50 protein-coding genes and 1 pseudogene (2 of these 51 only partly in view) are annotated in these 57,671 nt (G+C 70.8%); 26 read left to right on the forward strand and 25 right to left on the reverse strand.

Features of this window, described 5'->3' with window-relative positions; genetic code table 11:
• The 4 genes in view from OG927_RS00905 to OG927_RS00920 are tightly spaced (at most 60 nt apart) and all read left to right on the forward strand, a layout consistent with a single transcriptional unit that may run on beyond the window.
• On the forward strand, positions 1-189 hold the final stretch of the coding sequence (locus OG927_RS00905; RefSeq protein WP_209471217.1) for an ABC transporter substrate-binding protein. 1,194 nt of this gene lie to the left of the window's left edge; 189 of the gene's 1,383 nt are visible here — the last part of the coding sequence; the start codon falls outside the window, past its left edge; it ends in the stop codon at positions 187-189.
• 60 nt (positions 190-249) lie between these two features.
• Positions 250-1,161, forward strand: coding sequence for a carbohydrate ABC transporter permease (locus tag OG927_RS00910; protein ID WP_330319510.1), 912 nt, complete (start codon positions 250-252; stop codon positions 1,159-1,161).
• Positions 1,158-2,054, forward strand: coding sequence for a carbohydrate ABC transporter permease (locus OG927_RS00915; RefSeq protein WP_056789945.1), 897 nt, complete (start codon positions 1,158-1,160; stop codon positions 2,052-2,054). Before OG927_RS00910 ends, OG927_RS00915 begins: the two co-directional genes overlap by 4 nt.
• Positions 2,051-4,108: a beta-galactosidase gene (locus tag OG927_RS00920; RefSeq protein WP_330319511.1), complete on the forward strand. Its 2,058-nt coding sequence runs from the start codon at positions 2,051-2,053 to the stop codon at positions 4,106-4,108. Before OG927_RS00915 ends, OG927_RS00920 begins: the two co-directional genes overlap by 4 nt.
• 314 nt (positions 4,109-4,422) lie before the next feature.
• Here OG927_RS00920 and OG927_RS00925 read toward each other — a convergent pair whose 3' ends face one another.
• The 3 genes from OG927_RS00925 to OG927_RS00935 form a co-directional block, all read right to left on the reverse strand.
• A complete protein-coding gene (locus tag OG927_RS00925) occupies positions 4,423-5,676 on the reverse strand; it encodes an ArsB/NhaD family transporter (protein ID WP_330319512.1) in 1,254 nt (417 codons plus the stop codon).
• A gap of 384 nt (positions 5,677-6,060) precedes the next feature.
• Entirely contained in the window at positions 6,061-6,672 is a 612-nt protein-coding gene (locus OG927_RS00930; RefSeq protein WP_056789940.1) for an alpha/beta hydrolase, read from the reverse strand.
• Between the two features lie 66 nt (positions 6,673-6,738).
• Positions 6,739-7,368 carry an NADPH-dependent F420 reductase gene (locus OG927_RS00935; RefSeq protein WP_056789937.1) on the reverse strand — a complete coding sequence of 210 codons (630 nt, stop codon included), beginning with the start codon at positions 7,366-7,368 and terminating at the stop codon, positions 6,739-6,741.
• 88 nt (positions 7,369-7,456) lie between these two features.
• Here OG927_RS00935 and OG927_RS00940 point away from each other — a divergent pair, with 88 nt between their 5' ends.
• A complete protein-coding gene (locus OG927_RS00940; protein WP_056789936.1) occupies positions 7,457-7,915 on the forward strand; it encodes a MarR family winged helix-turn-helix transcriptional regulator in 459 nt (152 codons plus the stop codon).
• Positions 7,916-8,088: 173 nt separating this feature from the next.
• Here the strand turns inward: OG927_RS00940 and OG927_RS00945 are convergent, their stop codons facing one another.
• On the reverse strand, positions 8,089-9,609 hold the full coding sequence (locus tag OG927_RS00945; protein WP_330319513.1) for an alpha/beta hydrolase: 1,521 nt from the start codon (positions 9,607-9,609) through the stop codon (positions 8,089-8,091).
• Positions 9,610-9,703: 94 nt separating this feature from the next.
• On the opposite strand from OG927_RS00945, the gene OG927_RS00950 reads away from it, so the two are divergent.
• A complete protein-coding gene (locus tag OG927_RS00950; RefSeq protein WP_330319514.1) occupies positions 9,704-10,651 on the forward strand; it encodes a helix-turn-helix domain-containing protein in 948 nt (315 codons plus the stop codon).
• 225 nt (positions 10,652-10,876) lie between these two features.
• Here OG927_RS00950 and OG927_RS00955 read toward each other — a convergent pair whose 3' ends face one another.
• From OG927_RS00955 to OG927_RS00990, 8 genes are all read right to left on the reverse strand, one after another.
• The gene (locus tag OG927_RS00955) at positions 10,877-11,599 is read right to left on the reverse strand and encodes an ABC transporter ATP-binding protein (protein WP_330319515.1); all 723 of its coding nucleotides are present in this window, start codon (positions 11,597-11,599) and stop codon (positions 10,877-10,879) included.
• Positions 11,592-12,524, reverse strand: coding sequence for an ABC transporter ATP-binding protein (locus OG927_RS00960; RefSeq protein ID WP_056790274.1), 933 nt, complete (start codon positions 12,522-12,524; stop codon positions 11,592-11,594). The genes OG927_RS00955 and OG927_RS00960 overlap by 8 nt, the downstream gene beginning before the upstream one ends.
• Before the next feature lie 56 nt (positions 12,525-12,580).
• Positions 12,581-13,483, reverse strand: a complete 903-nt coding sequence (locus OG927_RS00965; protein ID WP_056790271.1) for an ABC transporter permease — start codon at positions 13,481-13,483, stop codon at positions 12,581-12,583.
• Between the two features lie 5 nt (positions 13,484-13,488).
• Complete coding sequence (locus OG927_RS00970; protein ID WP_330319516.1) at positions 13,489-14,457, reverse strand: ABC transporter permease; 969 nt, start codon at positions 14,455-14,457, stop codon at positions 13,489-13,491.
• Positions 14,458-14,477: 20 nt separating this feature from the next.
• Positions 14,478-16,067, reverse strand: a complete 1,590-nt coding sequence (locus tag OG927_RS00975; protein ID WP_330319517.1) for an ABC transporter substrate-binding protein — start codon at positions 16,065-16,067, stop codon at positions 14,478-14,480.
• Between the two features lie 191 nt (positions 16,068-16,258).
• On the reverse strand, positions 16,259-18,325 hold the full coding sequence (locus OG927_RS00980; protein ID WP_330319518.1) for an iron ABC transporter permease: 2,067 nt from the start codon (positions 18,323-18,325) through the stop codon (positions 16,259-16,261).
• Positions 18,326-18,331: 6 nt separating this feature from the next.
• Positions 18,332-19,315: an ABC transporter substrate-binding protein gene (locus OG927_RS00985; protein ID WP_056789914.1), complete on the reverse strand. Its 984-nt coding sequence runs from the start codon at positions 19,313-19,315 to the stop codon at positions 18,332-18,334.
• Positions 19,312-20,211, reverse strand: a complete 900-nt coding sequence (locus OG927_RS00990) for an ABC transporter ATP-binding protein (RefSeq protein ID WP_063887891.1) — start codon at positions 20,209-20,211, stop codon at positions 19,312-19,314. The genes OG927_RS00985 and OG927_RS00990 overlap by 4 nt, the downstream gene beginning before the upstream one ends.
• A gap of 587 nt (positions 20,212-20,798) precedes the next feature.
• Here OG927_RS00990 and OG927_RS00995 point away from each other — a divergent pair.
• From OG927_RS00995 to OG927_RS01025, 7 genes are all read left to right on the forward strand, one after another.
• Positions 20,799-22,091 carry an ABC transporter substrate-binding protein gene (locus OG927_RS00995; RefSeq protein ID WP_330319519.1) on the forward strand — a complete coding sequence of 431 codons (1,293 nt, stop codon included), beginning with the start codon at positions 20,799-20,801 and terminating at the stop codon, positions 22,089-22,091.
• A gap of 31 nt (positions 22,092-22,122) precedes the next feature.
• Positions 22,123-23,064 (forward strand): carbohydrate ABC transporter permease, encoded by a 942-nt coding sequence (locus tag OG927_RS01000; RefSeq protein WP_124283320.1) that lies wholly within the window; start codon positions 22,123-22,125, stop codon positions 23,062-23,064.
• A 13-nt stretch (positions 23,065-23,077) separates the two neighbouring features.
• Positions 23,078-23,905, forward strand: a complete 828-nt coding sequence (locus OG927_RS01005; protein ID WP_056789902.1) for a carbohydrate ABC transporter permease — start codon at positions 23,078-23,080, stop codon at positions 23,903-23,905.
• 146 nt (positions 23,906-24,051) lie between these two features.
• Positions 24,052-25,053, forward strand: coding sequence for a LacI family DNA-binding transcriptional regulator (locus OG927_RS01010; protein ID WP_056790267.1), 1,002 nt, complete (start codon positions 24,052-24,054; stop codon positions 25,051-25,053).
• Between the two features lie 130 nt (positions 25,054-25,183).
• Positions 25,184-27,118 (forward strand): glycoside hydrolase 5 family protein, encoded by a 1,935-nt coding sequence (locus tag OG927_RS01015; protein WP_124283318.1) that lies wholly within the window; start codon positions 25,184-25,186, stop codon positions 27,116-27,118.
• 112 nt (positions 27,119-27,230) lie between these two features.
• Positions 27,231-29,567: a glycoside hydrolase family 3 N-terminal domain-containing protein gene (locus OG927_RS01020; protein WP_330319520.1), complete on the forward strand. Its 2,337-nt coding sequence runs from the start codon at positions 27,231-27,233 to the stop codon at positions 29,565-29,567.
• Between the two features lie 316 nt (positions 29,568-29,883).
• A complete protein-coding gene (locus tag OG927_RS01025; RefSeq protein ID WP_056790264.1) occupies positions 29,884-31,083 on the forward strand; it encodes a cytochrome P450 family protein in 1,200 nt (399 codons plus the stop codon).
• A 60-nt stretch (positions 31,084-31,143) separates the two neighbouring features.
• On the opposite strand, the gene OG927_RS01030 is transcribed toward OG927_RS01025, so the two are convergent.
• The 3 genes from OG927_RS01030 to OG927_RS01040 all read right to left on the reverse strand — a co-directional run bounded on the left by OG927_RS01030 (position 31,144) and on the right by OG927_RS01040 (position 34,875).
• Positions 31,144-31,935 carry a DeoR/GlpR family DNA-binding transcription regulator gene (locus tag OG927_RS01030; protein WP_056789893.1) on the reverse strand — a complete coding sequence of 264 codons (792 nt, stop codon included), beginning with the start codon at positions 31,933-31,935 and terminating at the stop codon, positions 31,144-31,146.
• Between the two features lie 181 nt (positions 31,936-32,116).
• Positions 32,117-33,475, reverse strand: a complete 1,359-nt coding sequence (locus tag OG927_RS01035) for a GntT/GntP/DsdX family permease (protein ID WP_330319521.1) — start codon at positions 33,473-33,475, stop codon at positions 32,117-32,119.
• On the reverse strand, positions 33,475-34,875 hold the full coding sequence (locus OG927_RS01040) for a homoserine dehydrogenase (RefSeq protein WP_330319522.1): 1,401 nt from the start codon (positions 34,873-34,875) through the stop codon (positions 33,475-33,477). The genes OG927_RS01035 and OG927_RS01040 overlap by 1 nt, the downstream gene beginning before the upstream one ends.
• A gap of 226 nt (positions 34,876-35,101) precedes the next feature.
• Here OG927_RS01040 and otnK point away from each other — a divergent pair, with 226 nt between their 5' ends.
• Positions 35,102-36,385, forward strand: a complete 1,284-nt coding sequence (gene otnK / locus OG927_RS01045; protein ID WP_330319523.1) for a 3-oxo-tetronate kinase — start codon at positions 35,102-35,104, stop codon at positions 36,383-36,385.
• On the forward strand, positions 36,382-37,026 hold the full coding sequence (locus OG927_RS01050) for a class II aldolase/adducin family protein (protein WP_056789882.1): 645 nt from the start codon (positions 36,382-36,384) through the stop codon (positions 37,024-37,026). Before otnK ends, OG927_RS01050 begins: the two co-directional genes overlap by 4 nt.
• Positions 37,027-37,195: 169 nt before the next feature.
• Here the strand turns inward: OG927_RS01050 and OG927_RS01055 are convergent.
• Positions 37,196-38,200 (reverse strand): annotated as a pseudogene (locus tag OG927_RS01055) (epoxide hydrolase); the annotation flags it as partial.
• Positions 38,201-38,359: 159 nt separating this feature from the next.
• On the opposite strand from OG927_RS01055, the gene OG927_RS01060 reads away from it, so the two are divergent.
• Entirely contained in the window at positions 38,360-38,896 is a 537-nt protein-coding gene (locus OG927_RS01060; protein ID WP_056789879.1) for a DoxX family protein, read from the forward strand.
• A 394-nt stretch (positions 38,897-39,290) separates the two neighbouring features.
• On the opposite strand, the gene OG927_RS01065 is transcribed toward OG927_RS01060, so the two are convergent.
• Positions 39,291-40,568 carry an MFS transporter gene (locus tag OG927_RS01065; protein ID WP_274922973.1) on the reverse strand — a complete coding sequence of 426 codons (1,278 nt, stop codon included), beginning with the start codon at positions 40,566-40,568 and terminating at the stop codon, positions 39,291-39,293.
• 283 nt (positions 40,569-40,851) lie between these two features.
• Here OG927_RS01065 and OG927_RS01070 point away from each other — a divergent pair, with 283 nt between their 5' ends.
• Positions 40,852-41,058: a DUF2637 domain-containing protein gene (locus OG927_RS01070; RefSeq protein ID WP_124283310.1), complete on the forward strand. Its 207-nt coding sequence runs from the start codon at positions 40,852-40,854 to the stop codon at positions 41,056-41,058.
• A gap of 312 nt (positions 41,059-41,370) precedes the next feature.
• A complete protein-coding gene (locus OG927_RS01075) occupies positions 41,371-42,381 on the forward strand; it encodes an SDR family oxidoreductase (RefSeq protein ID WP_330319524.1) in 1,011 nt (336 codons plus the stop codon).
• A gap of 123 nt (positions 42,382-42,504) precedes the next feature.
• On the opposite strand, the gene OG927_RS01080 is transcribed toward OG927_RS01075, so the two are convergent.
• A complete protein-coding gene (locus tag OG927_RS01080) occupies positions 42,505-42,855 on the reverse strand; it encodes an ArsR/SmtB family transcription factor (protein WP_124283308.1) in 351 nt (116 codons plus the stop codon).
• A gap of 183 nt (positions 42,856-43,038) precedes the next feature.
• Here OG927_RS01080 and OG927_RS01085 point away from each other — a divergent pair, with 183 nt between their 5' ends.
• From OG927_RS01085 to OG927_RS01095, 3 genes are all read left to right on the forward strand, one after another.
• Entirely contained in the window at positions 43,039-43,512 is a 474-nt protein-coding gene (locus OG927_RS01085; protein WP_056789863.1) for a carboxymuconolactone decarboxylase family protein, read from the forward strand.
• 412 nt (positions 43,513-43,924) lie between these two features.
• A complete protein-coding gene (locus OG927_RS01090; protein ID WP_330319525.1) occupies positions 43,925-44,689 on the forward strand; it encodes an SDR family NAD(P)-dependent oxidoreductase in 765 nt (254 codons plus the stop codon).
• 262 nt (positions 44,690-44,951) lie between these two features.
• Positions 44,952-45,848, forward strand: coding sequence for an RNA polymerase sigma-70 factor (locus tag OG927_RS01095; protein WP_056789857.1), 897 nt, complete (start codon positions 44,952-44,954; stop codon positions 45,846-45,848).
• Positions 45,849-46,079: 231 nt separating this feature from the next.
• On the opposite strand, the gene OG927_RS01100 is transcribed toward OG927_RS01095, so the two are convergent.
• The 3 genes from OG927_RS01100 to OG927_RS01110 all read right to left on the reverse strand — a co-directional run bounded on the left by OG927_RS01100 (position 46,080) and on the right by OG927_RS01110 (position 49,057).
• Positions 46,080-46,520 (reverse strand): DUF6083 domain-containing protein, encoded by a 441-nt coding sequence (locus OG927_RS01100; protein ID WP_124283307.1) that lies wholly within the window; start codon positions 46,518-46,520, stop codon positions 46,080-46,082.
• A 718-nt stretch (positions 46,521-47,238) separates the two neighbouring features.
• A complete protein-coding gene (locus OG927_RS01105) occupies positions 47,239-48,348 on the reverse strand; it encodes a hypothetical protein (protein WP_330319526.1) in 1,110 nt (369 codons plus the stop codon).
• 283 nt (positions 48,349-48,631) lie between these two features.
• Positions 48,632-49,057 (reverse strand): peptidase inhibitor family I36 protein, encoded by a 426-nt coding sequence (locus tag OG927_RS01110; protein ID WP_124283305.1) that lies wholly within the window; start codon positions 49,055-49,057, stop codon positions 48,632-48,634.
• A 1,220-nt stretch (positions 49,058-50,277) separates the two neighbouring features.
• Between OG927_RS01110 and ectA the strand changes: the two genes are divergently transcribed.
• The 5 genes from ectA to OG927_RS01135 all read left to right on the forward strand — a co-directional run bounded on the left by ectA (position 50,278) and on the right by OG927_RS01135 (position 54,137).
• Positions 50,278-50,835, forward strand: a complete 558-nt coding sequence (ectA, locus tag OG927_RS01115; RefSeq protein ID WP_330319527.1) for a diaminobutyrate acetyltransferase — start codon at positions 50,278-50,280, stop codon at positions 50,833-50,835.
• Entirely contained in the window at positions 50,832-52,097 is a 1,266-nt protein-coding gene (ectB, locus tag OG927_RS01120) for a diaminobutyrate--2-oxoglutarate transaminase (protein ID WP_330319528.1), read from the forward strand. The genes ectA and ectB overlap by 4 nt, the downstream gene beginning before the upstream one ends.
• A gap of 106 nt (positions 52,098-52,203) precedes the next feature.
• Positions 52,204-52,602, forward strand: coding sequence for an ectoine synthase (locus OG927_RS01125; protein WP_056785815.1), 399 nt, complete (start codon positions 52,204-52,206; stop codon positions 52,600-52,602).
• A 3-nt stretch (positions 52,603-52,605) separates the two neighbouring features.
• Complete coding sequence (gene thpD, locus OG927_RS01130) at positions 52,606-53,499, forward strand: ectoine hydroxylase (protein ID WP_209470759.1); 894 nt, start codon at positions 52,606-52,608, stop codon at positions 53,497-53,499.
• 131 nt (positions 53,500-53,630) lie between these two features.
• Positions 53,631-54,137, forward strand: a complete 507-nt coding sequence (locus OG927_RS01135) for an ATP-binding protein (RefSeq protein ID WP_056788217.1) — start codon at positions 53,631-53,633, stop codon at positions 54,135-54,137.
• Between the two features lie 321 nt (positions 54,138-54,458).
• Here the strand turns inward: OG927_RS01135 and OG927_RS01140 are convergent, their stop codons facing one another.
• The 4 genes from OG927_RS01140 to OG927_RS01155 form a co-directional block, all read right to left on the reverse strand.
• On the reverse strand, positions 54,459-55,361 hold the full coding sequence (locus OG927_RS01140; protein WP_330319529.1) for a hypothetical protein: 903 nt from the start codon (positions 55,359-55,361) through the stop codon (positions 54,459-54,461).
• A 457-nt stretch (positions 55,362-55,818) separates the two neighbouring features.
• The gene (locus OG927_RS01145) at positions 55,819-56,343 is read right to left on the reverse strand and encodes an O-acetyl-ADP-ribose deacetylase (RefSeq protein WP_056787567.1); all 525 of its coding nucleotides are present in this window, start codon (positions 56,341-56,343) and stop codon (positions 55,819-55,821) included.
• 217 nt (positions 56,344-56,560) lie between these two features.
• Positions 56,561-56,887, reverse strand: coding sequence for a hypothetical protein (locus OG927_RS01150; RefSeq protein ID WP_209471192.1), 327 nt, complete (start codon positions 56,885-56,887; stop codon positions 56,561-56,563).
• A gap of 445 nt (positions 56,888-57,332) precedes the next feature.
• Positions 57,333-57,671 carry the 3' portion of a hypothetical protein gene (locus OG927_RS01155; RefSeq protein ID WP_124283302.1) on the reverse strand. It continues 255 nt past the right edge of the window, so 339 of the gene's 594 nt are visible here — the last part of the coding sequence; the start codon falls outside the window, past its right edge; the stop codon is at positions 57,333-57,335.

Genomic DNA, 57,671 nt, shown 5'->3' on the forward strand with positions numbered 1-57,671 from the left:
GCACAGGCGTCGGGGAACGTGGACACCGACTTCACCTGGGGCCCGACCATGACCGACACCTACCGCTTCCTGAGTGACGGCACCGCCAAGGCCACCGGCGGCGGCAGCACGCTGGGCGACGTGCTGAAGGACACCGACTCGCAGAGCACCGAGTCACTGCGCAAGCAGTCGCTGGACGTGACGGACTGACTCTCCGGCCGGTCTTCTCCCGCTCCGCCCCGCTGGTAGGACCCAACCCGAAAGTCACCTGTGAAGACCACCCGAACCCCGGTGGCGGCGGCTCCCCGCCGCCACCGCACCCTCGCACCGTTCGCGTTCCTCGCCCCGTTCCTGATCCCGTTCGTGCTGTTCACGCTGGTGCCGGTCGGCTACGCGTTCTGGCAGAGCCTGCACAAAACCGAGCGCCGTGGCGGCACCTTCGGCCGCGCCGAGACGGTCTTCGCGGGGTTCCAGCAGTACGCCGACGTCATGGCCGAGCCGTTCTTCGTCGACAGCCTGATACGCGTGGCGCTCTTCGGCCTGGTGCAGATACCGGTGATGCTCGCCCTCGCGCTGACCCTCGCACTGCTGCTCGACTCCGCCGTGGCGCGCCTCAAGCGGTTCTTCCGCCTGGTCTACTTCGTCCCGTACGGCATCCCGGGCGTCGTGGCCGCCCTGATGTGGGCCGTCCTGTACGACCCGCAGCTGTCCCCCGTCGTCGACCTGCTCCGCTCGGCGCAGGTCGACGTCGACCTGCTCGGCCCCGACGCCATCCTGTGGTCGATCGGTAACGTCGTCACCTGGACGTACACCGGCTACAACATGCTGATCATGTACGCGGCACTGCAGGCCGTGCCCGCGGACCTCGGTGAGGCCGCCCGGGTCGACGGGGCGGGAGCGTGGACGATCGCTCTGCGCATCAAGGTGCCCGTCATCAGGCCGGCCCTCGTGCTGACCGGCGTCTTCTCCCTCATCGGCACCTTCCAGCTGTTCACCGAGCCGCAGGTGTTCCGTGCCATCTCCACCAGTGTGACCAGCACGTACACACCGAACCTCGCCGCGTACTCGCTCGCGGCGGGTGACCACTACAGCGAAGCCGCGGCCCTGTCGGTGCTCCTCGCCGTGGCCACCTTCGCGCTGTCCTTCCTGTTCCTCCGCTTCACTGCCAGGAGGCAGGGATGACCCTCCTCACCCGTACCGAGGGCGCACACGCTCCCGCGACCACCCGTCCGCGTCGCGGACCCGCGCTGTCGAGCGTGCCCGTGCTCGTGTTCATGGCGCTGGTCGCCGGCTACATGCTGCTGCCCGTCTACTGGCTGCTGATCGCCGCGACCAAGAGCCAGAGCGACCTGGTCACCACAGCCGGCCTGCTCCCCGCCGACTGGCACCTGGGCGAGAACCTCACCGCTCTCTTCAGCCAGCAGGACGGCATCTACCTCCGCTGGCTCGGCAACAGCCTGGCGTACGCAGGGGCCGGCGCGGCGGTCGGCACGCTGCTCGCCGCGATGGCCGGATACGCCCTGGCCGTATACCAGTTCAAGGGCCGGGAGGCGATCTTCTCGGTGATCCTGGGAGGCGTCCTGGTGCCCGCCACCGCCTTGGCGCTCCCTCTCTTCCTGCTGTTCGCCGAGGTGGACGCCACCAACACCTTCTGGTCGGTGTTCCTGCCCAGTGTGGTCAGCCCGTTCGGTGTCTACCTGTCCCGCATCTTCGCCGCCGCGTCGATCCCCGACGAGGTCATCGAGGCGGCCCGGATCGACGGCGCCGGCGAGTGGACCATCTTCCGCACCATCGCTCTGCGCCTGATGTCCCCGGCCCTGGTGACCGTCTTCCTCTTCCAGTTCGTCGTCATCTGGAACAACTTCCTGCTTCCTCTGATCATGCTTCAGGACGATCGGCTCTACCCGGTCACCCTGGGCCTGTTCACCTGGCAGTCCCAGACCAGCAGGGCCCCGGAGCTCCAGACCCTGACCCTGGTCGGCGCGCTCGTCTCGGTCGTCCCGATCGTGATCACCTTCCTGCTGCTCCAGCGCTACTGGCGCGCGGGCCTGGCCGCCGGGGCGGTGAAGTCATGACGGATCCGATGAGCACGCTCGCGGACCGGCTCGGCGGGATCGCCTACGGTGGCGACTACAACCCGGAGCAGTGGCCCGAGGACGTCTGGCACGAGGACGTACGCCTCATGCGCGAGGCGGGAGTCAACCTCGTCACCGTCGGGGTGTTCTCCTGGTCCCGCATCGAACCCCGCCCGGGAGCGTACGACTGGGCGTTGCTCGACACGGTCATCGACCTGCTGCACACCGCCGGCGTCGCCGTCGACCTCGCCACCCCCACCGCCGCCCCGCCACCCTGGTTCAGCAAGGCCTACCCCCGCTCACTGCCGCTGACCGCGTCGGGTACCCGGCTGAGCCACGGCAGCAGGCAGGCGTTCTGCCCCAGCAGTCCCGATTACGCCCGGGCCGCCGACGCCGTCGTGGGCAAGCTGGCGAGACGCTACGCGGACCATCCGGCCGTCGTCATGTGGCACGTGCACAACGAGTGGGGCAACCACAACGCCCTCTGCTACTGCGACACCAGCGCTGCGGCATTCCGTACCTGGCTGCGCGACCGTTACACGACGCCGGCCCGGGTCAACGACGTCTGGGGCACCGACTTCTGGGGACAGCGCTACGGCGACTGGGAGGAGATCGACCCGCCCCGCGACACCACCGCCTTCCGCAACCCCGGCCAGGAACTCGACTACCGGCGCTTCTCCTCCGACGCCCTGCTCGCCCGGCACCGTGCGGAGAGCGCGCTGCTGCGGGAGGCCTCCCCCGGCATCCCGATCACGACCAACCTGCTCGGCACCCTGGAGAAGAAGGTCGACGGGCACGCCTTCGCCCGGCAGTCGGACATCGTCTCCGTGGACCATTACCTGGTGGCGGCGGACCCCGGCAACCACATCGACCTCGCACTCAACGCCGACCTCGCCCGCGGCATGGCCGACGGCCGCCCCTGGCTGCTCATGGAGCACTCCACCTCCGCGGTCAACTGGCAGCCCGTCAACGTGCCGAAAGAGCCCGGCGAGATGCGCCGCAACAGCCTGACCCACCTGGCCCGCGGCGCCGACGGCATCCTCTTCTTCCAGTGGCGGCAGTCCCGGGCGGGCGCGGAGAAGTGGCACTCCGCGATGCTGCCGCACGGCGGCACCGGTACCCGCACCTGGGGCGAGGTCAGCTCCCTCGGCGCCGAGCTCGGCGCCATGTCCGAGGTGCGCGGCACCCGTGTGCAGGCGGACGTGGCACTGCTCTTCGACTGGCACGCCTGGTGGGCACTGGAGCTGGAGGCCCGGCCCTCGCAGCACCTGCGCTACCTGGACACGGTCAGGGACTGGTACGGGGCGCTGTGGGACCTCGGCGTCACCTGCGACCTGGTCGCACCGGACACCGACCTGAGCCGGTACCGGGCCGTCCTCGCGCCGAGCCTGTATCTGGTGTCCGACGCGGACGCCGACGCCCTCCACTCCTATGTGCGGGGAGGCGGCCACGCCGTCCTCGGCCCTTTCAGCGGGGCCGTCGACACCCATGACCGGGTGCGCACCGGCGGGTACCCCGGTGCGTTCCGCGACCTGCTGGGCCTCGTCGTCGACGAGTACCTCCCGCTGCGGCAGGGCGAATCGGCCCTGCTGTCCGACGGCTCCCGCGCGCTGCTGTGGTCCGAGCGGGTCGCGTCGCGCGGCTGCACCGCCCGGCTGCGGTTCGCCGACGGCCCCGACGGGGGCCCCGCCCGCGGCGGCCCCGCCGTGACCCGGCACTCCTACGGCAGCGGCGTCGGCTGGTACGCCGCGGCGGCGCTGCCCGCGCAATCCCTGCGCGATCTGCTCGACGCTGTGTGCCGGGAGGCCGGAGCCGAGCCCGCGGCGGCCGTACCACCCGGCATCGAGGCCGTACGCCGCCGCGCCGGCGATCGCTCCTACCTCTTCCTCGTCAACCACACGGACCGCGAGGTGCGCATCCCCGTCGCAGGCCACACACCGCTCGACGGTTCGGCACTGCCGGAGTACGTGAGCCTCCCGGCGGGGGACGTCGTGGTCCTCAGGGAGCGGGCAGTACCCCAACAGGCTTCACTACACCGGGAAGGGGCCCGCTGACGTCCGTTGTCGAGAGCATCCGCTTCCCCGGGAACGGGGAAGCGGATGAGCGGCGTACGACCGCGTGCCCGTACAGCATCAGAGCGTGCCGGGCACGCGGTCCCGCGCGGCACGCCCGCCCGTGTTCCTCCGAAGTCCTCCACCGGGACCGTAGGAGCAAAAAAGGGGCGGGCCTCCAGGGCTCGCCCGGCCGACCGGTCCCTCCTCGCGGCCACCGATGCGGTCGGCGGCGGATGGGCACGGGCTTCGGGGCCCGGTTCAGCAGCTCAGGGCTGAGCGACCCGGGCCCGGATGCCGATGCGTCCGGGCCCGGGTCAGCTGACCAGCCACAGCGCGCAGACCGCGGCCAGTGTCGCCGTCGCGGACAGCACCAGCCCCGTCCACAGGAAGCGGCCCATGTCGATCCGCGTCCCGTGCAGCCGGCACCGCTCGAACCACAGCAGCGTCGCCAGGGAGGCCCACGGAGTGACGAGCGGACCCACGTTGACACCGATGAGCAGCGCCAACAGCTGCTCACGGTTCCCTGCCGGGACGACTGCCTCGCCCGCCACGTAGGCCGGCAGGTTGTTCAGGACGTTCGACATCCCCGCACCCACCGCGGCCGACCGCACCATTCCCGCGAACCCGTTGTCGGAGCCGAGAGCCCACTCCAGCATTTCGTGCAGACCATGCGCGTTGACCGTCTCCACCACCAGGAACATGCCCGGCACGAGAACCAGCAGCCGCCACGGCACCAATGACAGCCGCAGTTCCCGCCCGCGCCCCCGTACGGCGAAGGCCGCGACCACGACCACCATCGCGGTCAGCGACGCAGCCCAGAGCGGAACGTCCGCGAGCAGGATCGCCAGCAGGAACCCCGCACATGCCACCGCGCAGATCCGCAGCAGGACGGGATCCTCGGCCACCGGGGCCGCCGGCGGGGTGTACCGGTCCTGGCCGCGCCGCCCACGCCTCCAGTAGAAGGCCCACAGACACGCCGCCGTCACGCCGATCGCAGCGAGCTGGGGCAGCCACATCACCGCGGCCAGGCCGGACGGGGAGAGCGCCACCCGGTCGGCCGCCAGCAGGTTCGTCAGATTCGACACCGGCAGCAGCAGACTCGCGGTGTTCGCGAGCCACACCGTCGTCATCGCCAGCGGGACCGCCGCGATACCCACCCGGGCGGCCAGCGCCAGCACGACCGGGGTGAGCAGGACCGCCGTCGTGTCCAGATTCAGCGTGATCGTGGTGAGCGAGGCGAACAGCACGCACAGCACGAAGAGGAGCACGTACCGTCCGCGACCCGCTCGGGCCACCCAGGCAGCCACCACGTCGAAGACCTGTGCCCGGCTCGTCAGCTCAGCCATCACGATCACGGTGCCGAGGAACACCACGAGCGGACCGATACGCCGCATCTGCTCCGCGGCCGGCTGAGTGGGCAGCAGACCGGTGACTACAGCGATCAGCCCGAGGGCCAGCAGTCCGCCCGCGACCCAGTCGAGCGGATGCAGCCTCCGCGCGTTGCCTTTCGGCCCGTCACCCCCGGGCCCGACGGACCACAGTTGCCGCCAAGCAGAGTCTCTCGCCATGGGGTGATGCTGTCAGGCATCGGACTCGATCGAGGCGCAGCAGAGATCGATCCGCTCATCAGCTGTCCGACCGCGGGCGGGCCGCGGGCCTCCTGGACGGCACGGACGCACTCGGCAGCCGGTTGCCGCTTGCCGCGCGGTCGTCCCGGCCTGGGACGTGAGCCGGGGTCTGATCAGCAGGACCGGCGGAGGGGGCCGGGGATGGCGGTCATCACGTCGGCTGTCGCCCCCGGTCGGGCGACAGGTACCGGCCGCCCCGTCGACGGCCGCGTGTGACGCCTCTGTTGTCGTGCTGCGACAGAGCGAGCAGGCTCCGCGGCGAGAAGAGCGTCAACGTGGAAGGGCCGCCCCGCACACGGCTGATTCGGGCAGGCCGCCCTTGTCTCATGCGTTGAGCCAGGCGGCGAGGGCGGTCAGTGCGCCGGGGGCGATGCCGTGGCCGACCGGGTCGCTCCGCGTGCTGGCGGAAGCACCGGACCCGGTCGTCAGGTAGTCCCAGGTCCTGTCGAGCAGTTCACGGGGGATGACGCGGTCGTGCTCGCCGTGGGCGACGAATACCGGGACCCCCGCCAGCCGTCCGGCGTCGGTCGGCACCCCCGCCTCGAACGGCAGCGTGCCGTAGAGGATGGCCCCGCCCGCGTACCGAGCGGGATCGTCCAGCAGCAGGCCGCCGGCGAAGGCGGCTCCGCCGCTGAAGCCGACGAGGAACACCGGGCGGCCGGGCGGAGCCACCTCGTCGAGCCACTGTGTGAACCAGTCCATGGTTGCGCGGAGCGACTGCGGAACCGGACGCCCGATCCCCCGGTTGGCGAACCAGGCGAACCCGCCGTTCTCCGCGATCGGCGCCCGCACCGCGGCGTACGAGAGCGAGTCCGGCAGGGCGTCCGCCAGCCCGATGATCTCGCCCTCGTGCGAACCACGGCCGTGCAGCAGCACGACCAGCGGTCCTTCCGCGTCCCCTCGGGTCGCGACGACAGGCGCTCCGAAGGCGCTCATGAGGTCCCTCCCGCGGTGAGGTCGGGGGCGGATATCAGGGTGATGTCGGTCATGGTTCCGATTCCTTCAGGAGGTCGGGCCGAGCAGCGCCCAGCCCGTCTGCCAGGCCCAGCCGTTGCCGGCGTTGAGCGAGATGTTGAGGAAGGCCATCTCCTCCAGCGCTCTGGCCATGCGCAGTCCACCGGCGTCCACCGGGCTGAAGCCGAGGGAGGCGAGGAGCTCGGCGACGGTCCTCTTGGCCTCGGCATCGTCACCGGCGTAGAAGCCGGTGAGCCGCAGATCCCCTTCGACGGGAGTGCCCAGCCGGCCGGCGAAGACCGTGTTGAACGCCTTGACCACCGGTACGCCGGGGAGACTGCGCTGCAGGCTCTGCGCCGCGGCCGTTTCCGCGATGTCGAGGTCGGTGTAGGTGGCGTTCAGCGGGTTGGTGGCGTCGATGACGATCTTGCCGGGCAGTGCGGGAGCGAGCTCTCGGGCGACGGCCTCCACGGCGTTGCCCGGCACCGCCAGGACCACGACCTCCGCGTCGGCGACGGCGGCGGCGTTGTCCCGCGCCGCGTGCGCGCCCGTGGCGGCGGCGACTGCCGACGCCTTGTCGGGGCTGGTCGCGCTGATCGACACAGCATGTCCCGCCCGGACGGTGGCCGCACTCAGGGCGGAGCCGACGTTTCCGGCTCCGATGATCGCGATGCGCATGACTCCCACCTCGTTAGTTGACGTGTCAGATATTTCAACCGTATCAAATTTATCTGACGTGTCAGCTATTCAGCCGTATCATGGAGCCATGCCCTCCCCTTCTCCGATCGACGACCCGCTGATCACGACGTTCGGCCGCCTGCTGGAGGCGTCCGCGAAGCTGGAGCGGCGGCTCGGCGCGTCCCTGCACGAGGAGACCGGACTGCCGCATGTCTGGTTCGAGGTGCTGGTCCGCCTCGCGCGCTCCGAAGAGGGACGACTGACCATGGGCGCCCTGGCCGACGACATCGCACTCACCACCGGCGGCATCACCCGGCTGATCGACCGGATACGGGAAGCGGGCTACGTCGAGCGCCACCCGTGCCCCACCGACCGGCGGGTGACCCACGCGGTCATCACCGACACGGGCCGGGGCATCCTGGACCGTGCCGCGGTCGTCCACGCGCGCAACCTGCGCGAGGCGTTCTCCGGCTTCGACGACGCCACGCTGTCAACCTTGGACACTCTCCTGGACCGGCTGCGCGACGCCGCCGCACCGCCTGACTGAACCGGACGCCCTGACCGGATCCGCACGCTCCGCCCCCGGCATCGTCGTCGCGCACCAGGCCGCGGGCCGCTCACCGGTCGTACGGTCTTCGCCGCACCCACCAGACCGCTCCGGTACCTCCACAAGTTCGGCCACCCCGGGGGCGCGGCGCCCTGCGTCTCACCAGGACCGGTTCAGACCTCCAAGTGGGCCAGCACCGAACGCATCGCATGGTGTACGGCATCGCGTGACTCCTCCGTGGGGTCGAGGGTCTCGAAGCTGTGGCGGCCATGGGGCACGTCGACGACCTCGACGGCCGCCCCGCAGGCGCGGGACGCGTCCAGGAACTCCTCGACCGTGGCCGCGATCCCCGACATCTCGCGCCCCACCCTCGTGATCACGACGGGCAGCGTCCCCGCTTCCGCCACTGCCTCCACCGGGCGGAAACGCCTGTCGACCGGCCCCCAGCCCGGGAGCGGTACCAGGACCGGATAGCTGGCCGCGAGGCAGCGCAGCCACTCCGGCGGCAGCCTCAGCCAGTCCGCCGCCAGCAACCCGCCGCCAGAGAAGAACCACAGGGCGACGCGGTCCCCGTCCACCCGGGGATCGGCCCTGATCAGGTCCAGCGCGGCGGCCACGTCCGCCGCCGCTCGTGCGTAGTCGGCCATGTCGTGCAGGCGGTGATCGAGGATCGCGCCCACCAGGCCCTGCCCTGCCGCGTACCGGGCGTACCCCACCAGGCCCGGCCAGTCCCGGGGGGTCGGCAGTGCCTCGGCGGGCACCGGTCCGCCGTGCACGAACAGCACAGCCGGCCGCGGTCCGCCGGCGCCGGGCAGGTACAGGTCGAGGTTCCCGGTCCGCTCACGGGGGATCTCCGGCACGTCCAGCACGAACGGCCTCAGGTGTGCGGGCGGCTCCGCGGATCCTGCCGCCACCAGCCGGTGCCCCTCGCCTGCGGCAGCCCGCAGCAGGATCTCCGCCAGCTCGGCGGGGAGGGACAGCATGGGCCAGTGTCCGGTGGGGAGTTCGAAGAACGTCACCCCGGGTGCGGTCAGCGCCTGGAGCGCGGGGTCCCCGAAGCCCACCAGCATCTGAACCATCTCGATGCTCGCGCCGTTCCCGTTGCACAGCACACCGGTGACGGCTGTCGAGGCCGCCGCGCCGGTCAGGCGCAGGGGCTGGAACAGGGTCCCCAGCGGCTGCGGTTCCGCCAGGGCCGTGAGCCGGTCCAGCGCAGGGTCGGGGATACCCGCGGTACTCCCCCAGCGCTGCCACTCGTGGCGGTCCGGGGAGGGCAGCACTTCGCCGTCTCCGACCAGCACGGCGCGCTCCGCCAGTTCCTCGCGCAGCGACTGGTCGGCTACCGCGGCCAGGGCGGGAATTCCGTCCTGCGGCATCCCCGAGTCCAGGTAGACGATCCGTTCGACGCGCCCCGCCCGCCGGTCGGCGGCGCCCAGCGCCGGGTGGATGCCGTAGTCATGACCGACCAGGACGATCTCCCCGCCGCCAGCGGCTCCGACCGAGTCGATCACGGCGAGCACGTCCGCGATGTGGGTCTCCAGGTCGATGTCCGCCGGCGCCGTCCCGGTGGTCCCGCCGAGTCCGCCGAGGGCCACCGCACGTACCTCGGCACCCGCCGACGCCAGGTGCGCGGCGGTCTCCTCCCATACGTGTGGACCGGTGAACATGCCGGACACCAGAATGAATACGGTCATGGGCTTCTCCTCCGTGCGCCGTCGGCGGCGGGCCGTCCACGATCGTCCGCCGCGCTCGCCGGTACGGTAGAAGCTCCCCCTGAGGGAGGTTCAAGTGTTCACGTCGCACGACGGCCTGTGCAGCATCGGCGAACTCGCCGAGCGTGCGGGCGTCACCGTCAAGGCCGTCCGCTTCTACTCCGACCGGGGCTTGCTGCCGGAGGCCTCCCGCAGCGCCGGCGGGCACCGCAGGTACGGCCCCGAGGCGCTCGGCCGGCTGCGTCTGGTCCGTTCCCTGCGCGCCCTCGGCCTGCCGGTGCGCGAGGTGCACCGCATCGTCGACGAGGAGGAGGACGGGGCGGACAGTGTGCTGGAGGACGCCGTCGCGGGCCAGCTGCGCGAACTCGGCTCCCAGCTCCAGGCGTTGCGCTGGCGGGAGGCGGCGCTGCGGCTGGTGCAGGAGTGCCCGCCCGAGGACCGGGCGGACCGGTTGCGTCTGATCGGTGCGGTGACCGCGCCGCCGAGCACGGCGCCGCTGGCCCGGTTCTGGCGGGCGTGGCTGCCGCCGCGGATGCCCACCCGGGCGACGGCAGCGTTCCTGGAGGCCGCGGTCCCGGAGCCGCCCGCCGACCCGAGGCCGGCCCAGGTCCTCGCCTTCGCCCGGCTCAACGCCCTCGTGACCCGTCCGTGCACCGGCGCCGAGCGGCCTCAGCCTGCGGCACACAGGGGTGCGGGGGCACGCGAATCGGCCGTGCTGTACGCCGGACTTGCTCAGGCGTACGAGCTGGCGGGCACCCAGCTGCGCCGGGGCCGGGCACCCCGTGCGGGCGAGGAGCTGGACAGTTTCGTGGACGCGTACGCGCGAACGAACGGCAGCCGGGACACTGCTGACTTCCGCAGAGTCCTGGTCGGACAGCTGTCGGTCGACCCGCGGATAGACACCTACTGGGAGCTTGTCGCCGAGGTGATCACCCCGTCGGGCGGCCCCCCGGAGCCCACTCCCGGTGCCGCGCACGACTGGCTGTTCGCGGCACTGGAAGCCCAGACGACAGGGGCGGCCTGACCGACGGCTCGTCAACGGAGGTGACCGCGGTGATCTGCGGGGAGCGTCCCGGGACGTGGACCTCGACTGTCCGCTCGCGACGCTCCGCTGGTTCCCGTGCCGCCGATGACATGACCGGGTGCCGGCGTCGGCCGCTGAGCCGATCGGCCCGGGCACGCCCCAGGGGACGGCACGCCCCCGTTCTCGTACGGCGGTGTGCCTGTCACGCACCAGTACGACGCCGGTTCAGGGCGCACCGGCCGGTCGCCGCGCCGCGAGCGGGGAGCCGGGGCGGTCGCCGGGCGGCACGGACGAGGCTGTCAGGTCGTCCCAGTGCACGGTGCGGTCGCACCAGCGGCGCAGAAGCGTGCGGTCGTGTCCCACGGCGAGCAGTCCCGCTCCTGTTGCCGCGCGGTAGTCCTCGATGGCCTCGACGAGCGCCGCGGTGGTGGACGCGTCCAGCATGGCGGTCGGCTCGTCGCAGATGAGCCATCGGGGGCGCAGGACGAGAGCGCGGGCGAGGCAGGCACGTTGCAACTGGCCGTCGCTCACCTCGTGGGGCCGACGGCGCAACAGGTCCGGGGTGAGGCCGAGGGGCTCGGCCAGTTCGGCGACCCGGTCGGCGGCCTCCTCACCCCGGCCGGTGGCCCGGAGCGGTTCGGCGATCAGATCGGCGAGCCGGAGTCGGGGGTCGGAGGAGAGCCTTGGCTGCTGGAAGACGACGCCGATGGCGGTGCGCCGGGCGGGCGGGGCGTGGTGGCGCCAGCCCCGGACAGGTTCGCCGTCCAGCACGAGTGTGCCGGAGTCGGGGCGGTGCAGCAGGGCCGCGACGCGTGCCAGGGTGGACTTGCCGCATCCGCTGGGGCCGAGCAGGCCGACGGCCTCGCCCGGCTCGATGGTCAGGGAGATCCCGCGTACGACAGGGGCCCGGCGGTCGTATCCGGCGGTGATGGAACGCAGTTCAAGCACGGATCTCCTCCGGTCGGTGAGGGTGGTGGCAGGCCACGGAGCCCGTCGTCGGCGGGCGGTGCGCGCAGGCGTCGGTGACCCGTGCGCAGCGAGTGGCGAAGGCGCAGCCCGCGGGCAGGTCGCCGAGTTCGGGTGGCATACCGGGGATGGGGGTGAAGTCCCGTTCGGGCAGAGCGCCGAGCAGGCCCCGGCTGTAGGGGTGGCGGGGACCCGGCAGGCCGAAGAAGGAGTCGGCCTCGGCCACTTCGACGAGCCGTCCGGCGTACATGACGGCCACCTTGTCGGCTATGCGCTCGGCAGCCGTCAGGTCGTGGGTGATCATCAGCAGAGCGCGTCCGGTGTCGCCCTTCGTGCGAGTCGGGGTGTCGACGTGACGGCGCAGTTCGTCGACCGTGTGCTCGACCAGGTCGCGGTCGAGCCCGCTCGTGGGTTCGTCGGCCAGCAGCAGAGGGGCACCGCCGACGAGCGCCAGGGCGGTGGCGGCACGCTGGGCGAGACCGCCCGACAGCTCGTGCGGGTAGCGGTCCAGGTGCCCGGCGGGGAATGCCGCCCGTGCTGCGGCGTCCTCTCCCGCGGTCCGTACGGAGGCGCGCCCCCGCACCCCCGTCAGCTGACCGACCGTCTCCTCCAGTTGCGAGCGGATGGTGCGTACGGGCGTGAGGTGCGCGGCGGGGCTCTGCGGGATCAGCCCGATCATCCGGCCCCGTACCTGCCGGGCCAGCGTGCGCTCGTCGGCCGCGAGGAGGTCGAGGCCACCGAGGTGGGCCCGCCCCGCGGTCTGGGCGTTGGCCGGAAGCAGGCCGAGGAGGGCGGAGGCGAGGACGGACTTGCCGCATCCGCTCTCACCGATGAGGGCGAGGCACTCTCCCGCCGCTACGTCGAAGTGCGCGTCGGTGACGGCGGCGACGTGGTGTCCGCCCGGCATGAGGAACCGTACGGACAGCCCGTGCACCGACAGGACGGGGGGCTCGGGTCGCTGGGTCACAGCATCAGTTCCGATCGGCGGCGGGGATTGAGGCGTTCCCGCCAGGCCCCGGCAAGTCCGGCGATGGCGAGAGTGGGAACGATGATGAACAGGCCGGGGAAGAGCGTCGGCCACCACTGTCCGGCAAGCAGGGAACCGCGTGCGCTCTGGACGAGGGTGCCCAGGCTCGCCGTGTGGGTGGGCAGCCCGAGCCCGAGGAAGGAGAGGGCGGACTCGTGCCACATCGCGTGCGGGATCATCAGTACGGCGGCCAGGGCTGCGTGCGGCAGCACCCCGGGCAGCAGGTGCCGCACCGTCACCCGCCACCGTGACGCGCCGCCGGACACGGCCGCGTCGATGTAGGGGCGGGACCGCAGGGAGAGGACCTCGGCACGGACGATGCGCGCGGTGGAGAGCCAGTGGGTGAGCGCGACCGAGATGACCACGGGCCAGACGCCCGGCCGGAACAGGGCGATGATGAAGATGCCCAGCAGCAGATGCGGTACGGACGAGAAGGTGTCGACGAGGCGCATGACGACCCGGTCGACCCAGCCACCCAGCGCTCCGGCGCACGCGCCGACCGCGGTGCCGATGACGGTCGCCGTGAGAGCGGCCGCCACTCCGACGAGCAGGGACACCCGCAGCCCGTACACACAGCGCAGCAGCAGATCGCGGCCCACGTCGTCCGTGCCGAACGGGTGCTCCCAGGAGGGGGGAAGGAGCTTGGCGGACAGATCGACGGCCTGCTGGTCGAGCTGGACGACCGGGGGGACGAGGAGGACGGCGAGGGCCGTGGCGGCGATCAGCACGGCGGAGGTGCGGACGCGGACGGTACGGGTGGACCGGCGGTCGGTGCGGCGCGACCGCCAGACCGGTCCGTCCTGCGTGCCGGCCGTCGGGCCTGCTCCGGCGTCAGTCATGGCGGTCACAGTTCACTCAGCTTCACTCTCGGATCGGTCAGGCCGTACAGCAGGTCCGCCAGGAGGTTCCCGACGAGCACCGCGACGGTGGCGAGGGTGGTCAGGGCGGCGAGTAGCGGGAAGTCCACGGAGGTGGCCGCTTCGACGGTGGCCGCCGCGATGCCCGGCCAGCTGAAGACGCTCTCGACCAGCAGTGCTCCGGTGATGAGTTCGGGGACGCGGGACCCGATGAGGGTGAGCACCGGGAGCAGGCCGGAGCGCAGGGCGTGACCGAGCAGTACGGTGCGTTCGCTCAGGCCCCGGGCCCGGGCCCCGCGCACCGGGTCCTCCGCCAGCGCGTCTGCGACTCCCTGGCGCACGTACAGCGCGAACCAGGGGACTTGGGCGAGGGCGAGCACGCCGGCGGGCAGGATCACATGGCTGAGTACCTGTCCGGCGGTCACCCGTTCGGCGGAGGTGTCCGTGAGGCCCCCGGCCGGCAGCAGGTCCCACTGGAGGGCGAACAGCCAGATGGCGAGCAGGGCGACCCAGAAGACGGGGGCGGCCTCGAGCGAGTAGGCGAGCGAGGTGACCGCCCGGTCGAGCCACGATCCGGGACGGCGGGCCGCGAGCACTCCGGCGAGGGTGCCGACGAGCACCGCGATACCGAAGGCGACCGTGCACAGCAGCGTCGACCACACGAGTCGTTCACCGATGACCTCGGTGACCGGCTGGCGCATGACGCTGGAGTGGCCGAGGTCGCCGGCGGCGGCCCGGGTCAGCCAGTCCCACCAGCGGACGGCGAACGGCTCGTCGGCTCCGAGGTTGGCGCGCAACCGGTCCAGGGTCTCCTGGTCGGCCCCGAGCACGGCGGTGCCGCCGAAGGCCTTGACGGGGTCGAAGGGGGAGGCTGCGGCGAGGGCGAAGACGCCGAAGGTGACGACGAGGAGCACCGGGACGGCGGACAGGGCCCGCCGGCCCACGAGTCGTCCCATCGCTCCCCGGGACGGCGAGGTCATCCCTTCGGCTTCCAGTCCTCGACGTTCCACCACGGGCCGCTGGCGAAGCCGTGCTCGTGCGGCTCGGTCTGCGTGGTCAGCCCGTCCCAGCGGTCGGCGAGCACGTACAGATGATCGATGTGGGTGAGGAAGGTGTAACCGGGGTCCTTGACGAGTTCCTGCTGCACCGTGTGGTAGGCGGCCTTACGGGACGTCGGGTCCTGGCTGCGACGGCCGCTGTCGAGAGCCTGGTCCACGGCCGGATTGTCGTAGCGGCCCATGTTGTTGAAGCCGTCGCCGGCGAGGGTGGAGTGCAGCATGGTGTAGAGCCCGAAGTCGGGGTCGCCGGTGCTCCCGAAGCCCGCGAGGACGGCGTCGTCCTTCATCCGCGGCTCGATGACCTCCCAGGTGGCGCTCTCGACGGTGACGTCGATGCCCGCCTTCTTGGCGTCGGACGCGTAGGCGAGGGCATGGTCCTGGCGGACCTTGTCACCCGAGGGGTGGAGCAGGGTGAATCCGGCGCGGCGGCCGTCCTTGCTCCGGATGCCGTCCTTCCCCGCCTTCCAGCCCGCCCCGTCCAGGACGCTCCGCGCCCTGCCGAGGTCCTGGGCGCGTTCGACGTCCGGTGCGAACCAGGGGTCGCCGACCGGGACGGGCCCGTAGGCGGGGCGCCCCGCGCCGTCCAGGATCTTGTCGACCATGGCCTCGCGGTCCACCGCCACGTCCAGGGCCTGACGGATGGCGCGGTCACCGGTGACCTCGCCCGCGGTGGGCAGGGTGACGGTGCGGTTGTCGTAGGACGTCGCCGTGTACGTCTTCCTGGTGTCGTCGTCCTTGAAGGTGGCGGCGAAGTTGGGCGGCAGGATCGCTCCGTCCAGGTCCCCGGAGCGGAGCCGGGTGGCGCGCACGTCGTCGTCCTGGACGATCGCCATGGTGAGCGTCTCCACCTCAGGCGCTCCGCCCCAGTAGTCGGGGTTGGCCTTGAAGGTCAGCTTCTCGCCCTTGCGCCAGGAGGACAGGACGTACGGCCCGGTTCCGACCGGTTTCGTGTTGAAGGAACCGGTGTTGGGGTCCTGCTTCCCGGCGATGTGCGCGGGGACGATCGGCAGCACGGTGCGACCGGCGAAGGGCGCGTACGGGTAGGCGAGGCGGAAGACGACCTTGTCGTCGCCTTCTGCGCTCACGTCCTCGATGGCGTCCAGTTCGCTCCGGGCGGTGCTGTTCGTCTTCTCGTCGAGGACCGTGCGGTAGGTGAAGACCACGTCGGCGGGGCTGAGCGGCTCGCCGTCGCTGAACTTCACCCCTTTGCGCAGGGTGTAGGTGTACGTGAGTCCGCCGTCGCCGACCTCGGGCAGCGCGGAGGCGAGCGCCGGTATCAGCTCCATGTCGGCGTTCCGGGCGAGCAGGCCGTCGAAGAGCTTCGAGTTGCCGTCCTTGCCGTAGCCGAGCAGCGGGCTGAGGGTGTCCGGCTCCGAGGCCACCCCGACCACGACGGAGCCGGCGGTACTCCCGCCGTCCGCACCGCTTCCCGGCGCCGAGCACGCGGCGAGCGCCATGCCCGATGTCACCGCGACAGCAACGGCCGCCCGTATCCGTCGTCTCGTCATATACCTCACGCCTCTCCTGCAACACTTAAGTTATTGCATGCTATGCGCAGGAAGTGGCGTAGGTAAGAGGGCCGCGGACTACCGGGCGTTCGGCCGCAGTTCATGGCAGGTCTGCGGGATGACGTGGTGTCCCGCGGCCGCGTTCGGGCGGGGCGGGCCCGCGGTCCGGTGACCGAGGACCCGCCCGCGCGTCAGCGGCGCGTGCGGACCAGCAGGTACACGAAGTACGGGGCGCCGATGACGGCCGTCATCAGTCCGGCACCGAGCTGGGCCGGGGCGATCACCGTACGGCCGACGAGGTCCGCGAAGCAGACCAGCACGGCACCGAGCAGGAGCGAGACCGGGACCACCCGTGCGTGCCGGCGGCCGACGAGGGCGCGTGCCGCGTGGGGGGCCACCAGACCGACGAAGCCGATGGTGCCCGCCGCAGCCACTGCGGTGGCGCTGAGCAGGACGGCGACCACCAGGAAGCCGAGGCGCGCCCGGGTGAGACCGAGGCCGAGGAGCCTCGGGGTGTCCTCGTCGAGGGCGACGAGGTCCAGTTCCCGGCGACGCACCACCGCCAGGGCCGCGCCGACGGCGAGCACCGCCGCGACCGGCAGCACGTCGGGCATGTTCCGCCCGTACGTCGACCCGGACAGCCAGGTGAGGGCCTTCGTCGTGTCGAACGGGTCGCTGAGCACGATGACCAGGCTGATCAGCGCCGCCGCGGTGGCGGACACCCCCACCCCGAGCAGGACCAGCCGGTTCTGCCGGAATCCGCCCCGCGCGGCCAGGCCGAAGACGATCGACGCGGCGACGGCCGCCCCGCCGAACGCCGCCCCCGCGACCTCCCACGAGCCAGGTGACTGCACGGTGGTGACGAGCAGGACGGCGCCGAGGCCGGCGCCCCCCGAGACGCCCAGGACACCCGGTTCCGCGAGCGGGTTGCGCGTCACGGCCTGCACCAGGGTGCCCGACAGGGCCAGCGCCGCACCCGCGAGGAGTGCGGCCGTGACCCGGGGCACTCGGGTGTCCAGAACGAAGGTGACGACCCTTCCGGCCCGGCCCTGTGCCCAGTTCAAGACATCGCCGAGCAGTAGTTTCGAGTCTCCGAGGAGCACGGCCGCGATCATCACACCGACGAGGACGACGGCGAGGACGATCACGGTGGTGAGGAACGCGGTCCGACCCGGGATCCGCAGACGGTCCGGTGCGTCCGCGGCGGCGGTGTCCCGGGTGCGCAGCGCCATCACGACGAGGAACACACCGCCGACGACGGTCGTGACGACTCCGGTCGGCACCTCCACGGCCGTGTCGGCGGGGACGATCGCCCGTAGCAGTACGTCAGAGCCCAGGACGAGTGCCGCGCCCACGAGGCCGGCGACCGGCAGGTTCACCCGGGACCGGACGAGCCCCCGGAACCGGCGGGTGAGGGGGCGTACGAGCGCGGGTGCGCAGAGGCCCACGAAGCCGATCGGACCGGCGAGCGTGACGGCCGCAGCAGCGAGCAGGGTGGCGAGGACGACGGTGGTGATCCGGGTCCCCCGCACGGGTACGCCCAGTCCCCGGGCGGCGTCGTCGCCCAGGGCCAGCGCGTCGACGCGGCGGGCGACGAGCATCAGCCCGGCAAAGCCGAGGGCGACGACCGGCGCCATCTGGACGACCCCGTCGAAGCCGTTCTGGCCGACGCCTCCCTGGCCCCACCGGTAGAGACCTTCGGTCCGCTGGGGGTAGAGGAGCAGCAGCGCCTCGGTCACGGCGCCCAGCCCCAGCGCGAGCGCGCTGCCCGCGAGGACCAGCCTGACGGTGCCCTTGCCGAGCCCGGACAGTCCGAGCACGACCGCCGCGGCGGCGAGTCCTCCGGCGAAGGCCGCACCGGACGAGGCGAGGAGGGGAAGGGTGGTTCCGGTCACGGCGACCACGCCGAGCGCCAGATAGGAGCCGGCGTTCACGGCGAGGGTGTCCGGCGAGGCGAGCACGTTCCGGCTGACCGCCTGAAGGGCGGCGCCCGCCATGCCGAGGGCCAGGCCGACGAGGATGGCGGCGGCCATCCTCGGAAGCCGGGACGCGACGACGACGGAGGAGTCCGCGGCGCCGGCGTTGCCGGTGAGCGCGCTCCAGACCTCCGACGCACCGACGTCGGCGGTGCCCTGGGTGATGTCGACGGCTGCGAGTACCGCGACCAGCAGCACGAGCGTGGCCGTCACGGCGACCGCGCCCGTCGTGGCCGCGGCGGTGCGGTCACGGCCGACCGCGGTCTTGTCGATGACGGCCACGGCCGGCTACTTCTTCGTCAGGGCGTCGACGAGGGAGTCGATGTACGCCTCCATCGAGCGGGGGCCACCGAACATCCAGACGCCGTCGGGCAGCCGGTGCACGTTGCCCGCCTTGACGAAGGGAAGCGACTTCCAGACGGCGTTCTTCGCGAGGGGACCGGTGAACGCGTCACCGTCGGCGTCGTTGGCGACGTACGGGAAGTGCACGTCGCCGAGGCCGGTGAGGCCTTCGACGTCGGTGGTGGCGAGGCCGTAGCTCTCGTCGCCCTTGACGGTCCAGGCGTTCTTCAGGCCGAGCTTCTCGTTGACGGCACCCAGGAGGGAGCCGCTGGTGTAGGCGCGGATGGAGACCTGGTTGGACGCCACGTAGCCGTCGGCGGAAGCGATTTCGGCACCGCCGAGACCGGCGTCCTCGAGGGCCTTCTTGCCCTCGGCGACACTCGCCTCGAAGTCCTTCTTGGCGGCGTCGGCCTGGGCCGTCGTACCGGTGGCCTTCGCGATGAGGTCGAGGCCCTCGTTCATCGTGCCGATCTGGTCGGCGGCGTCGGCCGCCGTGATCTCCAGGACGGGGGCGACCTTGCGGAGCTGCTTCACCACGGCGGGCGAGAGGTCGCTGGTGGCGACGACGAGATCGGGAGCGAGGGCCGCGACGGTGTCGATGCTCGGCTCGCCACGGGTCCCGATGTCCTTGGGGTCACCGGTGAGCGGGGCCGCGGTGTTCCACGCGGTGTAGCCCTTCACGTCCGCGACGCCGACGGGGGCGACGCCGAGGGTGATCAGGTCCTCGACCACGTTCCACTCGGTGGCGACCACCTTCTTGGCGGGGCCGTCGAGCGTCACCTTCGTGCCGGTGGCGTCGGTGAGGGTGATCTTCTCGGCGGGCTTGTCGGAAGCCGCGGAGTCGTCGGAGGAAGGCTCTGTGGTTCCGCATGCGGCCAGGGAGAGGGCGGCGACGGCGACGGCGGCCGTGGTGAGGAGGTGGCGTCTCATGAGGAGGTACTGAGCCTTTCGGATCTGGAGTGGTGTCTGCCGATCGCGCGGGTGCGCAGACGGCCGGTCGAGGGATCGGTGCCGATGTCGATGCGGATGCCGTAGACATCCGACAGCAGCTCCGGCGTGAACACGTCTTCGGGCACACCGTCGGCGACGATGCGTCCCGCGTGCAGCAGTGCGACCCGGTCGGCGACTGCCGCCGCCTGGTCGAGGTCGTGGAGGACGACGCCCACGGCGATTCCGTGGTCGTCGGCCAGATCGCGTATCAGGTCCAGGAGTTCCACCTGATAGCGCAGATCGAGGTAGGTGGTCGGCTCGTCGAGGAGCAGGACGCCTGTCTCCTGCGCGAGGCAGCTGGCGAGCCATACGCGCTGGAGCTGGCCGCCGGAGAGCTGGTCGACGCCTCGCCCGGCGAGGTCGGTGACACCGGTGAGGCCGAGCGCCCGGTCGACGGCGGCGGTGCCGCGCGGGTCGGGGCGGCCCCAACGGCCCCGGTAGGGGTAGCGGCCGAAGTCGACCACGTCCCGGACGGTGAGCCCGCCCGGCGTGGACCGGGACTGCGTCAGCAGCGCGACGCGCTGCGCGAACTCACGGGCGCCGAGCGCGAACCCGTCCGTGGCCTCGTCCGTCCCCGCGTCGACGGTGAGCGAACCCGTGCGCGCGGCCTGCAGGCGGGCCAGCGTCCGCAACAGCGTCGACTTCCCACTGCCGTTGGGGCCGACGAGGGCGGTCACCTCGGCGGGCCGCAGGGCGATGGCCGCCTCGTGCACGACGTCGACCCGGCCGTACGACACGCTCACCCCGTCGGCGGACAGTCCGTGGCCACGCGTACGCGGCACACCGGTAGCCACCAGGGCATCCGAAGCACCGGAAGTGCTCTCACCAGCTCTCATGCGGTTTAGGCTAGCCTAACCTTAGGTGCCCGGTGACCAGTACCCCCGGGGAAATCAGGAGGCGCCCCCGGGCGCGAGGGCCGGTAGCACCCCTCCCAGGACACGGAGGGCCTGACGGGGCGCGGCGGGCAGTCGCGGAGCCGGACGGCCGGCACCCCACACGCAGGGCACGAACCGCACCTGGAGCGAACGGACTTGACCCGGTCCGCCTCACCCGGGCCGGTGCGCCGAAGAGGGACGGCCCACGCGCGCCGCGCAGCGGCCGCCGCCTTCGGAAGGCCAGGTACGCCGACCCCGGGAAGGCCGCCGAACAGCGGGGCACACCGGTCCACCCCCGCCACAGCGGCGCCGCGAACTCGCCGGCGGCCGCACCGGACCGACCCGCTCCACGCATCACCGAAGCCCCCGCCCGCCCGGAGCCGGATCGAACCGGGGCTCCCCTTCCACACCAACAGGCCCGAGATGTCCGTGTTTTCGACATGTGCAACCAGGGGTTGACCACTCCGGGAAGTGCCCCTAAGTTTCTCGCAGCCCACTGGTACATCGATTAACCACATGGTTAACGTCCTGGTTGGAGACATCCCGCTGTGCGCTCATCCCTGAGTCGGCGCGGTTTCCTCGCAGCAGGCTCCGGCCTCGCCGCCGCTACCGCACTCCCCGCTCTGTCCGGCTGTTCCACACTCGCCTCGGCCGATTCCGACCCCGGCACCCTGCTCGTGCACACCCAGCTCGGCACCACCGCACCGGGCTCCCCCACCTACAAAGCCGCCGTCAAGGCGTTCGAGGAGGAGAACCCCGGGCTCCGGGTCAAGAACCTCGTCAACGGCGACGATCTGCCCCAGGTGTACGAGACCTCCCGGCTGGCCCGCAAGGAGCCGGACGTGGTCATGGTCAATCTCTACGACAAGACGCTGGCCTGGACCGATGTCGGTGCCACCGTCGATGTGAAGGGGTATCTCGACGACTGGGGGCTGCGCGGGCGCGTCCTGCCCGCCGCCCTGGAGGAGTGGACCGACGGCAAGGGCCGGCTGCGGGCCTTCCCCTACTTCGCCACCAACTGGCCCGTCGCCTACAACACGGCCCTGCTGGAGCGGGCCGGCGTCGATTCCGTTCCGACCACCGGGGACCAGCTGATCGGTGCCGCGCGCCGGCTGCGCGCCAAGGGCATCGCGCCCGTCACCGTCGGCGGCAACGACTGGACGGGCCAGAAACTGCTGGCCCAGATCATCCAGACCTTCCTCACGCCCGACGAGGCCAGGAAGGTCTACTCGACCGGTGACTTCAGCGGCAGCAGGGGCGCCCGCGAAGGCATCGACTACTTCGTCCAGCTGCGCGACGCCGGCGTCTTCGCCGACAAGGCGCAGGGGCTGACCTCCGACACGATGACCACGCAGTACAACACCGAGGCGGCGGCGATCCAGTCCGCGATGTCCTCGGCGCTGGCGAAGGTCGCCCCGAAGCCTGCCGGGCACACCGCGATCGGCGGCTGGCCGCTGGCCCTCGGCGCCTCGCACGACAAGCCGACGATCATGCGCTCGTACACCCTCATCGGCTTCTGGATCAGCCCCAACGGCGTCAAGAAGCTGTCCTCGGTCGAGAAGTTCCTCCGCTTCATGTACCGGCCCGAGACGGTCTCGCGCTTCATCACCGAGAGCGGGCGGGACATGGCGCTCGTGACGGACACCGTCAGCAAGCAGTTCCCGCTGGTGGCCGAGGCGCAGCAGCTCGGCGACCGGGTCGGCCAGGTCCTCCTGCCCGACCTGTACGTCCCTCCGACGGCGACCCAGCCGCTGATCACGGCGACCAGCACCGCCTTCACCCGGGGGACGAGCGCGGCCGCCGTGCGTTCCGCCCTCGAATCCGCCTACCGCACGGCCTGATCCGCGCGCCCGAGCCCCCTGCGAGTCCCTCATGACGTTGCTCTCGTCCGCCCCGGGCGGCGCCCCGGTCCGCCGGCCGGACCCCCCGTCGCCCTCCCCCGCCGCCCCCGTGCGCCGCAAGCAGGGCGGGGTCGTCCTGGCCGTACCGGCCCTGGTCTGGTACCTCGTCTTCATGGTCGGCCCGCTGGTCGCCATCTTCGTCATCGCCGCCCTGCACTGGCCGGGCATGCTCCAGCCGGTGTCGTTCGCCGGTTCCGGCAACGTCCGCGCCGTCCTGGACGACCCGGTGTTCTGGGACGCGGTGGAGAACACCGCCGTCCAGCTCGTGGTCGCGCTGCCCCTGATGATCGTGTGCGCGTACATGCTCGGGTACTACGTCGCGCAGAAGCCGCCGGGCCACCGCGTCCTGCGGTACCTGCTCTTCATCCCGGGCCTGATCTCCACCCCGGCCAAGGCGATGGTCTTCTACGCGGTCCTCTCGCCGGACGGCCTGCTCAACGGCGGTCTCGAGAAGGTCGGGCTGGGTTCGCTGACCGACGCCTGGCTCGCCTCGCCGTCCACCGCCCTGTACTGCCTGATCGTCCTGGACGTGTGGAGCGGCATCGGCTTCACGGCCGTGCTGTTCGCCGCCCGGCTGGGGAGCGTGCCGGACGAGATCGGTGAGGCCGCCCAGCTGGACGGCGCCGGACACTGGCGCGCCATGTGGCGCATCCACTTCCCCGTCATCCGGGACTTCGTCGGCGTCGTGACGATGCTCCAGTTCCTGTGGACCCTGTTCGGTTCCGCGCAGAACGTGCTGCTGCTGACGCAGGGCGGCCCGGGAAGCTCCTCGACAACGTTGTCCTTCCTCGTGTACCAGAAGGCGTTCATCGCGGCCGACCTGGGCTACAGCCAGACCGTCGGTGTGGTCCTGTTCCTGGTCGGTCTGGCCGGGCTGCTGACCATCCGTCGTGTCTTCCGCCAGAACTACTGATCGGAGCGGTCCCATGAAGTTCGGAAGGTCCTGGCTGCCGGCCCACATCCTCGCGTGGCTGTACGCGGCACTGCTGGTGGTCCCCCTCTACTACCTGCTGGTCTCGGCGTTCAAGACGAACGACCAGATCTTCGGGAGCCCGTTCTCCCTGCCGACCTCCCTGTCCCTGAACAATTTCGGGGAGGCGTTCACCTCCGCCGACCTGGGCCCGGCCATCGTCAACTCGGTGCTGGTCACGGTGCTCGCGCTGGCTCTCACCCTGGCACTGGCCATTCCGGCGGCCTTCGCGATCGCGCGGACCGAGGGACGTCTCGGCGCGTTCGTGGAACGGGTGTTCTCGCTGGGATTCCTGGTCCCGACGTTCGCCGCACTGTTCCCCACGTTCCTGCTCGCCGCGGCGACCGGGCTGTTCCACACCCGGGCCTTCATGGTGCTGTTCCTGCCGGCCACGGCGATGCCGCTCTCGGTCGTGATCCTGGTGCAGTTCATGCGGACCATCCCGCACGAGATGGAGGAGGCGGCCCGCCTGGACGGCGCCTCCACCTTCGCGGTCCTGCGGCACATCTACACGCCCATGTGCGTGCCCGGCATCGCGACGATCCTCCTGCTGAACTTCCTGACCTTCTGGAACGAGTACCTCTACTCGCTCGTCATCGTCGGCCCGGACCCCGAACAGCGCACCGTGCAGGTGGCCCTGCCCACCCTGAAGTCCCTGACCGGCACCGACTACGGCATTCTGACCGCGGGCACGGTACTGACCCTGGTCCCGGTCTGGGTGGTGTACACGGTGCTCCAGAAGCGCATGCAACAGGCTCTCGTCAGCGGGGCGGTGAAGATGTGAAGGCACGTATCGAGGGACATCCCGAGGAGGTCACGGGCGCGTCGCAGGGGCCCGGCGCCCCGGCCGCGCGCCCTGACGGGGTCCCCTCCGCCAGGCAGGGGGCCCGGGCGGGTTCCGAGGGAGCCGCCCGGCCCACGATCAAGGCCGTGGCCGCCGCGGCCGGGGTCTCCACCGCCGCGGTCTCCCAGGCCGTCAACGGCACCGGGCGGATCTCGGAGGCCACCCGGCGCCGGGTCCTGGACGCGGCCGCCGAGCTGGGCTGGTCACCCAGCGCGTCCGCGTCGGCTCTGCGCCGGGCACGCACCCGTACGATCGCGCTGGTCGTCCGGCGGCCAACCGACGTGCTCGGCGCCGACCCGCACTTCAGCGAACTGATCACGGGCCTGGAGGGGGAGCTGGCCCCCCGGGGCTACGGTCTGCTGCTCCACCTGGTCGCCGACATGGCCCAGGAGAGCGCGTTGTACGAACGACTGGCCGCGGAAGGCCGGATCGACGGCGCGGTACTGACGGACGCACGGGCGGACGACCCGCGCCCGCACCTGCTGCGGGGCCTCGGACTGCCCGCCGTCCTGCTGGGCGCGCCGGACCCCGCGGCCCCGGTGCCCGGCGTCGGCCTCGGGCAGCAGGACGCCGGTGTCCGTGAGGCCGTGGCGCACCTCCTGGAGCTCGGCCACCGGCGCCTCGCGTACATCGCGGGCCCGGCCGAGCTGGTGCACACCGGGCTGCGCCGGACGGCGTTCGAGGACGCGCTCGCCGGAGCGGGACTGCGAGCCGTCGCGGTCCGGCACACCGATTTCACGGAGCGGGCGGCCGTCGCCGTCACCGAGGAGCTCCTCGCCCTGCCCGACCGGCCGACCGCGCTGGTGTTCTCCAACGACTCGATGGCCGTCTGCGGCATCGGTACGGCCCAGCGCGGCGGACTGCGGGTGCCCGAGGACGTGTCGGTGGTGGGCTACGACAACCTGCCGCTCGGCCGCTGGCTGCACCCACGGCTCACCACCGTGGACCAGCAGGTGCAGCGGGTCGGTGCCGCCGCCGCCCGCGCACTGCTCGCAAGGTGCGGCGAGGACGTGCCCCCGCCCGTGCTGGACGGACGCCCACGCCTGGTCGTACGGGAGTCCACCGGTTGCGTACCGTCCGCGTCCTGAACACGGGCCGGCGGTTCCGTGCCGCTCGCGGCCCGCCCGGGCACGGCCATGCCCTGCCCCGCGGCCCGAACGGCCCTCCGCCGGCCGCACCGGCCCCACCCCCGCACTTCGAAGAGGTCAGAGAAGGACCATGCGACGCCACAGCGCCCAGCTCACCCACGACTCCGCCGTCCTCCCCTGGCTCGGCGCCAACTTCTGGTCCCGCACCGGTGGTCCGCTGATGTGGCGGAACTACGAGCCGGAGACGGTCCGCGAGGAGTTGGCCGTCCTGCGGGACCACGGGCTGAACATGACCCGGTCCTTCTTCTACTGGCCCGACTTCCACCCGGAGCCGGGGCGGATCGACGAGGAGCTCTGCGACCGCTTCCGTGACTTCCTGGACGCCCACACCGAGGCGGGGATGGGGACCGTTCCCACCTTCATCGTCGGCCACATGTCGGGCGAGAACTGGGACCCCGCCTGGCGCGGGGACCGTGATCTGTACGAGGACGTGTGGCTCGTCGGGCGGCAGGCGTGGTTCGTCTCGCAGATGACCCGCCGCTTCAAGGACCATCCTGCGGTCACCGGCTGGCTGATCACCAACGAGATGCCCGGCTACGGCCGGATCTACCAGGTCGACCCGCCCTCCAGCGATGTCGTCACCGCCTGGGCGCAGTTCATGTGCGACGCGGTGCGGGCCGCGGGCGGCACCCAACCCGTGTCGCTCGGGGACGGCGCGTGGGGCATCGAGGTGACGGGCCGCGACAACGGCTTCTCGCTCCGCGACACCGCCGAGTACGTGGACTTCGTCGGCCCTCACGTCTACCGCTCGGACACGGACCGGCCACGCCAGCACTACCGTGCCGCGTTCGAGTGCGAACTCGCCGCGGTCACCGGGCAGCCTGTCGTCCTCGAGGAGTTCGGGCTCTCGACCGACACGGTCTCGGCTGCGAACGCGGGCGTGTTCTACCGGCAGACCCTGCACAATTCGCTGCTCGGCGGGGCCACGGGGTGGATCGCCTGGAACAACACCGACTACGACGATCTGTGGGAGCAGTCTCCGTACGATCACCACCCCTTCGAGATGCACTTCGGCATCACCGACCGCACCGGCCGCCCGAAGGAGCCGTTGCGGGAGCTGGCCGATTTCGCCGAGGTGCTGGAGCGGGTCGACTTCGCCCGCTGCCGCCGGGCGGACGCGGACACCGCCCTGGTCGTGCCCGCCTTCCTGGAGCGCGGCTACCCCTACAGCCGGCCCGCCGACCGGCCGCTGATCTTCACTTCGCTGCACCAGGGGTACGTGGCCGCACGCGGCGCGGACCTGCCCGTGGCGTTCTCGCGGGAGGCCGACGGTCTCCCGGAGGACGCCGCGCTGTACCTGCTCCCGTCGACGCGCCAGTTGACCACCCGGACCAGGCGGGATCTGGAGCGCCGGGCCCGCGGGGGTGCCACGGTCTACCTGTCGTTCTGCTCGGGCGAGCACCCGGCGACGCGTGGTCCGTGGTTCCACGACCTGGACGGTCTGTTCGGTGTGGAGCACCAGCTCTCCTACGGTGTCGCCGAACCGATCGAGGACGACGTCCTCGAGATGACGTTCCTCGAGGACTTCGGCTCACTGGCCGCGGGCGAGACGCTGGTCTTCCCGGTCGCCGGCAACGAGGACAGCCGCGCCTACCTGCCGGTCGTGCCGGCCGGTGCGCGGGTCGTGGCCACCGACGCGCACGGCCGTCCGGCGCTGCTGTGCCACGAGACGGGCGAGGGCCGTACCGTCCTGGCCACGTACCCGCTGGAGCACATGGCCGCCCGCACGCCCCGCGCCAACCCGGAGCAGACGTACCGGCTGTACGCGGCGCTCGCCGACCTCGCGGGGGCCGCACGGCCGGTGACGGTCGACACACCGTACGTCGCGGCGGACACCCTGGTCCGCGAGGACGGCACCCGGTACGTGTGGCTGGTGAGCCAGGCGGCCGAGGAGCTGACCGTGCGCCCGTCGGCCGATGGGGAGCTGCGCGAGCTGACCGGCGGCGATCCGGTGCGGGACGTGGTGATCGCCCCGTACGGGGTGCGTGTCCTCGAACTGCGCTGAACGTTCGCGCCGGACCCGGGGCCTGCTCCGGGTCCGGCGCGAACGGGCCTGTCTGCCACGTGTGTCGCCGTACCGACGCGTCCACTCCCCGCTACCTGAAAGTGAGCCCCCGATGTCCGAGCCGCTCTTCCGGGACCCCACGGCGTCCGTCGCCGACCGGGTGCGCGACCTGCTGGCGCGGATGACGCTCACCGAGAAGGTGGGCCAGGTCAACCAGCGGATGTACGGGTGGGACGCGTACGAACGCACCTCCTCGGGCCACCGGCTGACCGAGGCGTTCCGGACCGAGGTGTCCGCGTACGACGGGATGGGTGCGCTCTACGGACTGCAGCGGGCCGACCCCTGGTCCGGTGTGACGGCGGCCACCGGCATCGGCGCGGCGGACGGCGCACGGGTCTGTGACGACGTGCAGCGGCACGTCGTGGAGAACACCCGGCTGGGCATTCCCGTCCTGCTGGTCGAGGAGATGCCGCACGGTCTCCAGGCGCTGGACGGCACGCTGCTGCCGGTCAACCTGGCGGTCGGCGCCACCTGGAATCCGGAGCTGTACGAGGAGGCCGTCGCGTCCGCCGCCGCGCAGCTCCGCTCACGCGGGGGCCACGTGGCACTGGTGTCCGCGCTGGACCTGGTGCGGGATCCGCGCTGGGGCCGCGCGGAGGAGTGCTTCGGCGAGGATCCCTACCTGGCGGCACAGTTCACCGAAGCCCTGGTGCGCGGTGTCCAGGGCCCGCCCGGCGAACTCATCGGGCCGGACCGTGCGGCCGTCGTGCTCAAGCACTTCGCCGGGCAGGGAGCCACGGTCGGCGGCCGTAACAGTGCGGCCACCGAGCTGGGCGCACGTGAACTGCACGAGATCCATCTTGAGGCCGCCCTGGCAGGCGTCCGTGCCGGGGCGGCGGGTGTCATGGCAGCGTACAACGAGTTCGACGGCGTGCCGTGTGCCGCGAACCGGGAGCTGCTGACCGGGATCCTGCGCGAGCGGTGGGGGTTCACCGGTCTGGTGATGGCCGACGGGCTGGCGCTCGACCGTTTGGTGCGGCTGGCCGGGGACCCGGTGGCGGCCGGTGCGACGGCGCTGGAGGCGGGGACCGACCTGAGCCTCTGGGACGACTGCTTCCCCCGGCTGGAGGAGGCGGTGCGCGGTGGGCTGGTCGCCGAGCACACCCTCGACACCGCGGTCGGGCGGGTCCTCACCCTGAAGTTCCGGTTGGGCCTCTTCGAGAACCCGTACACCGGGAAGCGCGCGCCGGCACCGGGGCCGGTGCTGCTGAGCGAACGCATCGCCCGGGAATCCGTCACTCTGCTCGCGCACGACGGTACGACGCTCCCGCTGACCGGCGGCGTCCGACGCGTCGCGGTCGTCGGCCCGAACGCCGACTCCGTACCGCAGCAGATCGGCGACTACACCGCGCCCCAGCGGCCCGGCACGGGCATCAGCGTCCTCGACGGGCTGAGGGCCGCGGCTCCGGAGGGTGTGGAGGTCGTCCATTCCCGGGGCAGCGATCTCGTCGGCGGCGACCTGTCGGCCGTGGCCGGAGCGGTCGCGCAGGCTGCGGGGGCCGATGTCGCGGTGCTGGTCCTGGGCGGTTCGAGCGCGCGGGAGTCGGGAACGCGCTTCGACGCCAACGGGGCGGCGGTGGTCTCCGTGGGCAACCCCGTGGGGATGACCTGCGGGGAAGGCGTCGACCTGGCCGAACTGGGGATACCCGACGGACAGTCGGCGCTGCTCGACGCGGTCGCGGCGACGGGGACCCCCGTGGTCGTGGTGCTGGTCCAGGGGCGTCCGCACGCACTGCCGGATCTCTCGGACCGTGCCGGGGCGGTACTGAGCGCCTGGTACCCCGGGCCATGGGGCGGGCGCGCGGTGGCGGACGTGCTGTTCGGCGCGGCGGAACCGGTGGGCCGGCTGCCCGTCTCCGTCCCCCGGTCGGCGGCGCAGTTGCCCGTGTTCTACAACGGGAAGGACCACGGCTACCGCGGTTACGTCGACCAGCCCGCCACCGCGCGTCATGCGTTCGGCCACGGGCTGGGCTACACCACGGTCGAGTACGGCGAGCCCCGGCTGTCCCGCGCGTACGTGGCGGCTGCGGAGTTCGCCGGCGGAGCGTCCCCCGGAGCGGACGAGCCGTTGTTGTGCACGGTCGAGGTCCGCAACACGGGCGACCGGTCCACGCGCGAGACGGTGCAGCTGTACGTGCGCCGGGTGATCGGCGGGACGTCGTGGCCGCGCGTGCGTGAACTGCGCGGCTTCGCGCAGATCGTGCTGGAGCCCGGGGAGAGGGCCGAGGTCTGCTTCCGGCTGGGGGCGCGGACCCTGGCCTCCGTCACCCGCGGGTGGGAACGTGCGGTGGAGCCGGGAGAGTTCGCGATCGAGACGGGCCCGTCCTCGGACCGGACCCGCGGCGCCCGACTCCTCGTGACCGTGACGGCGACCGGCGCCCGACGGTAGGCGGGGGCGGGTGCGAAGTGCGGTGTCCGGGGCCGCTCCGCCGAGCCGGTGCGGCCGCCCCGGCTCGGCGCCTCGCGCGCAGATTCGTCCCCGCCGGGCACGGGGCGTCGGGCGGAGCGGAGATGTGCGTATCCGAGGAATCGCGGGGAGAGCCGTGACAGGCTGCCTCCAGGACCGCGTATCCGCGGAGCGGCCGCCGGGGCCCGGCCTGCTCGGGCTCCCCCGGCGGCACGGCCCGTGCCCCGCTCACCCCCGAGACTGGAGAGCCCTGTTGAACACCTCACCGGTGAACTCCGCAGCCGACCGGCCGCACCGCATGGACCCGGCGGGCGGCTGTCCGCACGCGGCCAACGCCCGGCTCCTGGCCCGGGGCGCCGTGACACCGGTGGTCCTCCCCGGTGAGGTGGCGGGCATGGCGGTGCTGGGTCATGACGCGCTCCGGGAGTTCCTCGCGCATCCCGACGTCGCCAAGAACGCCCAGCACTTCGCGGCGCTCCAGGCCGGTGGGATCCCCGACGGCTGGCCGCTGAAGACGTTCGCCACGGTGCAGGGGATGACGACCGCCGACGGTGCCGACCACCGACGGCTGCGGTCGCTGATGAGCAAGGCGTTCACCGCGCGCCGCGTCGAGGAACTCAGGCCGCGTATCGAGGCGCTGACGTCCTCGTTGCTGGACGGCCTCGAGGAGGCCGCCGCCGACGGTGTCGCCGATCTGCGCACGCACTTCGCGCTGCCGTTGCCGATGGGCGTCATCTGTGAACTCCTGGGCGTGGATCCCGGGCACCATGACCGGCTGCACCACCTGTCCAACCGGATCGTCGCCACGGACATCGGTCCGGCGGAGGCGATGGCCGCCAACCGGGAGATGGTCGAGGTACTGGGCGCGGTCGTGGCCGCCCGGACGGAGGGTCCGGGGGACGATCTCACGAGCGCGCTGATCGCGGCCCGCGAGGAGAACGGCGACCGGCTCGGCCCGCACGAACTGATCGGGACGCTGATGCTCATGATCATCGCCGGCCACGAGACGACACTCAATCTGATCACCAACGCCGTACGGGCCCTGTGCGCCCACCGTGATCAGCTCGACCTGGTGCGGTCCGGCGGGGCGACCTGGGCGGACGTGGTCGAGGAGACGCTGCGCTGGGACAGTCCGGTCAGTTACTTCCCGTTCCGCTACCCGACCCGCGACCTGACGCTCGACGGCACGGTGATTCCCAAGGGGACCCCGGTGCTCGCCGGTTACTCCGCGGCGGGCCGCGACACGAAGGCCCACGGTCCCGGTGCCGCGCACTTCGACATCACCCGTGGCAGCGAGAACCGGCACCTCTCACTGGGCCATGGTGCGCACTACTGCATGGGCGCCCCGCTGGCCCGTACGGAAGCCACCGTCGCTCTCGCGCAGCTGTTCACGCGCTTCCCCGACCTCGATCTCGCCGTCCCCGAGTCCGAGCTGCCGCGGCACGCGTCCTTCGTGGGCAACAGCGTGCAGCGGCTGCCGGTGCGGCTGCGCCGCTGAGACCGGGCCCACCCGGCCGCCGCGGCTCCGGGGCGGGAGGCGTCGAGGCGACCGGGTCCCTCAGGGACTCACCAGGCGCAGTTCGGTTCCGGAGGCGCGTACACCGTCGGCTGCCGCGTCGGCCAGTGCGCTGTCCGTGATGACCGTGTCGAACGCGTTGAGGGGCGCCACACGGTACTTGCCGAAGGTTCCGTACTTCGATGATCCCGCCACGAGCACGGAGGTGCCCGTGCACTCCATGGCGGCCTGCTTGACCTCGACCTTGGGCTCGGAGGGGGTCGTCACTCCGCGGAGCAGGTCCCACGAACTCGTACTGATGAAGGCCATGTCGAGGGCGAGCTGCCGCAGGACGGTGGCGGCCAGGCGGCCCACGCTCGACCGGTTGGAGGGCTCCACCTGTCCTCCGACGTGGATGATGTCGAGGTGGGGCGCGGACATCAGCGCGTCGACGGTCGTGAAGTCGTTGGTGACGACGGTCAGCGAGGTGTGGTGGACCAGGAGGGGCACCATGGCGAGCAGGGTCGTGCCCGCGTCGAGGTAGACGGTCATGCCGTCCCGCACCAGCTCCGCCGCTGCGGCGGCCATGGCCTGCTTCTCGGGCCGCTCGATGAGGGTTTTGGCCTGGTGGCTCGGTTCGCTCTGCAGGTGGCTGGCGATCCTGGCACCGCCCGGCACGGAGAAGACCAGTCCCTGGCGCTCCAGTTCGGCGATGTCGCGGCGCACCGTCATGTGTGAGACGCCCAGGATCTGGGTGATCTGCTGCACGCTGAGCACTCCGTCACGGCGCAGGTGCTTCAGCAACTGCTCACGCCGCTGGTCGGGGATCAGCGGCGGGGAGTGTTCCTCGGCCATCTTCGGTGGTCCTTCCTGTTTCGCTCCGACCAAGTCGGTCGCTGGCGATTGTGCCGTCCCTGTGCGCCCGGCGCTCACGCCGGGGCACTCCACCGGACCGGACGGCTGTCTCCCGGCCGCGGGCCGCGGCCGGGAGACAGCGTGGGGACCGGTTCCCGGCCGGTACGGTGACCGGCCCTGGTCAGCCGCCCACGAAGGTGCCGAGCAGCAGGACTCCGCCGAGGCTGAGCAGCGACTGGAGGGAGAGCATCAGTGTCCAGGTGCGGAACGTCTGCGACACGGAGAGCTGGAAGTACTCCTTGAAGAGCCAGAAGCCCGAGTCGTTGACGTGGGACAGCATGACGGCACCCGAGGCGGAGGCCAGCACCATCAGTTCGGGCGAGAGCCCCGGGTAGGCGCCGAGCAGCGGGGCGACGATGCCGGTGGCGGCGGCGGTGGCGACCGTCGCCGAGCCGAGGCAGATCCGCAGGAGCGCGGCGACCAGCCAGGCGAGCAGCAGCGGCGGGACGGACCAGTCGACGGCGTAGTCGGAGATGAGCTGGTCGATGCCCGTGGCGGTCAGCATCGCCTTGAGGCCGCCTCCGGCGCCGAGGATCAGCACGATGCCGCCGACGGGGCCGAGTCCCTTGCCGGCCATCTTCTGGAGCTGGCCGAGGCCGAAGCCGGAACGGACGCCGAGGGCGAAGAAGGCGAACACCACGGCGGCCAGGAGCGAGAGGACGGAGGAGTCGCAGGCCTCGAACAGCGCGTGCGGCAGGCTGCCCTCGGCGGTGTTCGATGTGCCGACCGTGCCGATCAGCATGAGGACGGGAGGCAGCAGCACGGTGATCAGGGCGAGTGCGAAGGACGCGGGCCGTCGCTGGTTGTCCGGGAGGGGCTCCGGTTCGGGGACGGGGCCCTTGTCCAGGTCGGGTGCGGGCCCGAACCAGCGGCTGGCGACCTTGGTCAGCAGTGGTCCGCTGACGACCGCGATCGGGATTCCGATGATGAGGCCGTAGAGGATGGTGAGGCCGGTGCTGGCACCGTAGGCGGAGACGGCGAGCGTCGGGGAGGGGTGCGGGGGCAGCAGACCGTGCGAGATGTAGAGGCCGGCTGCCATCGGCAGTCCGACGTACAGCAGGTGCGTCCCGGTGCGCTTGGCGACCGCGTACACCAGTGGTACGAGCATCACGAAGCTGACGTCGAACAGGTGGGGCATGCCGATGAGCAGGGCCGCGGCGGTGATGGCGGTCGGGATCCACTTGACCGGCCGGGCACCGATGAAGGCGGTGGCGATGCGGTCGGCCCCGCCGGAGCCGAGCAGGATGCCGCCGAGGATGGTGCCCAGCCCGATGGTGGGGCCGGTGCTCTTCAGGGCGTCCCCGAAGCCGTTCTGGAAGTTCTCGACGGTCTGGCCGGGTCCGATTCCGGCGGCGAGCCCCAGGCCCAGAGCGGCGATGCTCAGCGCCAGGAAGGGGTGCAGTTTCGTCTTGGTGATCAGCAGGATCAGGACGACGACCGCTGCCGCGCCCAGCAGCAGGTGCTGGAGGTCCGTGCCCACTAGCGTGCTCCGCCGGTGACGGTGGCCCGGGAGGAGCGGCCCAGGGTCCAGGCCTGCCGCAGGTTCTCGTCCGCGTCGGCGAGGTCGGCCATCGTGATCAGTTCACCTGCGGCGACGGGGCGGGCGAGGGTGGCGTAGGCGGCGAGGTAGAGCGGGGCTATGTCGGCCGGCGTGTCCTCGTCGCGCAGCAGGACGGCCTGGACGCCGGTCACGTTGTGGTGGTGCCCGCCCATGGTGAGGACGGTGCCCTCGGGCAGGTCGTGCTGCGCGCGGCCGGCCAGTGCGGCGTGGGCGCGCGGGTCGGTGCCCCCCGAGGGGCGGTGGTGCAGCACGGCCGACAGGAGGGAGAGCGGGGTCTCGACGCCCATCAGGTGGTAGGGGAGGTAGATCGCGGCGTAGCGGCCGTCGCGGCTGACGACGTGGCCCTTGCCGCGCAGGGTCTCCCAGGTGACCTGGTCCGTGGTGCGCACGACGACGAACACGCCGCCGGCGAAGGACGCCTCGTCGGGCAGGCGCAGTGCGCTGAACACGTCGACCGCACCGGGGCGGTGGAGGACTCCCCCGTCCTCGCGGAGGGAGTAGATGTCGGCGAGCTCGGCGATGCGGGCCACCGGGTAGTGCAGGCGTTCGACATCGGGGCGGAACCCGGTGTTCGTGGCGACGACGGCCATCTCGCAGTAGTCGGCGGTGGCGCCCACGGGCAGCGCCGCCACGGCCGCCGCGCGGGCGGCGAGGGTGGCGCGGGTGTCCTCGCCCAGGGTGAGCAGGCCGGTCAGCGCCGGGGCCGGGACCGTCGTGTCGAGCTGGGTCACGGTGCCTGCGCCGGGGTCGAGGACGAGGTCGTACTCGCTCGACTTCCCGATGGCCACGATGTCCAGGCCCAGCAGTTCCGCCCAGGTCACCAGGGCGATCAGGTTGGCGGGCTGGTCGCCGTCCGCCGTCGTGTAGACGACGCCGTTCTCCTTCGCCAGGTCGGCGAGGTGGAGTCCCGCGACGGAGTCGACCTCCTTGCTCACCATGGCCACGTGCCGGCCGTGCGTGAGCGCCTCGTGGGCCATCGCGTATCCGTCGGCGGGGCTTCCGGTGGCTTCGACCAGGATGTCCCAGGGTGCCGCGTGCAGCAGGGCGCCGTCCGCGACGAGCACGACGCACCCTTCGTCCGCGGCAGTTGCCACGTCCCGGGCCGTGCTGCAGACACGCAGCTCCGAGGGGCGGTGGCCGAGGTCCAGGAGCATCGTCCGAAGGCGCTCCACGTCGCGGTCGCAGAGGACGGCGGGCGTCAGCCTGTCGAGGTGCCGGGTCTGGGCCAGCAGGGTCCGGGCGAAGCCGCCGCCGGCTCCGGACAGTGCGTACCGCACGGTCCGGTCGCCGGTGTCGGCGAACAGGTGGTGCAGGTTCATGGGCCCTCCTGGATGACGCGAGCAAGGTGATGACGCGAGCGGTGTGGTGATGCGCTCCCGGCACGGGCGGTCTCGTCAGCACGTACGAGGGCCACCAGGAGCGCGTTAACAAGATGTATCAGCAGATCCCATTCACGTAAAGTCTGTTAACATTTTTTCACATCCACTGATCGGCGCCGCCTCCGTCAGGTACGACGCCGCACCACACCGAACGCAAGGAGGCCTGATGCCGACCCTCGGGGCCATCGCCGACGACTTCACCGGAGCAACGGACCTCGCGACGATGCTCGTCGCCCGCGGGTACCGCACCGTGGTGACCGTCGGCCCCGACACCGTCGCCGACGACTGCGCCGTGGCGGACGCGGACGCCGTGGTGGTCGCGCTCAAATCGCGCACCGCACCCGTCTCCGAGGCGGTCGCCTCCTCGCTCGCCGCGTTCCACGCACTACGCGCGGCGGGCTGCAGCCGTTTCTACTTCAAATACTGCTCCACCTTCGACTCGACCCCGCAGGGCAACATCGGCCCGGTGACGGACGCGCTGCTGAGCGCGACCGGCGAGCGACGAGCGGTCGTCGTGCCCTCGTTCCCCGGCACGGGCCGCACCGTCTACCGCGGACGGCTCTTCGTCCACGACGAGCTCCTCGACGAGAGCCCGATGCGTCACCACCCGCTCACACCGATGCGGGACTCCCACGTGGGACGGCTCCTCGCGCCGCAGACCGCGCACCCGGTGCGGCTCATCGACCTGGAAACCGTACGCTCCGGAGTCGAGGCGCTGAAAGCGGCGCTGGACGATCCCGCCCTGGCCGACGCGCTCGTCGTGGTCGACGCCACCGAGGACGAGGACCTGCGTACCGTCTCCGCGGCGACCCTGCACCACGGGCTGGTGACCGGCGCCGCCGGACTCGCGCTCGGGCTGACCGGCCCACGCCCCGAGGCCTCGCGTGCGGAAGCCGCCTCACGCCCCGGCGATCCGGCGGTCGTCCTCTCGGGCAGCGCCTCCGCGGCCACCCGGGCCCAGGTGGCCCACGGCCGCGCGCACCTTCCCCACCGCAAGCTCGAGATCGCCGCCCTTCGGGCGGACTTCGACACCACGGTGGAAGAGCTGACGACCTTCGCCCGCGACTGCTGGCGGGACGACCCGGGACGGCCGCCCCTCATCTACGCCGTCGACGACCTGCGGGACCTGGACGAGACCGGCGGGGAAGCCACGCCCGCGGCCTCCGTCCTCGTCGAGAAGGCTCTGGCCGCCTGTGCCGTACGCCTGGTCGAGGCCGGCGCACGGCGGCTGCTCGTCGCGGGCGGGGAGACGTCGGGCTCGGTCGTCACCGCGCTCGGCGTGCGCACGCTCACCATCGGCTCCCCCATCTCGCCCGGCGTCACGTGGGCCGGGGCGGACTGCGGTGCCGGGGGTGCCGGGGGTGCCGGCCAGACGGTCGACGTGGCCCTCAAGTCGGGCAATTTCGGCGACACCGACATCTTCACCGCGGCATGGAGCGCCCTCGCATGAACGACATCCGATCCGAGCTCGCCGCCGCGGGCGCCCACCTCGCCTCGCTCGGCCTCAGCCCCGGCTCCTCCGGCAACCTCAGCGTCCGCGAGGGCGCCCTCGTCCACATCACCCCCACCGGGGCGGACCTGTCGGACCTCACCCCTGCCGAGCTCAGCGTCCTCGACCTGACCGGAAAGCACGTCGACGGCCCGAAACCCTCCAAGGAGTTCCCCCTCCACACGGCGTTCTACCGCCGCGAGCCGGGCGCCCGAGCCGTCGTCCACCTGCACTCCCGCCACGCCACCGCGGTCTCCTGCCTGCCCGCCTGGAGCGAACGCAGCGCAATACCGCCCCTGACCCCGTACTTCGTGATGCGTGTGGGCCAGACGCCCCTCCTCCCCTATGCCGCACCGGGCGACATCGGGCAGGCGGCGCAGATGGAGGCCCTGACGTTTCCGTTCCGAGCCGCCCTGCTGCAGAACCACGGCCCCGTCGTCGCCGGCCACTCCGTGACGGCGGCCGTGGACGCGGCCGTGGAACTGGAGGAGGTCGCCGCGCTGCTCCTCGCACTCGGAGACCGGACTCCGCGGCTCCTCTCCCCCGAGGAGATCGCCCCGCTGGCACGGAAGTACGCCTCACCGTGGACGGACAGCCGCTGAACCCGGCACATCCCCGGCGGCCCTCCGGGGCGCACGCCCCGCGCAGGTGCGCAGCGCGCGATCGGACCATCCGCCCGGACGGCACGCAGACCGGAGCCCGGCACGCCTGCCCGGAGCCGACCCGCTCCGGGCGCAGCACCGGCGGCGGCGCCCACGCGCGGCGGTGGCCTCAGTCCGTCGCCGCCGCCCGCCAGGGCCGGAAGAACGCGCGCAGCTCCTGTGCGTAGAGCTCGGGCTCCTCGAACGGCGCGAAGTGTCCGCCCCCTCACGGGCTCGGTCACCCGCACCGTGTTCGCGGTGCGGTCGAGCCATGCCCGCGGTGGGCGCACGATGTCACCGGGGAAGAGCGAGAAGCCGGAGGGCACTTCGACCCGGCGGGCGAGCTGGGCGGGCGGGATCGCCGCGTTCGCGCGGTACATGCGCATGGACGACCCGATCGTCTCCGTGAGCCAGTAAAGAGTGACGTTCGTGAGGAGCTCGTCCTTCGTGAAGCTCCGCTCGACATCGCCGTCGCAGTCGCTCCACGCCCGCAGCTTCTCGACGATCCAAGCGGCGAGCCCGGCCGGCGAGTCGGTGAGTCCGATCGCCGCGGTCTGGGGCTTCGTGCGGTGCATGGAAGCGTAGGCACCCTCGGTCGCGCCCCAGGCGCCGGCCCCCTCGATCCAGGTGACCTCCTCGGGTGCGCGTCCGCCGGGTCGCCGGTGTGGACGGGCAGACCCCCGTCGGTACGGTGGACGGCCACGACCCGGTCGGGGTGGTCGAGCCCGAGGTATCGGCTCACGTGACTGCCGATGTCCCCGCCCGCCGCGCCGAACCGGGCGTAGCCGAGGACGCTCATGAGTTCGGCCCACAGACCGGCGACGGCGATGGAGTCGAGGGGCGGCCCGACGGGCCGGTCGGAGTACCCGTAGCCCGGCATGTCCGGCACGACGACGTCGAACGCGTCGGCGGGGTCGCCCCCGTGCGCGCCGGGGTCGGTGAGGAGCGGGATGACCTTCGTGTAGCGCCAGAACGAGTCCGGCCAGCCGTGGCTGAGGACGAGCGGCAGGACCGGCCCGGCCGGCGCGACGGCCCGGACGTGGACGAAGTGGATCCCGAGGCCGCCGAGCGGGACGCGGAAGTGCGGAAGCCGCGCGAGCGCCGCCTCCTGCGCCGGCCAGTCGAACTCGTCCGCGCGGGCCCCTCTCCCTCCTGCCGTTGACCACCGCTGGACGTCCGTGCTCCGACACCCGAAACCCGCGCCGTTTGTTGAACTTTCACGCAACCTGTTAGGTTCTCTCGTGAGCTTGAACTTTCAAGCATGACTCGCCAACGACCGAAAGGCCCGCGTCCCATGCCTGCCACCCCCCGCACCACCAGCTCTCCGCAGCCCGGCAACCCGTCGCTCCGCGCCTATGACGGGGGCCTGCTCCTGCTGCGACTCGTCCTGGGCCTGACCGTCGCCGCACACGGGGCACAGAAGCTCTTCGGCTGGTTCGGCGGCGGCGGTATCGAGGGCACGGGCCAGTTCTTCGAGATGAGCGGCTACCCCTCCGGCGAAGCGATGGCCGTGATCGCCGGACTGAGCGAGATTCTCGGCGGACTCGGTCTGGCCCTCGGCCTCCTCACCCCGCTGGCCGGCGCGGCCGTCTTCGGCACGTTGGTCAACGCGGTGGCCGTCAAGTGGGGTGGGGGCTTCTTCGCCCCCGAAGGCGTCGAGTACGAGGTCCTGTTGGCCGCGGGCGCGGCCGCACTGGCGCTCACCGGACCCGGCCGGATCGCCGTGGACCGCTTCCTTCCGTGGCTGCGGGCCCACCGCCTCGCATACGGTGTGGCAGCCGTGGCGCTCGGCGCGGTATCCGCCGGCCTCGTCCTGCTCATCCGTAACTGAGGGCAGGGAACCCGTCGACCGGGCAGGCACCCGGACGGCCCGTAGCTGCCTGGTGCCTGCGGTAGGAATGCCTGACCGGCTCCCTCCCCTCGAGGAGGGCCGGTAGCTCATTCCCCCCAGTACCCGAGCGCCAGGTGCCTCCGCGCCGCGGGCGCGCCGCCGCGGTGACGGTGTCCGGGACTGTGCGTGCGGTTGCCGGGCCCGGGTGAGCTGCGGGTCGTCGCCCGGGCACGCCCGGAGGAAGTAAGCCCGCGATGCGCGACGAAGGATGGCGCTGCGGGACGCTGATCGCCCGGGCCGCCTCACCACCGCGGCCGGACGCCCGTCCCGCGAGGGGCCCGCACCGACAGCTGGATCAGCGATCCCCATCCGGCCGACGGGCCCGGCCCGGCAGTCAGCCGGCTTGTTCGGCCGCGCCCGAGGACGGCGACATTTTTCCGGTCCGGACCTCAGCGCTTTCCGGCGCCCTGAGCCCGCGCACCGCCGGAGAGAGAAGCGCTGCGGCACTGGCAAGGACGATCAGGACCGCGCAGGCTGCCAGGGCCGGTCCGGCACCAACGGAATCAGCTGCCGGACCGGCCACGAGGAGACCGAAAGGCGCGAAGGCCAGCGAGCCGAACCAGTCGTAGGAGCTCACCCGGGAGAGAGATTCCTCAGGGATCTCCCGCTGAATCGTGGTGACCCACAACACCGCGACGACATCCGAGGCGATTCCCGCGCAGAACATGGCTACGGCGATCAGCCACACCGGTGCGCTCCCTGCCAGCAGGGCGATCGGAACGGCGGCGGGGAACGTGGCGAGGACAGCCACCAGCACGGGGCGCCGGACCCGCACCCGGGCGGCCAGGCCCGCTCCCGCGAGGGTGCCCAGCGCCTGTGCGGCGACGATGACCGACCAGGCCCGTGCCCCGCCCGGACCCTCATCGGCCACGAGCGGGCCGAGGACACCGACGGTGGCGTTCAGCGCGGCGACCACGACCGCGCACTGGGCGACCACCACCCACAGCCACTGCCGGGAGGAGAACTCCAGCCAGCCCTCGCGCAGATCCGCCCAGCCCGACGACGCCTTCGGCGGCCGCCCCGCCACCCGAAGCCGGAGCACCAGGACCGCGCTCACCGCGAAGGAGACGGCGTTCAACGCCAGCGCCCAGCCCGCACCGACGAGCGCCACTGTCACACCCGACAGCGCCAGGCCCAGGAGGAGGGCCGTGTTGGTGCCCACCCGTAGGAGGGCGTTGGCCTGCTGGAGCCGCTTCCCGGATACCAGCAGCGGCAGCACACCGTCCATGGCCGGCGCGAACAAGGCGGTCGCTGTTCCGGCTACGGCTGCTACGACACACATCGCGGGCAGGGGCGCACGTCCCGTCAGAACCATGACGGCCAGCACCCCGTACGCCAGCATCCCGACCCAGTCGGCCAGGGCCATGAGCCGCACCCGGGACATCCGGTCCGCGATCACCCCACCGACCAGAATGAAGGCCAGCTGAGGCAGCGCCTGGCAGGACAACACCAACGACAGCCGCCCCGGACTCGCTCCGGGCAGCTCCAGGACGGCGAACGCGAGCGCCACCCGGGCGAAGCCGTTCCCCAGGACCGAGATGATCCGAGCGGAAGCGAGCAGGGCGAACTGCGGGTCACGCCGCAGTGGCACCGGATCCGAGGCATCATTCACGGGCACCGACCCTAGGCCACCGCAGCGTACCGACGCAGCTGACCAGCCGCTTCAGGACACCGGTACCAGGGCGCGGCGCGCGCGTACACGTGCCCCGGCACCGTGAAAGGTGCGTGGCAAGGGGTGGCCGGCGCAGCAGGAGCGCGGGCGTCGCCCTCGTGTCCGCGGTCGCCCTCCGTCCGACGCCGTCCGGCAGCGCGACGAGGCCGCGCGGCCCGGAGTGGTGGAGCCCTCACGCCCGGCCCGGGCGGACCCGGGGGTGCGGCCGGCATATGTTGATGCCGTGGAAAGAGGACGCCGGTGGACCGCGATCACGCTGTGGGCGACGTGGTGGGCGGTTGTCACCGCGGCCCTCTGGTTCCTGGGCGCGGTCTTCGATCAGCGGCCGGACCTCGTGGGGTGTGCGGCAAGCGCCGTGCTGGTGATCGTCGTGGGTGAAGTCGCCGATCGACTGCGGCGGCGCTTCTACCCCCGCCGCAGGACGCGCTGACCCTTCGACCGGTCGGCAGGTTGTTCGTCACCCCGCGGAGGCGGGTCCGCGTCCGCCACGGTATGCAACGAAGCGTGCACCCGAGCCGATGCGGCGGGAAACAACTTCCCGTCCCCCAGTGTCTCCTCCTCGAGTGCTCGTCCTGCGGACGCCTCCCACAGGACGGTGCGCGTCCGGCGCGCACGGATCGGCGCGCATACGGCCTGTTCGGCCGTGCCCGGCCGATCCATGGTCCGACAGCACATGGATCCGGCCGCGAACCGCGTGAATTCTGGTGGTCTTCCCAGTCGACCGCACAACAGGAGCCCTGCGATGAGAGACGTGACCGTGACCGACCTGCGAGGAGAACTCGCCGTGGTGACCGGGGCGAGCGACGGTCTCGGCCTGGGCCTGGCCGTGCGGCTCGCCCGGGCGGGTGCCGAGCTGATCCTTCCGGTGCGCAATGCGGCGAAGGGGGCTGCCGCTCTCGACCGCATCCGTACGGACGTCCCCGGAGCTCGGCTCTCCACCCGCGTCCTGGACCTGGCTTCCTTGGCGTCGGTCGAAGGCCTCGCGGACACGTTGAAGGCGGAAGGCAGACCCATCAACCTCCTGATCAACAACGCCGGGGTGATGACGCCCGCCACCCGGCACACGACAGCGGATGGATATGAGCTGCAGTTCGGAACGAACCATCTGGGCCACATGGCGCTCACGAGCCGTCTGCTGCCGCTGCTGCGGGCCGGACGGGCTCGCGTGACCACCGTGACCAGCAGCGCGGCACGCAACGGCACGATCGACTGGGACGACCTGCAGAGTGAGAAGCGGTACGCACCGGTACGCGCCTACGGCCGGTCCAAACTGGCCAACCTGCTCTTCGCACTGGAGCTGAATCGCCGCAGCACGGCGGGCGGGTGGGGCATCGTCGGGAACGCCGCACATCCCGGCACGACGCTGACCAACCTCTACGCGTCCGGCCCGAACCTCGGCCGCACCCGTCCCGAGAGCGACCACTCCGAGCACAGCCGCCTGCTGGCGGCGGATCTGTACAGCGCCCACGCACGTGACGGAAGCGACTCGCGCACAGCAGAGCTCGTCCGCGCACTGCGGACCGCGAGTCCCGAGTTCGAAGCCCTCTGGGCCGAACATCCCGTGCTCGGCCCCTACTGCGCGCCGAAGCGTTTCCAGCATCCGCAGGTCGGAGTACTGGAGCTCCACTGTCAGACGCTGGTCGACCCTGATCAGTCTCAGCGGCTCCTGGTCTTCACACCGGTGGCCGGTACGGAGAGTTACGCGAATCTCCAGCTGCTGTCAGTCCTGGTGGGCCACCTCGGCCGTCCGTGAACCGGAGCCGAGACATCACGCCCGCGGCCATGTGCTTACAGCGCCAGGGGGTGCGCCGGAGCCCGTAATGCCTCACGCAGGTCGAGGTCGATCACCCCGTGCGTGCACCGCAGGACGACCGCATCACTTCGCAGCATCACGCTCGGTCACGTGTTCGCCGACATGGTCGGCGACGGCCGCTGCCAGCAGGGCAGGCAGCAGGCCGGGGAACCGGGCGTCGAGGCTTTCGCGGCGTAGCGTCACGAAGCAGCGGGTGCCCTCCTGCCGGGTCTGCGTGACGCCCGCCTCACGCAGCACCTTGAGGTGATGACTGAGGGTGGACTTGGCGATGGGAGCACGTAGCTCACCCCATCCGCGTTCATTGCCGTCGGACAGCACCCGGACGATTCCGAGCCGCGTCGGGTCGCTGAGCGCTCCCAGCACGCTCGGCAGGGTGATCGTACTGAGGGCGGGTGACGACGAGTGGTCCGGCATGGCGATCAGGCTACCGCTTGTTCGGCAACGGACGAACGATACGGCGTAGCGGTCCGGTACCCGAGGCCCGCCGGTCGACATCCGCGCGACACGCAGGCCCACGGCGCCCGCTCACACTGATGTCACATTTTCCCCGGCCGCGCTGTCAGTAGTCCGTATCTGCAACTCGGCCAGGAGAACACCATGGATTCACGTCTCAACTACTTCGGCAACCCTCTCGCAGGCAAGGTGCTGAAGCACATCAACTCTGCGGGCAAGATCGTTTCGGACTCGGGCCTGCCGTCCGCGACGCAGGAGCTGGTGAAGATCCGCGCCAGCCAGATCAACGGCTGCGGTTTCTGCACCGACATGCACACCAAGGACGCCGCTGCCGCCGGCGAGACGCAGTTGCGGCTCAATCTGGTTGCCGCGTGGCGTGAGGCCACGGTCTTCACCGAGGCCGAGCGCGCAGCACTGGAGCTTGCGGAGCAGGGCACCAGGATCGCCGACGCGGCCGGCGGTGTCACCGACGCCGCCTGGGCGAGCGCCGCCAAGCACTACGACGAGGAACAGCTCGTGGCACTCATCTCCCTCATCGCCATCATCAACGCCTACAACCGCATCAACGTGATCAACCAGCAGCCCGCCGGCAGCTACCAGCCCGGCCAGTTCGGCTGACGGGAGACATCCGGGCCGGTCGGGCACGCGGGGTTACGCCTCCCCGGCCCCCCTGCCGCAGGGGGGCCTCCCGCCGATGTCGCGAGGCCCGCCCCTCCCCCGGAGGGGCGGGCCGGTCACCGGCGTGACACCGATGCCCGCCGCCCGCTTCGGCGCCGCGACCACCCGGCTCGCGCAACGGAGACGCACGCGTTCCGCTGTCAGCCGAGTGTCACTGCTCAGCACGCCTGACCAGAGGGTCCCCTCCGGGGTGCCACTGGAGGGAACCCTCCAGTCGTCCGGCCCGGGCCCCCCTTCCCCCTCCCGCGAAGACCAACGGTGCACCGATGCGCCCCGCGAAGCGCCGGTCAACCTCTGCCAAGTTGTTCGATGTTTTACGAACATCGAACAATTATCGACGGACAGGAAACCCATGCCCAGCACTACAGACCTGCCCTTCTCCGACCGTGTCGCCATCGTCACGGGTGCGGGATCGGGCATCGGCCGCGCAACAGCGGTCGCCCTGGCGACGTCGGGGGCGCGTGTCCTCGGAGTGGGACGCCGGAAGGAAGCACTGGAACAGACGGCCCGCGCCCACTCCGGCATCGTGATCCTGCCGATGGACATCTGCGCGGAGGGCGCCGCGGAGCAGGTGGCGGGAGAGGCCGTGGACCGCTGGGGCCGGCTCGACCTGCTCGTGAACAACGCCGGCATCACCGCCGTGATGCCCTTGGCGGAGACGGACCGCTCAGTCATCACCATGCTCTTCGAGCTCAACGTGACCGCTCCGAGCCTGCTGGCCCATGCAGCCCTCCCCCACCTGCTGGAGTCCTCGGGGTCGATCGTCAACGTATCGAGCACCTACGGACACCGCCCCCTGGCAGGTGGAGCGCACTACGCCGCCACCAAGAGCGCAGTGGAGCAGCTCACCCGGAGCTGGGCACTCGAACTGGCCCCGGCGGGAGTGCGGGTGAACGCCGTCGCTCCCGGGCCGACCACGACGGACGTCCTGGCCGCGGCGGGACTTCCGGACGACACCGTCGACGAGATGTACACGTACGAGCGCGAGCGCATCCCCACGGGCCGGCTGGGCGACCCCGGTGATGTCGCGGAGTGGATCCTGCGTATCGCCGATCCGCGGGGAACGCACGTCACCGGTCAGGTGCTCACGGTCGACGGAGGTCTGGAACTCATCTGACCGCGAGTGGAGTTCGCGCGCCGCGCGAGCCGGTGCGGTGCGATACGACGACCCACAGGTCGTGCACGGCCTGCGCGGCGAACCGATCACAGGACCTTCCCGCGTTGATGCGGCCGAAAATGTGCGGTCCGAACGCTGTGGCGCGGCCGGAGCAGCGACCAGGACCGCGCACCGGACCCGGGTGTCCGTGCGCGGCTGGAAGCGCACCCCGACTGTGGGAGTGGCGGGTACGGTGGTGGCCTCGGCGCCGGAAGGGACGACCATGCACACTGAGGACGACACCGGCTCCCTCGACCGGGCGACACGGGATTTCCTCGCAGCGCGTCCGCAGCTCTTCGGAATCGCCTACCGCGTACTCGGAAGCGCCGTGGAGGCCGAGGACATCCTTCAGGACGCGTGGGTGCGGTGGCAGAAGGCCGACCGCGCGGACATTCGCGAGCCGAAGGCCTTCCTGACCACCGTCACCGCACGTCTGGCCATCAACACGGCCAAGTCCGCCCGGGTCAGGCGGGAGTCGTACACCGGACCGTGGCTTCCCGAACCGGTGGACACCAGCCTGGACCCCCAGGTCGGCGCGGAGCGAGCCGAAGCCGTCGAGCTGGCGGTTCTCCTCCTGCTCGAGAAGCTGAACCCGGTGGAACGGGGCGCGTACGTCATGCGCGAAGCGTTCGACTACCCGTACAGCCGGATCGCCGACATCCTGGAGACGAGCGAGGCCAACGCGCGTCAGCTGGTGAGTCGCGCACGCAAGCACCTGGCTGCCGAGCGCAGGGAGCGCGTGAGCCGTACCGAGCATCAGCGCCTGCTGGAAGTGTTTCTCGCCGCAGCTCAGACAGGCGATCTGAAGGTGCTCGAGGAAGTCCTGTCAGCGGACGTCGTGAGCTACTCCGACGGCGGAGGAGCGCGGGGCGCATCGAAGATTCCCGTCGTCGGGCTTGCTCACGTCGCCCCGTACCTTGTGGCCTTCGCACCACGATTCTGGCCCGGGTCGGACGTTCGCTGGGTCGAGGCGAACGGCCGCCCGGCGGTCCTGGTCACCTCCGAGGGGAACGCGGTGGCTCTGCTGTGCGTCGACGTGTCGGCCGAGGGGATCGACCGGATCATGTGGGTGATGAATCAGGCCAAGCTGGCACCCTACGTGGCGTCGTTGGACAGCTGAGCACCTCTCGATCCGTACTTCCCCTCGTTGGTGGTCACGACGTGGTCCGGTTCTCGCGCCGGCTTTGTGTGGCCGGACACCGAGTGCGGGGACGCTCCTGTCATACGCAGGGCCGTACAGCGCGCGCCTGGCGGTGGAGCGACGGGCATGGATGGTGCACCGCGCCCGTCACGGATGTCCGGCCCACCTCCCTACGAGTCACGAGCTCGCCCGCGCTCGGAAATCCATCCGTTACGCGGTGTCCGGCAGGTCCTCGTGGGGCAGGTCGAACAGGCGCTGCCTCCGCTGCTTGTTGTGGTGCCGCAGTGCGGTCACCCACGGCCACAGATCCTGGGGCAGAAGCTGGGGACAGACGATGCTGTGCGGGATGCGGCAGAGGGTGCCGGTGAGCGGCTCGGCATCCCACAGATTCATGGCGATGCCGTCCGAGGTGATGATCCACCGGCGTCGCGGCGGAACGGTGTGTGCGGGGATGAGTACACGAGGTTCGAGGAGAATCCAGTGCCCCGGGTATCCGGTGTGACGCCGATCCTGCGGAAGGTCGCAGTACGGACAGTCGGGGGGCGCGGGTGGGCGTGGGGCTACGGCGCCTTCGAGGAGCGCGTGGAAGGCGTGGGTGAGGCTGCCGGGATCGTTGCCGGGGCCGGGCTGGGCGTTCTCTATGTCCCCCATGTCTGTAAGGGTCCGGTACTGGCAGTCAAGCCGGGTAGGGCGCGATTCGGCCACACCGCGGCGGTTTCCTGCGCCATCCGCGCGCATCAACGACGGCCGCCCCGGTATCTGTTCCCCGCAGTCCGCGCCGCTGGCGCCCTGAAGAGCTCTGTTCCCGGCAGGGCTGTTCGGCAACTCGGCGACGAAGTAGCTTGGATCAGGTGATCGCGCGTCTGAGGATCGCGTCGCGTAGGCCAGCAGGGCCTGTGGCTGAAGGCGGAATCGTCTGTGGAGTCAAGGACGGGTGCAGGCAATGGTCACCGCGGGAACAGCTCGGCAACGGTGGTGAGGCCGCGCTCGAGCTGACCGTGGAGCCCTGGGCGGAAACGCATCACATTCCTCCGAAGCACACGTGGGTCGTTGTCACCCACTCGCCTGCAGCTGATGGATCATGGTCCGGGACTCTGCGCGGGGATGAACCGTTCCAGGTCGACCATCGACCCGAATCGGTCACAGTGTGGGTCAACGGCGACTGCTTCCACCTCAGCGACACGGTGGGGAACCCGGTCGACTCGGCCGACTGGCAGTGCCCTGCTCAGGGTTCTGACTCTGACTTGATCAGGAGTCGCGCCGATACGGCGTGAATTCATGAGTGAGCCGTCGTCCGGCGCTGCTCGGTTGCGGGGCCATGATCAGCCGACAGGTCGGAGGTTGAGCGTCGGCTTCTTCTGCCGGTTGATCAGAAAAGGCGTGTACGCATGTCCTGCGTCAGCTTCTCAAGGCTCTCGCGCAGCCACTGGCTGCGGACGGCTGGTAGTCGGACCAGAGTGTGGTGGAAGACTGCCGCATCGTGTCTGAAGAGACTGCGGGGATGCGGTGCCCCCGGATCGTCACGCAGGACGCCGTCGGGCATGACGCCCGACGCGGGCGCATGCAGGTGCGGCTCGGGAAAAGCCAACCACCACCACACCCCGAGCGGCAGAGGCACCGGGTGCACCGTGGCGTCCCGGTTGGGCGGGGCCCAGTTTTCCCCCGTCTGCGGATGGACGGGCACGATGAGGATGTCAAGGTCCGCTTCCGGGGCCGGCAGCCCGGGCCCGGCCAGGACGGCGCGCCTCGCCGGCGGACCTGCTGGCAGCAGGGTGTCGAGGCCGCGCTGGAACACCTCCGTGCTCAGGCCCCCCGGTACGGTCACCGGTCGGCCCCCCGACTCCGCCAGGAGATGAGCGAGCGCTCGGCCGGTCGCCGCCTCCCACTGCGGGCTCCAGGACCACCAGTGGTGCGACCCCAGCTGCGGTCCTCCCCAACCGGTGATCGGCTCGAACGGCGGTGTGCTCCTCCCCTCGGCCGCCAGCTCCGCCCAGGAAAGCGGTGCGGCGTCGGCGCCGTCGACGGGACGGCGACGCACCGCTTCAGGGGCGAGCCACACCGCCTGCCAGAGCGAGCAGTCGTCGATCCTGGTCGCCACGGGCAGGCCGCACGTCTCGCAGGCCAAGTTGGGGCCGTCAGCACCATCGAGGCCGCAGCAGTAGCCACCGCACTTCTCCGGGATCAGCACGGTGCCGCGGATATCTCCGGGCGCGATGACGACCGCCCCGGGCGCGCCGTCGGACAGGAAGTGGACCGGTGCGTAGATGCCGCGCGCGGCCGCCTCGTCCGGATCGATCTCCTCCCACCTACGCCACGGAGGTCCCGAGGGCTCCGGCTCCACGGCGAACGTGCCCGTCTCCATAAGGACCGGGAGCTGAATCCCGTTCCCGTACTTCTGATGGGTGTGAACCGGTAGGACCACCCGAGTCAGCGGGGCGCTCAACTCGGCGCCGCACCCCGCACACATGAAGACGAACACATGTCCTCCGGTTGAAAAACAGCATCGTCGCACCTTGGCTGCGGCAGGGCCATGGTGTTTCTCGTTCGCTGCGGGGCCCGAGCGCCCGCTGCGACGTCGACCACGGGATCCAGCGCGAACAGCGCGTTCGCCCCGCGGCCGAGCACCACCTGTGAGGGTGATGGCTCGCCGCAGCGTTGCCCGCGCCCCAAGAGCTCTCGTAACAAAGCGTTCGCGGTGACTACTGAACAGTTCGGGTGGTGTGGTCGCGGAGACGACACCATCCGAACGGCAGGGTGATTTCTCAGCAGGCGGAGCCCGGAGGAGGCTGGGGACCTCCCAGAGGCGCCCAGGACGAGATGACATCGTTCATGCTTGAGCCGCCTACGTAAGTGCCGGCAAGGTTGGCGAGGCTACCGCCGGGCGGCACCGCAACACCACGGCCCTCGAAGTTGTTGTCTGTGTAGAAGCAGATCGTCTGAGCACCGTTGTTGCGGATGGACGAGATGCTGTCCCGCAGACCGGGGCTGACCTGCTTGAGAACGTCGCCCACGTAGCCCGGGACGTTCGATGTGCAGTTCTGCTCGTAGGCGTCTTTACAGACAGTGATTCCGGTGGCCGCTGCTCCCGCCGTGGAGGCTGATGCAGCGCCAACGAAGGCACCCATGAAGCCAATCGTCAGTGCGAGACTTGCGGTCACGCAGGCAAGTCTGTTTTCGCGCATTCCCATAAGGCACTCTCCTCTGTGTTGGGCTCGTCCAGCTGTGTAGCCGTCTGTCGAGCGTTGTTCATGTGTCTGTGCCCAGGTGCCCTCGGGTGGGCCACCTGGGCCGGCGACGACTCGTCAACCTGTAGACCGAGCGCGGACTTGCGTTGTGACACGTACGCGGCCCCGGGGTTCGCATGCAGAAGGCGGCCGTACCGCCCGATCCGGCGACGCAGCTCTTCGCCCAGGACGCCCGGGCCGGCCCGGACTCTGCTGTCGCTCTCCCGCAAGGCGGTGGCCTACCCCGCGGTTCCCCCTGCACCTGGTCGCAGACTGGCACGACAGCCACCGAACGCTCGGCTGAACCAGGACAACCGACGAGTTCCTCGACGCAGCTGTCGCCTACTGCGGCCACTTCTTGACCACCGGTGCCCTGCGGGTCGCGTAGTCGTCGAGGACCGCGTGAGCGGACGGTGGCCTGGTTCGCCGGGTGCCGCCGTCCTCACAGCCCTACGAGCACGAGGCCGAACACGTCCTCGCGTCCGCCTGCATCCTTCGGCACCCTCATCCGCTGTCGGCGTCTGGACGATCGGGCTGCCTCATGCGAATCCGAGGAAGCCCTGGTCGGTTCCGTCGAACTGGAGGCACGAGTCGTGACTCAGGGACGAGCCCGTCACAGCCACTGCCAGCACAGGCGTACACCACCTCGAAACGAAGTGCGGCTTACATAGGGGCGCAGAAGTCACCTGCTTGCTCCTACTCCCTCACCATTCATCACCCGCACACAGAGGTCGTCGAAAGCCAATGCCCCTGACAGCCCAGCCCTGCAAGGCATTCCCCATTACTGCATTCGATTTCCCCTGGGCGGCCACTGAACCACCCCTACGCCAAATCGACCATGCCCACGCGACGGGAAAGTCACCCGACTGGCGGCCCCCACGACGTACGCCGAACCACGGCGCTTCGCCCACCTCCACGCCCGGCGGATGCCTGCCCGAATGCTTTCCTGTGGCTCGGACGAGACCATCGGCTTATTCTGATCCGGCAGAGCTCTGGAATCAGAACAATTCGACAATGACCAGGTATCTGCGGCTGTTGTCTCAAGTGCGCCGACGCACTCCTATTCGCCTTTTCGGGAACGAGTGACTACGCGCTCCGAGGGTTCGCGCCCCTTTCCTGAAGGAGCTTCACACGCTGTCCAGCGGGAGATGTTTCCGCCTTGCGGTGAGACGGAGGTTTGGGCCATGGTCAGGGCAGCGGAATGCATGGAAGAGCCCACCATCGAGGATGGTGCCGCGGCGTGGCGTATCGCACGCGATTCCCGCGTGCTCGACGTGAATTCCTCCTACAGCTACGTGCTGTGGTGTCGTGACTTCGCGGCGACCTCTGTGGTCACCCGCGACGAGAAGGGCCAGGCCGTCGCCTTCGCGACGGGGTACATCCGCCCCGAAGTGCCTGGCACGCTCGTCATCTGGCAGATCGCTGTGGATGAGCACTGGCGCGGTCGCGGCCTGGCCGGCTCCATGCTGGATCACCTCGCCGACCGCCTGCTGTCCCGTGGCGTACTCCAGTGTCTGGAGACGACGATCAGTGCCCGGAACGAGGCCTCACAGCGTCTGTTCCTCGCATTCGCCGAGCGACACGGGGCGCAGTTGGAACGTGAGCTGCTGTTTCCCGCACACATGTTCCCTGACGCACACGAACCTGAGTACCTGCACCGTATCGGACCACTGCTTCGACCCTTCGTCCCGCCGCTCGGAACCCAGCACTCGGATACTCGCCACACTAGGAGCGCGTCATGACTACCCCCCATGCCCTGAGTGTCTTCGAGAGCCTTGAGTCGGAAGTCCGGAGCTACTGCCGCAGCTGGCCCGCGGTCTTCGACCGTGCGCAGGGCGCCCGGCTGACCGACGAGGACGGACACTCGTACCTCGACTTCTTCGCCGGTGCCGGATCGCTCAACTACGGCCACAACAACCCGGTGCTGAAGCGCGCGCTGATCGACTACATCGAGCGCGACGGCATCACGCACGGCCTGGACATGGCCACGACCGCCAAACGCGCGTTCCTCGAGACGTTCGAGAACGTGATCCTGCGCCCCCGCGACCTTCCGTACAAGGTGATGTTCCCCGGCCCGACCGGCACCAACGCCGTCGAGTCGGCGCTGAAACTCGCCCGCAAGGTCAAGGGCCGCGAGTCCGTCGTCTCCTTCACCAACGCCTTCCACGGCATGTCGCTCGGCTCGCTCGCCGTGACCGGCAACGCCTTCAAGCGGGCCGGTGCCGGCATCCCGCTGGTGCACGGCACCCCGATGCCGTTCGACAACTACTTCGAGGGCAAGGTCCCCGACTTCCTGTGGTTCGAGCGGCTCCTGGAGGACCAGGGCTCCGGGCTGAACAAGCCCGCGGCCGTGATCGTGGAGACCGTGCAGGGCGAGGGCGGCATCAACGTCGCACGCGCCGAATGGCTCCGCGCCCTCCAGGACCTGTGCCACCGCCAGGACATGCTCCTGATCGTCGACGACATCCAGATGGGCTGCGGCCGTACCGGCGGCTTCTTCTCCTTCGAGGAGGCCGGCATCGTCCCGGACATCGTCACGCTGTCGAAGTCCATCAGCGGCTACGGCCTGCCGATGTCGCTGTGCCTCTTCAAGGGCGAGCTCGACATCTGGGAGCCCGGCGAGCACAACGGGACCTTCCGCGGCAACAACCCCGCCTTCGTCACCGCCGCCGCCGCACTCGACGCCTACTGGGCGGACGGCCAGATGGAGAAGCAGACCCTGGCCCGCGGCGAACAGGTGGAACAAGCACTCCTGGCGATCGGAGACGAGCACCCTGAGGCCGGAGCCCGGATCCGCGGACGCGGCCTGGTCTGGGGCATGCAGCTCGCTGACAGCCTTCGTGCTGCCGCCGTCTGTTCCCGCGCCTTCGAGCTGGGCCTGCTGCTGGAGACCTCGGGCCCGGAAGGCGAGGTGGTCAAGGTGCTACCGCCGCTCACGGTCACCTCCGCAGAGCTCGACGAAGGCCTGCGCATTCTCGCCAAGGCCGTGCGCGAGACTGGTTGAACCTGACCAGAGGCCGACCGCTCAGGAAGCAAGCAACCAGCGACTTGGGCGCGTTGCATCACCGCACGTGGAATGAGGAACCAGAAGAGAAAGGCACCATCCCACCGTGATCGTCCGTTCGTTCAGTGACATCGAGAACACCGACCGGCATGTGAAGGCCGCCTCCGGAACCTGGGAGAGCAAGCGCATCGTGCTCGCCAAGGAGAAGGTCGGCTTCTCGCTCCACGAGACCGTGCTCTACGCCGGCACGGAGACATCCATGTGGTACGCGAACCACATCGAAGCCGTGCTGTGCACCGAGGGAGAGGCCGAGCTCACCAACGACGAGACCGGCGAGACACACTGGATCTCCCCCGGAACGATGTACCTGCTGAACGGCCACGAACACCACACCCTGCGGCCCAAGACCGACTTCCGCTGCGTGTGCGTCTTCAACCCCCCCGTCACCGGACGGGAGGACCACGACGAGAACGGTGTCTACCCACTGCTGACAGAGGAGGCCTGAACCATGACCACCGATGTACGAGCCGACCTGTACCCCTCGCGCGGCGCCGCCGAGATGACCACTCCCCGCCAGGACCCGGTCATCTGGTCCGCGCCCGGCGCACCCGGGCCGCTCTCCGCGAAGGACCTCCAGGGCTTCGAGCACGACGGCTTCCTCACCGTCGACCAGCTCATCTCCCCGCAGGAGGTGGCCGGCTACCACGCGGAGCTGGAACGGCTGATCGCCGATCCGCGGGTCCGGGCCGACGAACGCTCGATCATCGAGCCGACGTCGCAGAGCGTGCGGTCCGTCTTCGAGGTCCACCGGCTCAGCGAGGCCTTCGCCCGCCTCGTCGCCGACGAACGCGTCGTGGGCCGGGCCCGCCAGATCCTCGGCTCCGACGTCTACGTCCACCAGTCCCGCATCAACGTCAAGCCCGGCTTCGGCGCCTCCGGGTTCTACTGGCACTCCGACTTCGAGACCTGGCACGCCGAGGACGGCCTGCCGAACATGCGGACCGTGTCCGTCTCCATCGCGCTGACCGAGAACCACGACACCAACGGCGGGCTCATGATCATGCCCGGCTCCCACAAGTCGTTCCTCGGCTGCTCCGGCGAGACACCGAAGGACAACTACAAGAAATCCCTGCAGATGCAGGACGCCGGCACACCCTCCGACGAGGCACTGACGAAGATGGCCGACCGCCACGGCATCAAGCTCTTCACGGGCAAAGCCGGATCGGCCACCTGGTTCGACTGCAACGCCATGCACGGCTCCGGGGACAACATCACCCCCTACCCGCGCAGCAACGTCTTCATCGTCTTCAACAGCGTCGAGAACACGGCACAAGAACCCTTCGCAGCCCCCATCCGCCGCCCCGAATTCATCGGAGCACGCGACTTCACCCCAGTGAAGTAAGGGCGGCGCCCCAGGACCACCCCAGGCCGGAAGGATGAGCAGCAGGGAATGGTGGCTCGCGGTCTGAAACCTGCGTTTCGGGGCAGGAGCGATCCGAGAGAGCGACTGGGCTGGTACTGAAGGCGGGGGACATGGGCGATACGGCTACGATCCAAGGGGCCTGGCAGGACCAGCAGGAGCCCGGTGAGGCCGTCGTCGCGGCCGGCGCCAGCACGGCCTATGACATGGAGTCCGGGGAGATTTCCAGCGCGCGGGCTTTCACGCGGGACTTCTTGGCAGACGTGCAGGCCGCCCACGGCGTGAGCGTCTCTTCACGGGTCTCGGAGACCGCGCAGCTGGTCGTCAGCGAGTTGGCCACAAACGTGGTCAAGTACGCCCCGGGGCCGTGTCTGCTGGATCTCGAGGTGCGCGGCAACACATTGACGATCGCGATGTGGGACTCCGGTCCTGTGCTTCCCGCATCCGGGCATGTCGACCCCCAACGCGTGGGGCAGCACGGTCTGGAGATCGTTCTCGCCGTCTGTCAAAGTTTCGAGATACGACGCCAGCCTGTGGGCAAGCGGATTCGCGTGCAGCTGTCGTTGCAGGAAGACCTCCACGACGACCCGGCCGGCCGCTCCCCCTGGGGCCTGCCGTAACCGACAGTGCGTGCTACGGCTCAGCACGAGCTTCCTGCTGGCGTCACTGAGGTTGTTCCGGTGTGGGCGATAGGCGTCCGGGGGACACCCGCTACGAAGCGCGGCTCACCGGCCACCACCCATCCACAGGCCGGTGCAGCACGGTCTGGGCCGACCGATGCCGCATGCACCCGACTCGAGGCATCGCCACCAGTGCGCAGGCGGCCCACTGCGCCCGCATCAGGCCGTCCCCGACGGCGCGGCGACGGGCACAGATCTTGCTTGGGATCCGGCAGCGACCGGGCCCCGGGCAAGATCTGTGCCCGTCGGGATGCGTCGGGTTCAGGACGCGCACACCGCCACGGTCCGAACGGATCCGCCGAGGTTTTCGTCGTCGGTGCCCAGGATGGCTTCGGCTGATCCGGGCAGGCACTCCACTGCCTCGATCTTGTGCTGCGAGAAGGTGGCCGACACCGAGGGGGAAGGCGAGAGCGTGACCCGTACGGCGCCTGCCGACGTCACGGTCACCCGGCCCACGTCGCTCACCGCGGAGTCGAAGGGCCCGTCGTCGCCGGCGTCCGACGCCGAACTGGCGATGATGCGCCCCGAGCCGGTCACCGAGAGGTCGGAGATGTGCCGCGTCGCGTCAGCGGTCGGCTGGAGCGCCCGATAGGGGCGGCGGGTCACGCTGCCGAACTGTGGCTGGCCCCAGGGGGCGAGCTGCAACGGTGCCGCGTACAGCGTGGCGGGACGGCCGGTGCCCGCACCCCGGTCGGCCCACAGCGCGGCCAGCCTCCCGTTCTGACTCACGAGCGCGAGGCTCTCGAAGTCGTCGCCCTCACCGATCGCGGGCAGCGGCGCGTAGTAGACGACGGTGGCCGTGGTGCCGGTGACCTTCAGGCGGTAGACGATGCCGGAGCCGGCCAGGGCCAGGTACTCACCCGGCATCCCGGGGATCGCCTCGATGGCCTCCAGGTCCACGGGCTCCGCACCCTCCCACACGAGCGTGGAGACATCGTGGGAACCGTCCCGGTGCGTGATCCTCGACAGGCGTTTGAGGCCGGTCCGCTTGTTGTCGTGCACGGCCAGGACATCCACCCCGGTCCCGTCCGCGGTACGGCCCTCGAGCGCGATGCCGCTCACACCGCTCCGGACATCAGCGCCCACCTGCTGCCAGACGTCGGCCGCACCGACCGGAGCGGCGCCGAACACCAGCAGCGCCGTCGCTGCGGTGAGCCCGGCCATACACTGCACCATCGGAGCTCTCACGGGATCACTCGCCTTCCTGTCGGACAGACACCCGATCTCGCGCCGGGCAACAAGGCAGTAAGTAGCACGGCCAGTGGCACGTCCCGCGGAAAGCAGTCACCCGGCACGCGGTGCTCACACCAATGGCAGGGTCTGTGCTGTGCCCGCGAAGCCGGTCGAGGACGCGACCGCGAGCCGACCGCGAACTCCGTCGGGGGCAAGCGGTGCGGTGTGCTCCCCGCCAGGCGACGAGTCCAGCGCCCGCCGTCCGATCTGCCACACCTGGCTCTGTTCAGCAGAACGGGAACGAAGCCACTCCGCGTGCGCACACCTCCGGCACCACCGAACTGTTCGGCGCGGAGAACTCAGCCGCTTTCAGGCGACCCCGGCGCCGGGGTCGCGGGGCGGGACCGGGCGCCGGAGGAGGCCGCTGCCACGGTGTTCCCTTCCCTGCCTATGCCGTTAGCGCGTCGTCGAAGCAGGCGTACGCCTCCTCGTCGAAGACAACGAACCGGACCTCGGTAATCGGAGGGAGCGCGGCCTCGCGCACCGTACGCACGGCGATCCGTGCCCCGTCGCCGAGCGGCCAGCCGTAAATGCCCGTCGAGATCGCGGGAAAGACGACCGTCCGGGCTCCCAGCTCGGACGACACCCGCAGGGACTCCCGGTAGCAGGAGGCCAGCAACGCGGACCGGTCCTCCGTGCCCGACCAGACCGGGCCCACGGTGTGGACGACGTGCTCCGCATGCAGCCGACCGGCCGTCGTCGCCACCGCCTGCCCGGTGCGCAGCCCCTTGCCGTAGTGGGAAGCCCGCAGGTCTCGACAGGCGGCGAGAATCTCAGGTCCGCCGCGCCGGTGGATCGCACCGTCCACCCCACCGCCGCCCAGGAGCGAGGAGTTGGCGGCGTTGACCAGCACGTCGGCGTGCTGGTCGGTGATGTCCCCGCGTACAACAATGATCGTCGGCCGTGTCGTCATGTGGCCATCCTGCCGTCAGGACAGGAGAAACACCCAGAATTCCCCACCCGTCTCCTCATACGGACCGGGAACACCGCCCTGCGGCTCACGGTGATGGGCACGTGGCGGGCCGGCCCCAGGACGGGAAGACCTCACCCCCTTCGCTCGTACGACCGTCCACAAAGGCGCTCTCGGCAGGGCACGCGCCGGTTACGCGCAGGTGCCTGGGGCCCTCTTGTCATACCGTCCGGGGCGGTTCCGCGCCGGGCAGGCCGAGAAGACCCCGTGCCACGGCCTCCACAGGCTGGCCGCGTTCCCTGGCCAGGGCGATCACCGCTCGGCAGGCGAGCTCGTTGATCCCGAAGGCCAGGGCATCGGGCGCGACCCATCCCGCCGCCTCGTCGAGGCGGTCCGCGTCGTCCTCGGCGCTCGCAGTCACATAGGTCGCGGCGGCTTCGAAGACGTTGTGCCGCGGCCGGGCCGGGTCCCGCGGCGGAACGGGAACGGGTGGATGGGCGGTGAAGACCTTACGGAGAGGGGCGAGCGCACGACCAACGGCTGTCATCTGAGGCCGCCTTCCCTGAGACGATGCGGCGATGTGGTCGGCGTGGTACACCGATCACCTACCAAGTCTGCCACCGAGCAACAGAGTTCGAACAGGATCAGTCTGGCGAGTACAAACAGTGTGCAGCGGGTGGTCGGGGAACGATGAGCGCTCCGGTTCGTCACAGCCGTGCTCCTACCGCCCATGACCTGACGGCCCGTGAACGCCGCCCGTCTGAGGTCGCTGTGCACGGCACCGGCCCCAGCCCCGCGCGATCTCCACCCGTTCCGCCTCGTCGCCTTCCCTCGCACTCTCGAGTACGGCCCGGGGTCTGGTCCAGGCACTCCCGTTCCACCTGCTCCTGCCCTGCGGCCGAAGAGCCGGCCGAAGCCGCCACCGATCCTGTGCCACGGGTCCGCCCCCGCGGCCTGGACCGGGGTGGCTGTCGCCGACACGGGAGGCCGCGTCAGCCCCTGAGTTCGAACGCCCGGTGGAAGAGGCTGCTGAGGGAGGGGTCGGTCCAGAACGCGTTGTCACAAAATCCGATGGAGCCGTTGTAAGCGACGATGAATCCGTGGTCACCGACATGGAAGGTGATGCCGTCCTCCCAGTGTCCGATATTGGTGACCCGGACAGTGGGAGCGTCTTTGTCGCTGTACCAGTGGTCGACCCTGAAGGTGACCTGATCGCCACGGACGGACACCACCGTGCCCTCGAAGGCTGTCGTGTGTTCTGTCGTCCGTTCGCGCAGACTGCTGACGGTGGGTCCTGCGCACCTGGCTTGGCCGCTCTCACCTGCGGCCTC

Source organism: Streptomyces clavifer, from assembly GCF_036345975.1.
In the GTDB taxonomy this organism is placed as follows: Bacteria; Actinomycetota; Actinomycetes; order Streptomycetales; family Streptomycetaceae; genus Streptomyces; species Streptomyces clavifer.

Coding starts and splice junctions, on each gene's coding strand:
- OG927_RS00915 (WP_056789945.1), top strand. CDS start 1,158: ATGACCCTCCTCACCCGTACCGAGGGCGCACACGCTCCCGCGACCACC.
- OG927_RS00920 (WP_330319511.1), top strand. CDS start 2,051: ATGACGGATCCGATGAGCACGCTCGCGGACCGGCTCGGCGGGATCGCC.
- OG927_RS00925 (WP_330319512.1), bottom strand. CDS start 5,676: ATGGCGAGAGACTCTGCTTGGCGGCAACTGTGGTCCGTCGGGCCCGGG.
- OG927_RS00930 (WP_056789940.1), bottom strand. CDS start 6,672: ATGAGCGCCTTCGGAGCGCCTGTCGTCGCGACCCGAGGGGACGCGGAA.
- OG927_RS00935 (WP_056789937.1), bottom strand. CDS start 7,368: ATGCGCATCGCGATCATCGGAGCCGGAAACGTCGGCTCCGCCCTGAGT.
- OG927_RS00940 (WP_056789936.1), top strand. CDS start 7,457: ATGCCCTCCCCTTCTCCGATCGACGACCCGCTGATCACGACGTTCGGC.
- OG927_RS00945 (WP_330319513.1), bottom strand. CDS start 9,609: ATGACCGTATTCATTCTGGTGTCCGGCATGTTCACCGGTCCACACGTA.
- OG927_RS00960 (WP_056790274.1), bottom strand. CDS start 12,524: ATGCCGGGCGGACACCACGTCGCCGCCGTCACCGACGCGCACTTCGAC.
- OG927_RS00965 (WP_056790271.1), bottom strand. CDS start 13,483: ATGACTGACGCCGGAGCAGGCCCGACGGCCGGCACGCAGGACGGACCG.
- OG927_RS00970 (WP_330319516.1), bottom strand. CDS start 14,457: ATGGGACGACTCGTGGGCCGGCGGGCCCTGTCCGCCGTCCCGGTGCTC.
- OG927_RS00975 (WP_330319517.1), bottom strand. CDS start 16,067: ATGACGAGACGACGGATACGGGCGGCCGTTGCTGTCGCGGTGACATCG.
- OG927_RS00985 (WP_056789914.1), bottom strand. CDS start 19,315: ATGAGACGCCACCTCCTCACCACGGCCGCCGTCGCCGTCGCCGCCCTC.
- OG927_RS00990 (WP_063887891.1), bottom strand. CDS start 20,211: ATGAGAGCTGGTGAGAGCACTTCCGGTGCTTCGGATGCCCTGGTGGCT.
- OG927_RS01000 (WP_124283320.1), top strand. CDS start 22,123: ATGACGTTGCTCTCGTCCGCCCCGGGCGGCGCCCCGGTCCGCCGGCCG.
- OG927_RS01005 (WP_056789902.1), top strand. CDS start 23,078: ATGAAGTTCGGAAGGTCCTGGCTGCCGGCCCACATCCTCGCGTGGCTG.
- OG927_RS01015 (WP_124283318.1), top strand. CDS start 25,184: ATGCGACGCCACAGCGCCCAGCTCACCCACGACTCCGCCGTCCTCCCC.
- OG927_RS01020 (WP_330319520.1), top strand. CDS start 27,231: ATGTCCGAGCCGCTCTTCCGGGACCCCACGGCGTCCGTCGCCGACCGG.
- OG927_RS01025 (WP_056790264.1), top strand. CDS start 29,884: ATGGACCCGGCGGGCGGCTGTCCGCACGCGGCCAACGCCCGGCTCCTG.
- OG927_RS01030 (WP_056789893.1), bottom strand. CDS start 31,935: ATGGCCGAGGAACACTCCCCGCCGCTGATCCCCGACCAGCGGCGTGAG.
- OG927_RS01040 (WP_330319522.1), bottom strand. CDS start 34,875: ATGAACCTGCACCACCTGTTCGCCGACACCGGCGACCGGACCGTGCGG.
- otnK (WP_330319523.1), top strand. CDS start 35,102: ATGCCGACCCTCGGGGCCATCGCCGACGACTTCACCGGAGCAACGGAC.
- OG927_RS01050 (WP_056789882.1), top strand. CDS start 36,382: ATGAACGACATCCGATCCGAGCTCGCCGCCGCGGGCGCCCACCTCGCC.
- OG927_RS01060 (WP_056789879.1), top strand. CDS start 38,360: ATGCCTGCCACCCCCCGCACCACCAGCTCTCCGCAGCCCGGCAACCCG.
- OG927_RS01075 (WP_330319524.1), top strand. CDS start 41,371: ATGAGAGACGTGACCGTGACCGACCTGCGAGGAGAACTCGCCGTGGTG.
- OG927_RS01080 (WP_124283308.1), bottom strand. CDS start 42,855: ATGCCGGACCACTCGTCGTCACCCGCCCTCAGTACGATCACCCTGCCG.
- OG927_RS01085 (WP_056789863.1), top strand. CDS start 43,039: ATGGATTCACGTCTCAACTACTTCGGCAACCCTCTCGCAGGCAAGGTG.
- OG927_RS01090 (WP_330319525.1), top strand. CDS start 43,925: ATGCCCAGCACTACAGACCTGCCCTTCTCCGACCGTGTCGCCATCGTC.
- OG927_RS01095 (WP_056789857.1), top strand. CDS start 44,952: ATGCACACTGAGGACGACACCGGCTCCCTCGACCGGGCGACACGGGAT.
- OG927_RS01100 (WP_124283307.1), bottom strand. CDS start 46,520: ATGGGGGACATAGAGAACGCCCAGCCCGGCCCCGGCAACGATCCCGGC.
- OG927_RS01110 (WP_124283305.1), bottom strand. CDS start 49,057: ATGGGAATGCGCGAAAACAGACTTGCCTGCGTGACCGCAAGTCTCGCA.
- ectA (WP_330319527.1), top strand. CDS start 50,278: ATGGTCAGGGCAGCGGAATGCATGGAAGAGCCCACCATCGAGGATGGT.
- ectB (WP_330319528.1), top strand. CDS start 50,832: ATGACTACCCCCCATGCCCTGAGTGTCTTCGAGAGCCTTGAGTCGGAA.
- thpD (WP_209470759.1), top strand. CDS start 52,606: ATGACCACCGATGTACGAGCCGACCTGTACCCCTCGCGCGGCGCCGCC.
- OG927_RS01135 (WP_056788217.1), top strand. CDS start 53,631: ATGGGCGATACGGCTACGATCCAAGGGGCCTGGCAGGACCAGCAGGAG.
- OG927_RS01140 (WP_330319529.1), bottom strand. CDS start 55,361: ATGGCCGGGCTCACCGCAGCGACGGCGCTGCTGGTGTTCGGCGCCGCT.
- OG927_RS01145 (WP_056787567.1), bottom strand. CDS start 56,343: ATGACGACACGGCCGACGATCATTGTTGTACGCGGGGACATCACCGAC.
- OG927_RS01150 (WP_209471192.1), bottom strand. CDS start 56,887: ATGACAGCCGTTGGTCGTGCGCTCGCCCCTCTCCGTAAGGTCTTCACC.